This window comes from Leisingera sp. SS27, from assembly GCF_028368855.1.
GTDB lineage: Bacteria > Pseudomonadota > Alphaproteobacteria > Rhodobacterales > Rhodobacteraceae > Leisingera.
Genome location: NZ_JAQNCY010000012.1, coordinates 1 through 54,729 on the forward strand (window position 1 = coordinate 1; position 54,729 = coordinate 54,729).

The window sequence follows — 54,729 nt, forward strand, 5'->3', positions numbered from 1 at the left end:
TCCGCGCATCAGCCGCCTGGGCCATGTCCTGCGCAAGACCAGCCTGGATGAACTGCCGCAGATCTGGAATGTGCTGAAGGGGGAGATGAGCTTTGTCGGCCCGCGCCCCATCGTCACCAAGGAACTGCCCAAATACGGCAGCAGCGCCGCCGCCTATCTGGCCCAGAAGCCCGGCATCACCGGGCTGTGGCAGGTCTCGGGGCGCAATGATATCAGCTACGGCGAACGGGTGGCGCTGGACGCGGCCTATCTCAGCCGCCGCAGCTTCCCGGCCGATCTCAAAATCATCGCCAGAACCGGCCTCGCTGTGCTCGGCGCCACAGGCCGCTGAACCGCCGCGCCCCCTGCGCTGCTGCCGAATTTTGGCGGTCAAGTTGGGCGCTCTGGCAGGTGATGTTTCGGACCAATCCGGGTTCCTGAAGTCAACAGGGGTTTACAGCCGCTTCACTTATGGCTCTGACTTGGGGTGACGCCTGAAGGCAGGGACGCATAAGGAAAACACTGGTGGGGAAACTTCTGTTCAAGCTGCCGGAGGCACCGGTTGTTCCGGTGAAGGGGAAAGGGTTTGGCTACCCTGTTGGGCGGATATTCTGTGTTGGGCGCAACTATGCCGCCCATGCCGCCGAGATGGGGAACGAGGTGGACCGGGAAGCCCCTTTCTATTTCACAAAGGCGGCCGCAAACGCGGTCCTGTCGGACGCTGTTGTGCCCTATCCGCCAGGCACTGAAGACTTCCACTACGAGATGGAGTTGGCTGTGGCGTTGGGCTCACACGTGTTCCGGGCAACAACGGAAGCGGCGAGAGCGTCTGTATTTGGCTATGGGTGTGCGTTGGATATGACCCGGCGCGACCTGCAAATTCGTGAGCGGCAAAAGCAGCGGCCTTGGGACCTGGGAAAGGATCTGGAAAACGGAACCGTGCTGGCGCCGCTGATGCCAGCGCCAGAGTGGGGGGGGCCATCAGATCAGCGCATCTGGCTGGAGGTGAACGGCGAGATCCGGCAGGAAGCGACGCTGTCCGAAATGATCTGGTCTGTTACGGACATAATTCGCCACCTTTCCGGATATTTTCATTTGCGTCCAGGCGACCTGATTTTGACCGGTACACCTGCCGGAGTTGGGGCTGTGCAAAGTGGTGACAAAATACACGGCGGGGTCGACGGGCTGCCCGCTGTCGGTCTGGAATTAGCTGCTGCGGAATGACGCACTGTGCTCTTTGGCTCGATAGTTGTTGCCAGGCACCTGATTCAATATGTATCACTTTTGATGGGGCTTCTGTAGATTTCGTAACATGAAGGCGGCCGTTTCGCCTTTGGAGCCGTAGGTCGACAGATTTCATGAGTAGAAAATGCATAATCTGCTGTTGATGGTTACAAACGCACCTAATAGCAGGTAGACAACTGGTTCGTTAAACGAACCCATTTGGGGGGATTTGGCGGCAGAAATGGAAAGAAATTTGCCGATCGGCGCAGTAAAATTGCGAAAGCGACCATTCTGGCAAATGACTTGGTCAAAGGGAGGACAAACATGACCACTCGCAGAAAGCTAATGGGGGCAGTTGGCGCAGCAGCCCTGGCGATGTTCGGCGCGATGCCGGCATATGCCCAGGAGGTTACCTTGAAACTGCACCAGTTCTTGCCGGCCCAAGCAAACGTGCCGAAGCTGATCCTGGATGTCTGGGCAGACAACGTTGAGGAATCGTCCGGGGGTCGTATCAAGATCGACCGTTTCCCTTCCATGCAGTTGGGCGGGAAGCCGCCGGAACTGATGGACCAGGCCATTGATGGTGTGGCCGATATCGTTTGGACCGTGGTGGGCTACACTCCGGGCCGCTACCCTTCGACCGAGGTGTTTGAGCTGCCGTTCATGATGACCAATGCGCGCGCCGTGTCGCACGCCTATTGGGAAATGTTCGACAAGCATATGAAGGACACCGAGTTCAAGGATGTGCACATCCTGGGAACCTGGGTGCACGGGCCCGGCATGATCCACACATCAGGTCCGGTGGAAACGCCCGAAGATCTGGAAGGCATGAAGATCCGTGGCGGCGGCCGTTCGGTCAACGCATTGCTGACTGAATTGGGCGCAACTCCGGTTGGAATGCCAGTTCCGGCTATCCCGGAAGGCCTGTCCAAGGGAGTGATCGACGGCACCACCATTCCGTGGGAAGTGACCGCGGCGCTGAAGGTTCCTGAGCTGGTGGAGAACCACACCGAGTTCACTGGCAAGGCGCTGTACACGCTGACCTTCGTCCTGGCGATGAACAAAGAAAAGTACGAGAGCCTGCCGGACGACCTGAAGAAGGCGATCGACGAAAACTCTGGTCTGGAGTTCTCGGTCTTTGCCGGCGGCACCCAGGCGGATTCGGACGGCCCCTCGCGCGAGATGGCGCTGGATCTGGGCAACAACGTTATCACCCTGGACGAAGACCAGACTGCAATCTGGCGCGAACGTGCGCAGCCGATCTACGACCAGTGGATCGCTGACATGAAGGAAAGAGGCATCGACGGTGCCGCGCTGATCGAGGAAGCCAGCGGGCTGATCGAAAAATACACGCCGCAGTACCAGTAAGGCGTTTGAATTGATAAAGGTGAAGGGCCGCGCGGCATTGGCACTGCGGCCCTTTGCATACCGGAACAAGGCAACAGAACCATGCACAAGCTCATGATGCGGCTGGCCAAATCAATGGCCTACCTGGGCGGTGCGGTCCTCACTCTTCTGATCATTCTGACATGTTTTTCGATCGCTGGGCGCTTGCTCAACGGTTTCTTCCATGGCGATTTGATGGAGCGGATTGCGCCCGGGTTTTCAAAATGGATGACAGGCTGGGTCGGACCAGTGAATGGCGATTTTGAATTGGTCGAGGCCGGGGTGGCCTTTGCAATCTTTGCCTTTCTGCCACTGTGCCAGATCACAGCTGGCCATGCCTCGGTCGATGTGGTTGCCAATGCGTTTCCCCGCGGAGTGAAACGATTCCTTCGGATGGTGACTGAAATTGTCTTTGCTGCGGTTCTGGTGCTGATTGCCTGGCGGCTGGCGGAAGGTCTGGCAGGCAAATTTTCCAACGGCGAAACCTCCTTCCTGCTCGAGTTCCCGATCTGGTGGGCCTACGCCATCAGCCTGCTGGCGGCGATCGTTGCCGCCATCGTGGGTATCTACATGGGTGCCGTGCGCACCATCGAATTCTTTACCGGCCGCATCCTGATCTGGGACGGCGTGGAGGGTGAACAGTGACAGCTCTTGAAATTGGCATCGCCTCCTTCCCGGTTCTGATGCTGCTGATTTTTTTGCGGGTTCCGATTGGGCTCTCAATGTTCTTGGTCGGCCTTGGCGGGCTGATCTGGGTGACAGGTGGCACACAGGTTGCCTTTGGCCGCTTGAAAAGCGAGACCTATACCACCTTCTCCTCCTATTCGCTGACCATCGTGCCGATGTTCCTGCTGATGGGGCATTTCGCGACGCTCGGTGGAATGTCCACCGCACTTTTCAAGGCGGCCGAAGGATTCCTGGGTCACCGCAAGGGCGGCGTTGCGATGGCGGCCATTGGAGCCTGCGCCGGTTTTGGCGCGATTTGCGGCTCGTCGCTGGCAACCGCGGCCACCATGGGCCGTGTCGCACTGCCGGAGCTGAAGCAATACGGCTATGCTGGCGGGTTTTCGACAGCAACTCTGGCGGCAGGCGGCACGCTGGGTATTCTGATCCCGCCCTCGGTTGTGCTGGTGATCTACGCGATCCTTACCGAGCAGAATATCGCCAAGCTGTTCCTGTCGGCTTTCATCCCCGGCCTGCTGGCGGCACTCGGTTATGTGATCGCGATTTCTGTCTATGTCCGCCTGTTCCCGGAAAGCGCGGGCACCCGCCCGCCGGTTCCGATGCGCGACCGTTTTGCCGCGCTGTTCCATGTCTGGCCGGTGCTGCTGGTTTTTGGTCTGGTTGTTGGCGGCATCTACCTGGGCTGGTTCACCCCGACCGAAGGCGCGGCCGTGGGGGCCTTTGGCACAGGGTTCATCGCCTGGACCAATGGCGGGCTGAATCGCGAGACGCTGGCGGACAGCTTCCTTGTGACGGCGCGCTCCACAGCGATGATCTTCTTCATCGTGCTAGGCGCGGGCTTTTACAACGGGTTCCTGGCACTGACCAAGGTGCCGCAGGAATTGGCGGACCTGGTCGTCAGTCAGGGCTTCAGCCCCTGGATGGTCCTCGCGTTGATCCTCGCATTCTATCTGGTGTTCGGCTGCCTGATGGACTCGCTTTCGATGATTCTGCTGACCATCCCGATCTTCTTCCCGGTGATCTCTGCCTTGGACTTTGGTCTGCTTTCTTTGCCCGCAATGCAGGCGGATGCGGCGATGGAGGTGCTGAAGGCCGGTGTGCCGGAAGGGATGGGGGCAGAGATGCTTGCCTCGATACAAGATGCCATCGCAACAGGGGCCGAACTGACCCGTGAGCAAATGAAGGAACTTGGCATCCGCGTGACCGAAGGCCGGGTGAACCGGATCGAGGCGGAATATGTCGCCATCTGGTTCGGGGTGCTGGTGCTGATCGTGGTGGAGGTCGGGCTGATCACCCCGCCGGTCGGCATGAACCTATTCATCATCAACGCGATGGACCGCAAGACCAAGATGATCGACACCTACAAGGCAGTCATGTTCTTCGTGGCGTCTGACCTGATCCGGGTGGTCATTCTAGTGGCTTTCCCGATCATCACGCTGCTGCCTCTGATGCTGATGCAGTGATGCGGAGCCCTTTCCTGCGCCGTGTGGGGAAGGGCGTGCCGACAGACGGTGCAGCACGTGGAAATACTTTTTGATATAGAAATGGATTGACCTGCATCACCTTTCGGGGTTCCGCTGGTCACGTCCAACACCACGCATAGTGAGAGGCCCGCCATGCAAATCAGCCGCAGCAATGCCGCCGCACCCAAGGTCAAGGCACTTGCCACTAAGGTTTCAGGCCTGCAGGGGCCTTGTGTGGGTTGCAGCAACTGTGTTGGGTTGTGCGAAGCGCTTATTGATGCGCTCGTGCTGCCGGATCTGATCCTGTCCCGTAAAGGTCGCGGTTCGTGACGCCGCGGCCTTGCTGGCCTTTGCTGTTTGAAGCAAGTGGTTTGCACCGATAGGATACTCCGGCAGGTCGAAACGGGGCAGTACTTGTATGGCGCAAGACACTTTCATCCATGAAATCCGCGTGGGCTGGGGAGATTGCGACCCGGCACGGATTGCCTATACCGGGCGGCTTCCTGCCTTCGCGTTGGAAGCGATCGATGCTTGGTGGGAACATCACCTGGATGGAGACGGCTGGTATCAAATGGAATTGGACCGCGGTACCGGTACACCATTTGTCCATATGAGCATTGACTTCCGCTCACCAGTCACGCCTCGGCACCGGTTGCAATGCGAGGTCTGGCCTGCAGAGCTGGGCGGCAAATCGGTCACCTTCAAGGTCAACGCACGGCAGGATGGCAAGCTGTGTTTCGAGGGGAAATTCGTCTGCGTCTTCATTGCGCCCGAAACCTTCACTGCAAAGCCCGCGCCGGAGGATTACCGTCAGGTTATCCAGGCGCAACTGCGGCCGGAGTAACGCGGATCAGCGCAACCAGCCTTTTGCAAAATGCACGCCGCCAACGCCCGCAAAGCGGGCAACCCGTTCCAGCTCTGCCTCCTGCCTTCTGGTGCGGGCCGCTGTCCATTTGATGTCCTGTTCCGGCCAGACAGCAGTCACGCGCAGAAGATCCGCGTCGCGGTCCGCCTTCATGTCAATGCGGCCCGCCAGGCGCGCGCCTTCCATCAACGGAAAGACGTAGTATCCGTACTGCCGCTTGGCGGCGGGAGTAAATACCTCGATCCGGTAGTGGAAGCCAAACAGTCTTTCAGCCCGCTTGCGGTCGCGCAGGGCGGGATCGAACGGGCTGAGCACCCGCATCCGTCCTGGAGCAGGGCCAAGTTCCGTGGCGGCCTCTATCGTTCCCGGACGGGCGAATACTTTCCGCAGCTGGCCGTCTGCTTGCGTTACTTCAACCTCTTCCAGCTCGCCCCGGCGCAACTGCCCGGCGCACCAAGATTTGGCTTCCGCTGGCGAAGCCGTGTCCCAGAAGGCGGCGAGTTCACCGGAGGTGGCAAATCCCAGCCGGTCCAAAGCAGCGGAACAAAGCCAGTTGATAGTTGCAGCTTCATTGCAGGAAGTGCCGGGGCGCAGGTGTTCTTCGATGACCCGTTCAGTCAGGTCATAGCGCTTCTGAAATCCGTCGCGACCTACTACGGTCAGCGCGCCGGAACGCCAAAGGTATTCCAGTGCGGTCTTGGACGGATGCCAGTCCCACCAGCCGCCTGATCCTTTCTTCTCGTCCTTGCCAACATCAGAGGAGCTGACAGGACCGTGGTCCCGGACATGGTTCAGCACGGTTTCGAACCGCGCCTCGAACCCGTCGCGCCGCCAGTTGCGCCAGCGTTTGCGCAAGAGCTCGGTGTCGCGCTGAAACCTGAGATGCCAGTGCGGGTAAAACGCCATCGGGATCATCGCGGCGTCATGGGTCCAATGCTCAAACAGCCCGCGGTCCCGCTCGTACAGCCGTTTAAGGTTCTGCGCCCGGTAGCCCGGCCGGCGGGAATACAGGATCATGTCATGGGCGCGCGCCACAGTGTTGATGCTGTCAAGCTGTACAAACCCAAGCCGATGGATCATCGCCAGCAGATCAGCGCCCTTGGCCGGGCCCGCAGGCTGTTCCAGAAGGGCGTGGCGGTCCATAAACAGCCGCCGCGCCTCTTGATTGCCAAGCCGCTGCAGCGCCATCAGCGCCGTTTCAGCGTGTCGCCATAAGAAATGGTCGGATTCAGAGTGACATTTTTCTCAATATCCGCGTCAGGATCTTCCAATTGGGCGGCAATGATCTCTGCCGCCTTGCGTCCGATTTCCAGACGGCAGGCGTCCATGGTTGCGAGCTGCCGGGGCAGACCCTGCAGGAGTTCAACTCCATTAAAGCCGGCTAGGCCGATCTGACCGGGGATGCTGACGCCTTGCTCCTGCAGGTACAGCAAGCCGCCTGCACCGATCATGTCGTTGGAATAATACAGAAAATCCAGTTCCGGAGAACGCTCCAGCATCGCCTGGGTCATCTCCCGCCCCTTGGCAAGCGCTGAGCCGCCGGAATAGAATTCCCGGTCTTCGATCTCCACACCTTCCTTGGCCAGCACCTCGGTGAAGCCTTCGAAACGTTTACGCGCGCGGTGATCCAGCGGCATCTTGGTGCCCATGAAACCGATATGGCGGTAGCCTGCCTTGAGGATGGCTTTGGCCATCTCGCGGCCTGCACGCCGGTGCGAGATGCCGACCATTGCGTCCACCGGCTTGCCATCGGTATCCATGATCTCCACCACCGGGATGCCGGCGTTGCTCAGCATGGCGCGGGCAGCATCCGTGTGTTCTAGGCCCGCAATGATCACACCAGAGGGCCGCCAGGAGAGCATTTCGTAAAGAACTTTCTCTTCCTTTTCAGGCTGATAGTCCGTCACGCCGACAACGGGCTGAAGCTCGGTGTTTTCCAGAACTTTGTTGATGCCTGTCAGCACTTCAGGAAAAACCATGTTCGACAGCGACGGGATGATTACCGCCACCAGGTTCACCCGGTTTGACGCCAGCGCACCGGCAATCTTGTTCGGCACATAGCCCAGTTCCTTGGCGGCACTCAGCACCTTGGAACGGGTCTTTTCCGAGACGTCGCCCCGGTTGCGCAGAACCCGGCTTACGGTCATTTCGGAAACACCGGTTGCTTCGGATACATCTCGAAGGGTAAGCGGGCGCTTGCTGTCCGTGGTCACGTTCCTGGGCCTCTTGTTATGTCTGTCTGCAACGTTAGCGCAGACATCACATGCTGCACAATGGAAACTGCGCGCGGCAAAACGGCTTTCGCTGAGACCCATCCCATTGTGATTGCTGGACGGATTTGGTATCGCGGATGCCTACGGCCCCGTGGCTCAACTGGATAGAGCAGCCCCCTCCTAAGGGGCAGGTTGCAGGTTCGAATCCTGCCGGGGTCGCCAAAAATTCAAGGAAATGCCAAACCTTGCGATTCTCGACGTCGCCGATGTTGCGAGATCATACAGGATCCTGCGCCTAAGAGCTCGCAGGTACAGCAGGATAGACGGCTTTCGAACCGCAAATTGCCGTTGCCCTTCAAAGCTTTGTGAGACGAATTAACTTGCCGAATTGTTTTGGTGCCGCTGAAGGGACTCGAACCCCCGACCCCATCATTACGAATGACGTGCTCTACCAGCTGAGCTACAGCGGCACCGGACTTGCGCAAGAGGCAAGGCAGGTGATGCCCGTTTAAACACTGCGCAAAATCCGTGCAAGTGGGGATCATGAGGATTAATTCTGAATGCTGTTGGTAGTGCTAGGCAATTCGCCAAAGCGGGCGCGGTAGTGCTGGGAAAACCGGCCCAAGTGAGAGAACCCGCAGTCATAAGCAATACTGCTGACAGGCATTTTTACGTTTCTTGACAGCATCAGGTAGCGGGCCAGATCGAGCCGCAGATCGCGCAAATATTCCATTGGGGTCAAGCCTAAGTGGTTGCGGAACCCGGCTTGCAGTGACCGGATGCTGCAGTCAGCTGCAGCGGCAATGGCCACAATCGAAAGGGGTTCGCAGACATTGGCGTGGATGTAATCCTGAGCACGCCGGATCTGGCGGTTGCTCCCGGAAGGACGCGCGGCCAGAAGGTGGCGGATATTGCTTTGGTGGTGCGTCAGAAGACCTAGCATGAGCTGCTCTTCGATCAAATTCAGCTGCAACGCCTTCCAGCTTCCAAAGCCGGAATGGTTTTCTGTGGCGTTGATGCAGGCTGCTAACTGACGTGCCCACCTTTCCAGCTTGCCGCAGGAGATGGGAAGCGCCGTGTCGAAGACAACAGTCTTGGAGAGAGACAAGCCGACAGCCTGCTCGGCAAGCCTGTGAAGGGCTACCCGGCTGATCTGCAGTAACAGCATACGGCAATCTGCATTCCAGGTCATCTGCGTGCCCAGGGTTGGGTTTAGGACCGTGGCCGTGCACTGGTCAGACGCCACCACAGCTTTGCCATTGGCCACAAGTGCCCCGCCACTGAGCGGAATCTGCACCAAGTAGAAATCCTCAAGATCACCGGGGTCTATGCGCATCTCAGATCCGTAACTCAGATAATTGAGTGACAAAGCCTGCCCGCGCACGTGGTTAAAGCGGGCACCGGTTCCCCGGTAGGGTTCAGCAGGAAGGAGATGATGATCGCAGAATTTCTGCGCCACCAGCTCACGCACTTGGTCGAAGTCATGGCTGTGGAATTGCCGCCAAGCACGCAGAGGCTCATATGCTTTTGAAGATTGCAGCATCCGCATATCTGTAGCTTAACACTGTTTCCTGGTCAGGCAACGGCACCAGTATGCGCTTATTTTCGCATTCTGGATAATCCTTTTCGTGGACTGCCCCTAGGCTTTTGAATGAGCTGATAAGGGAGGAACAAATGGCTCAGGAACAGGGAATTACCAAGGCCGCTGACGGATTGAGCGGCACATCCTGGAATGTGGTCGGGCATATGTACACGCCCAAGCTGCATAGTGAAAACGCTTTTGTCTGGCACGCCATCATTCCGGACGGGACCTTTGTGCCGCCGCATGTCCATCCGACCCAGGATGAATGGATCACCATGCTGGAAGGCACTCTGGACGTTGAATTCGGCGGCGATGTCTACCAGGCCGGGCCGGGTGATACCGTGCGGATGCCGATGGGCGTGGCGCACGGTATTTTCAATCGCTCGGGGAGCGAAGCGTCTTGCGTCTTCGGAGTGGCCCCGTCGAGGAAGTTGTATGATTTGTTCTGTGCGCTGGATGGCGTCACCGACCCGGAGGAGCTGGTGCGGCTATCAGCCCTGCATGAGGTCGATTTCCTGCCGCCCCCAGTGGAATAAGGTATGCGGACATGGTGAAGCGAAAGACGGTCGCAGTGATTGGCGGCGGGGTGAGCGGGCTGGCGGCAGCCAAGGCTTTTGCCGAAAAGGGGCATCAGGTACTGGGGTTTGAGCGCAGCCATGACCTTGGCGGTGTTTGGGAACCATCGCGGTCTTATCCCGGTGTGCAGACGCAGTCGCCCAAGGATCTGTACTGCTATACCGACCATCCAATGCCGGATGATTACCCGGAATGGCCCAAGGGGCCGCAGGTGCATGCCTATCTGCATTCCTATGCAGACAAGCACGATCTGCACCGGCTGTTCCAGCTGAACACCAACGTGCTGGAGATGGACCGGCGTCCGGACGGTCAGCCGGGCTGGCGGCTGGTGATTGAGGCGGGTGGCGAGACCCGGGTTCAGGACGTGGATTTCGCGGTGGTCTGCACCGGACAGTTTTCCGAGAAGAACATCCTGACCCATCCTGGGCAGGAGGCCTTCACCGCGCAGGGCGGAGAGGTGATGCACTCCTCGGAGTACCTTGATCCGGAGCACGCGCGCGACAAGCGGGTGGTGGTGCTGGGCGGCTCGAAATCCGCGACCGACGTGGCGGTGAATGCGGCGCAGAACGGCGCCAGGCAGGTGCATCTGGTCTACCGGCAGAATGTCTGGCGGGTGCCGTATTTTGTCGGCGGCATCAACTTCAAGAAGCTGCTCTACATGCGGGCGCAGGAGGTGCAGTTCAACGGCTGGGGCCGCAGCTGGCTGTATAAAGCCTTTTATGGCCTGGCCAAGCCGCTGATCTGGGCGAATTTCCGCGGGTTAGAGACACTTTTGAAGCTGCAGCTGGGGCTGAAAAAGTGGGACATGGTGCCGGATATCCCGATCGAAAAGGACGTCTCCTGCTCTGTGCCGATCGTGACGCCGGGTCTGTTCGAAGGCTTCAAGGACGGCTCAATCCAGCCGCATCGCACCACACTCTCGCACTACGATGGTGACGAAATCGTGCTGGAGACTGGCGAGCGTATCGGCGCGGACCTGGTGATTTCTGCCGTCGGCTGGAAGCTGGGTATTCCCTATCTGGCGCAGCAGCATCTGGACAAGCTGATCGAGGCGGACGGCCAGTACCGGACCTATCGCCTTGCGGTGAACCCGGACCTGCCGGAAATGGGTTTTGTCGGGTTTAATTCCAGTTTCTGCACGATTCTTTCGGCTGAGATGGTTGCGAATTGGCTGGTGCGTTATGCCGATGGAAAGCTGGCGCGTCAGCCCTCGCGGGAGGAGATGGACAAAAACATCCAGATGATGCTCGACTGGCGCCGCAAGGAGCGGCCGGCGGCGCAAATCTATGGCGGGCTGTGCTCGGCACCTTTCCATTTCAAGCACTTCGATGAGCTGCTGATGGATATGGGGGCAACACAGTGGAAGCGGTCCAATCCACTTGTGGAGCAATTCGCGCCGCCGGACGCCAGCGCCTATGGCCGGTTCCTGGCAACGGCTCCGCACTATCAGGCAGCCTGAAGTCTGCCCTTGCGCCTGCCGGAAACGGTGGGCGCTCAAGCTTTCAGGATCGTGCGAAGACCGCGATTCTGTGTGCAGATTTCCGATAAGGGGGAATGGTGCCCAGGAGAGGACTCGAACCTCCACGTCCATACGGACACTAGCACCTGAAGCTAGCGCGTCTACCAATTCCGCCACCTGGGCAGGTGTCGTGGAACCGGCGTATACGCGGAGTCGCAGGCAGCGTCAAACGGAAAATGTGAATCTGTGGAGTTTTTCGGGAACGCACGTGAAGTTTCGTTTTCCTGTTTAAATACAACATATTGACGAACTCACTCGGATCTTCATCATCTTGCATTTCCGTGTATCGGTTTGATCCTGCGCAAAGAGGCGGATCTGCAAAAGAGGCATAGGAAAGTCATGAAACAGATTGACCGCTTCCAAGCCCTTGGACTGTTTGACAGCCGGGTGCCCCGCTACACCTCTTATCCGACCGCGCCGGTGTTCTCTGCAGCCGTTGGTGCCGCGGAGCAGGCCCGCGAGCTGCAGGCTCTGGATCCGGATGTGCCGGTTTCGGTCTACCTGCATATCCCGTTCTGCGAGCGGCTGTGCTGGTTTTGCGCCTGCCGCACCCAAGGCACCCAGACGCTGAGCCCGGTCGAGAGCTATATCGGCACGCTGGAGCAGGAGCTGAAGCTGGTGGCGCCGCTTCTGCCCAAAGGCTTGCGTATGGGGCGGATGCATTGGGGCGGCGGCACCCCGACCATCTTGCCACCCGCTTTGATCCACCGGCTGGCACAGGCGGTGAAGGCAGTGTTCCCTCATACTGACGACTGGGAATTCTCGGTGGAGATCGACCCGACCATGGTGGACCGGGACAAGATTGCGGCTCTGGCGGCGGAAGGCATGAACCGTGCCAGCATCGGCATCCAGGATTTCGATCCGTTGGTGCAGCAGGCGATCGGCCGGGCGCAGCCGTTTGAGGTGACCAAGGCCTGTGTCGAAGACCTACGCGCAGCGGGCATCAACTCGCTGAATGCCGATCTGGTCTATGGCCTGCCGCACCAGACGCAGGCGCGGATGGCGGACACGGTGGAGAAGGTGCTGAGCCTGAACCCCGACCGGCTGGCGCTGTTCGGGTACGCGCATGTTCCGTGGGTGGCCAAGCGGCAAAAGCTGATCAAGGAAGAGACGCTGCCAGACGACCTTTCCCGTTACCATCTGGCCGGGCTGGCGGCGGAAAAATTCGCAGAGGCAGGTTTCACCGCAATCGGCATCGACCATTTTGCCAAACCTGGCGACGGACTGGAGGTAGCGGCTCGCACTGGACATCTGCGCCGCAATTTCCAAGGTTATACAGATGACACTTGCCCAACGCTGATTGGTTTTGGCGCGTCGTCGATCTCCCGCTTTTCTGGTGGTTATATCCAGAACGCCGCTGCAACACCTGCCTATGTTCAGCGGGTAGAAGCCGGGCAGCTGACTGGGGCACGCGGCCATGTGATGACTCAGGAGGATCTGTTGCGCGGCCGTTCCATTGAGATGCTGATGTGCGAGTTCCGTCTGGACCGGGCAGAGCTGCGGCTGCGCTTTGGAGATCTGGCGGCAAGCCTGGATGCGGATCTGGCCCAGATCGCGGCACGGTTCGGTGATCTGGTGATCCTGGATGAGGATGTGTTGGAAATCCTGCCCGAGGGCCGGCCGCTGACCCGGATCATCGCCAGCTGCTTCGATGCCCACGTTCCCGAAGGCGTGCGCTACAGCCGGGCGTCTTGATCCGGTATCAAAATGCCCCCGCCTGTTTCAGGACCTCCTGCCAGAGGTCCTTTTCAGTTGGGCGAGGCGCTGTGCTGATGCACAGCGCGGCCATCCGCATCAACGGATCTCGCTCGTTGGCACCCGGTAAAGGGCTTGGGCAATGTCAGCCGTCTTTCACTAGCCGGAACCCCAGATAATCCGGCGGCAGCCCGACAGCGCACCCACCTACACTTGCGTCGCGGATGAAGTCGATCACCACGGCCCGGTGGCGGCCGCCAGTAATGCGAGCACTGCAATATGGGTCTCCAAGCTGGAGAGTGCCGTCTTTGGTGACTTCACCGTTCTGCATGCAGCCGCCGGTCCATTCCCAGATGTTGCCGCCAAGACCAGTGAGTCCGTTGCTATTGGCACCGGGTTCGCTTTTTGGATCCTGCGCAGGCCCGGGCAGCCCGCGCAGGGTGACCCCTCGGTCATATTGGCGCAGCCAGCGCTGGGCCGGGTCTCCGCTATCCGTTTCAACGGCTTCGTCGCCGAAAATTTCTGCTGCTGCCAGCTGCCATTCAGCCTCGTCCGGAAGACGCCAGCTGTGGCCGGTCTCCTGGGAGTACCAATGGGCATAGGCGGTCGCGTCGTGCCAGCTGACGTGTGTCTGCGCCTGTCCGCCGTCCGCCGGAACACTGTCTGCCTTTTTGCAGGCACCTGCTGCCACGCAAGCGGCGTATTCACTGCCGGAAACTTGATGCTTCATGATCTCAAAAGCGGCCACTGGACGTAGCTGTTCCGGCGGCACCACGCTTTTGCCGTTGCGGTGAAAGTTCCCGATGGGACGGTAAGCAATGGTATCCGCTGCGATGAATACGGTTTCCGCACCCGGTGCCGGATCTTTGGCCGTTGAAAACCAAAAGCCCGGAACGCCAATAGCGGCGGCCAGTCCGGCGGCGATCAGCTCTATTTTCATGTCAGCGTCCCTTCAAGCAAAAGCGGGCGGCCGCGTTGTGCAGCCGCCCGGTCCAGTTTCACATCCAGCCGAAGGTCAGGAGCCGGAGTATTCGGTCGGGGCGACCACCTGTTCCATCAGGTCGTTGTTCCATTCGCCTTCGACCACCACGTGTGCGGTTGCGCCAAGGTTCACAGCCTCAATCAGGTTGTGGTTCACATAGGCGTAGACGCCTGGCTGCAGGAACTCATAGAGCGCAGCCCCGGCAGAGCCGCCGCGGATGAACCAGGTTTCCAGATCGCGGTCCGGCACGTTGTTGAACTTGCCGGCTTCCCAGACCAGGTCGCCGTGGCCGCCGATAAGGTGCGGACGGCTGTCGCGGTTGGCCTGGCTGTGCACGAACAGCACTTTCTCGCCCTGTTTCGCCTTCATGGCATTTTCGCCGGTCAGCGCGCCAACCGCGCCATTGAAAACAACATGGCTGGGGATCAGCCCGTTCATCACCTCAAGGGTGTCGGGGTAGCTTTCGCCAACGTCCTCATAGCGGATGTAGTCGCCGTTCTCGTCCTTCGGAATGTAGAACTCGTTTTCACCGATGTAGTAAACGCGGTCGTATTTAACCGGATTGCCCTTGTGGTCCGACAGCCCTTCGCGCGGCAGCACCATAATGGTGCCAGCCATGCCCGAGGCGACGTGCCAGGGGATCATGGGGCCGCCCGGCGCGCAGTGGTAGACAAAGGTGCCAGGGCGGGTGGCCTTGAAGCGCAGCACGGTCTTCTCGCCCGGGTTCACCAAGGTCAGCGCGCCGCCGCCCAGGGCGCCGGTTGCAGCGTGGAAGTCGATATTGTGCTGCAGCATGTTTTCCGGCGGGTTGATCAGGGTGAGTTCGACATAATCGCCTTCATGCACCACCATCATCGGACCGGGGATGGAGCCGTCAAAGGTCATGCCCTGCAGGTAAGCGCCTTGGTCGACCTCAATCTCTTTCTCGACGATCTTCATCTCGAATTCGACGATCCGGGGTTCGCCCGGTGCAACCTGTTCGTGCTCATGAACGAAGGGCGGTGCGACCAGTTCGCGCTTGATGCGCTGGAGGCTGGACAGGTCCACAGGCGCGGCGGCCTCGTGAACTGTGGTGCTTTCGGCCTTGGCGGCTTTGGCAAGTACAGGCAGCGCTGCTACGCCGGCTGCCCCCATCAGTGCGGCTCTGCGGGTCAGCATGATATTCTCCTTTCGGTGTCTCATTTGCTGTGTTGCCTGGACTTTAGTTCCGCGGACGGCGCCGGATATTGCTCTTGATCAACCTTCGATAAGGTTTCTCGATGTCGAGATAAGAGGTTTTTAAGATGCAGGTTTTAACCGCGCCTCGTGGGGGAAGCTCATTGAGTGCAATCGTATAAGGGCCGGGAGGGTAATGGTGTGGCGCAAAGGGGAACTGCCGGCAAATTTAATTGTTAAGTCCGGATTAACGGGCTGGCTGCTATCCCGGTGATGGGTGAAAAAAGTGGTGGTGGATATGAGCGCACAGAGCAATGTGGCGCCCATTATCATCAAGAAGAAAAAAGTCAGTGGTGGCGATGGTCATCACGGCGGTGCATGGAAGGTGGCTTATGCCGACTTCGTGACCGCGATGATGGCCTTCTTTATGCTGATGTGGCTGCTGAACGCGACGACTGAAAAACAACGTAAAGGGCTGGCGGATTATTTCTCGCCGTCGATTCCCCTCAGCCGGATTTCCGGCGGCGGAAACGGTGCGTTCCAAGGGGACAGTATGTTCACCGAGGATATCCAGCCGCAATCCGGCACCGGGGCGACCGACGTCAATCCGGCGAACGCTCAGAAGGCGCAGGGCGATACCGGTGTAGAGTCTGATGACAAACGGGAACAGGAAGATGACAAGTTCCGTGCGATTGAGGAGCAGTTGTCCGGGCGCGGCGGCGAGAGCATGGTGTCTACCGCGATGTCACGCCACATAGTAACACGGGTAACTGACGAAGGGCTGATCATTGAGCTGTTTGCCAGCGACAACGCACCGCTGTTCGAAGAGGGCCGGGCAGATCCGACGGCCTTGTTCCGCGACCTGGTCAGAATGATTGCTCGCGTGTCTGGAGGTGTGACCAACCATGTTGCAGTTGGTGGCCATATCCGGTCGCATCCTGTGGTGTTGGCAAAGAACCCGGTTTGGGAACTGTCTCATGACCGGGCCGATGAAACCCGCAAGCTTCTCGAATCAGGCGGGCTGGCGGCGTCCCGAATTGAGCGCGTGACCGGCCATGCCGACCGCAAGCTGGCAGTCAGCAACCCTATGGCAGCGCGCAACGACAGGATCGAAATCATCCTTTTGCGGGATTAAATCCGCCAAAACCGGGAAATCGGCGGCCGTCGGATGAGTCATATTTTATCTGTTAGCCGCCCGTTAATCGCTCATGCGCTAGCTGTTGCATCCAGAATGATTAGATGCAGCAGAAAGGCGTGCTATGACCATTTCTTCGTCGCTGAACGCGGGCGTTTCAGGATTGAGCGCCAACGCCAGCCGGTTGGCTTCCATATCCGATAACATCGCCAACTCCGCGACTCGCGGCTACAAGCGGGTGCAGACCGACTTCCACTCCATGGTTTTGTCCGGCTCCGGCGGTGCCTACTCGGCGGGCGGCGTGCGCACCACCAATGTCCGCCTGATTGACGAGCGCGGACCCCTGGTTTCGACTAATAACGCAACTGACCTGGCTGTTCGCGGCCGCGGCATGCTTCCAGTGGCCTCGATCACAGAGGTGGAGGCTGGCGGCAGCCCGACAATGCTGCTGACTTCCACCGGGTCGTTCCGTACCGATTCAAATGGGTATCTCTCGACAGAGTCCGGCCTTGTGCTGATGGGCTTCCCGGCGTCTGCTGATGGCACCATTCCGGACGTTGCGCGTGATACCAGCAATTCTCTGGAACCGATCCATATCGACCTGAATCGCCTGTCGGCAGAGCCGACAACTGAGATCAGCCTGACCGCAAATCTGCCGGCTTCGGAAACCGACCCTGGCGCAAGCGGTGATCCGGTAGAGCATGTCGTGCAGTATTTTGACAACATGGGCCGGTCAGAAGAGTTGTCGATCACCTATACTCCGACGGTTGCAGTGGCACCCGCAACGACCGGCACCAATGAATGGACGATGCAGATCGTCGATTCGGCAACTGGCGCAACCGTTATCGGCGAGTACACGCTGACCTTTGACGACAGTGCGTCAACTGCCGGCACACTTCAAAGCGTGGCCACAGTTACCGGCGGCACCTATGATGCAACGGCTGGCTCGGTCACGATCACTACTGCCAGCGGTCCGGTCGAGATCAATATCGGAGTTATCGGCGAGCAGAACGGGATGAGCCAACTGGGTGACGAATTTGTTCCTGGCACAACCGTGAAGGATGGTACCGCGGTTGGTTCCTTTGTGTCCGTTGAAATCAACGAATCCGGGGAAGTCATTGCAAAGTATGACTCCGGAGATACCAAGGTCATTTACAAGGTACCGCTGGCGGATGTGTCCAACCTGAACGGTATGCAATCACTGGACTCCCAGACCTATAAACCGACGGATGACTCCGGGGCGTTCTATCTGTGGGATGCAGGCAATGGCCCGACCGGTGAAATCCTGGGTTACGCCCAAGAGGAGTCCGCCGTCGACGTAGCGACCGAACTGACCGACATGATCAAGACCCAGCGGGCTTACTCGTCAAACGCCAAGGTCATTCAGACTGTTGACGAAATGCTGCAGGAAACCACCAACATCAAGCGCTAAGGCGCTTGATGTCCCCCCTGACTCTGGCTTCATGAAAGCAGGCTGAAAATGTCAATCTATTCCGCCCTTAACAGCGCGATGACCGGTTTGTCTGCGGCCAGCCGGTCTTCGCAGATCGTTTCGGAGAACCTGGCCAACGCTCTGACACCCGGCTACACGCGCCGGGTCCTGCATCTGAACAGTCCGGGTGCGGGCGTTCCCGGGGTCCGGATTGGCAATGTCCAGCGCCTGAACGACCCGGTTGTGATTTCCAACCGCAGAGTTGCCGAGGCTGAGTACGGCGCGGCCAAGGTGCAGGCTGATTTCTTTGACCGGATGTCAGATCTGGTCGGCACCGTTGATGACGAGATGTCATTGGCGTCGCAGTTGTCGGAATTTGAATCTTCACTGATCGAGGTTGTCTCGCGCCCGGATTCCCAACCCCGGCTCAATGATCTTTCGGTCAAGGCGGAAACTCTTGCGGATTCGATTTCCCGAACGGCTGAGGGACTGCGTGACTTGCGGATCAACGCGGACAGCGCGATCAGCAGTCAGGTCAACACCGTTAACCAGGCGCTGAAGGAAATCGAGAAGCTGAACGCGCGCATCATGGTTGTGGAAGCTGGAGGCATGGATGCTGTCTCCATGTATGACCAGCGGGACCAGCTGATCGATCAGGTGAACGAGATCATTCCAGTCAATGTGGTTCGGCGCGACAACGGACAGGTGACGCTGTACTCGACCGGTGGAGTTAGGCTGTTGGACGGCAAGGCATCTGAGCTGAGCTTCAACCCGTCGCGGGATATCATGCCGCACATGACGCTTGGCAATGGCATGCTGTCCGGGCTTGAGGTCGACGGAAGGGCCATTGACACAGGCCCTGACGGTCCGTTGCGGGGCGGCACACTCACGGCCCAGTTCGAAATCCGGGACAAAACTGCAGTGGAAGCGCAGGAAGACCTTGATGCGATGGCACGGGATCTGATCGAACGCTTCCAGGACCCGGCACTGGACGGCACGATTGGAGTGACCGATGCGGGCATCTTTACCGACGACGGCGGTTTCTTTGACGCTTCCAATACTGTCGGAATTTCCAACCGGATCGAGTTGAATGGTCTGGTGTCTCTAACGGGCAGCGCAGAGACATGGCGGTTCCGCGACGGGCTTTATTCCGCCGCACCGGGCGACCCTGGCGACTCGAGTCTGCTGCAAGCCTATTCTGACGCGCTGAACACCACCCGCACAGTGTCGTCGATCGGCCTTGGGACATCGGATCTGACGGCGAGCACATTGAGCGCGAACCTGTTGTCGCGCTTTGCGCAAGACAACGAAACGGCCTCACGAGGGTCGGCCTTCGCGGCAACTAGTTTCAACGAGCTGAGTCAGGCAGAGCTTGCACTAGGGGTCGATACCGATGCCGAGCTGCAGAATCTGATGCTGGTGGAAAAATACTATGCTGCCAATGCCCGGGTCATCTCCGTTGTAGATGAACTTATGGAAACGCTTCTGAGGATCTGACGCATGATTATTAATTCTTACGGCGATATGGCGCAGCACCTCTTTCTCCGCGGCCGAAATGCGGAGCTTAAGGAAAACGTCACGACTCTTTCCGAGGAGTTTGCAACCGGGAAAACCTCGAATCTGACTGAACGTCTGGGCGGAGATTTTACCTACTTGGCGGACCTGGAAAGCAACTTGAACCGACTTGACAGTTACATGGTCACCAATAGCGAAGTGCAGCTGTTTGCCACCACCATTCAAGGCAGCCTTGATAAGGTTCAAAGCCAGGTTCAGGCGATGCGCAATGATATCCTGACGCTTTCGCCGGCGATGGATGAGTTTAATGCAGAGCAATTCGGCAGTCAGGCTAAGCAAAGGATGTCCAGTGCCATCAACATGATGAACACCTCTGTCGGCGGCCGCACCATCTTTGCAGGCACGGCGACGGACACCAAACCGCTCAATGACTCCGGAACGCTGATGGGTGCCATCCTGACGGAAGTGTCAGGGCTGACAACGGCCAATAACATCATTCAGGCGGTCAAGGACTGGTTTGATGACCCGGCCGGTTTTGACACTGTAATGTACAATGGCTCGGCAACAGCTCTGCAGCCCGTGACAGTGGGGGAGGGCGAACAAGTTTCCGTGGGCATCCAAGCTACTGATCCCAACCTCAAACATGCGCTGCAAAGTTATGTGATCACGGCGCTGGCCGACGAGCCCAGTCTCGGCTTGACCGAGGATGTGAAGATCGACTTGGTCATCGAGGCCAGCAGCGAACTGACGGAAAGCGAAGAGCGGTTGATCAGTGTCCAGGCCGATGTCGGCTTTATTGAAGGGCGCCTGGATGCAATCAACGCTCGCAACGAGGCCTCGAAAACAAGCCTGAGCATCGTCAAGAATAACTTGGTCTCAGCCGACCCCTATGAAACCTACACCCGGCTGCAGGAAGCACAGACCCAGCTCGAAGGCCTATACACGGTCACCGCGCGCAGCTCCCAGCTTTCCCTGCTGAAGTACATCTCATGATCAGAATTCTCCGCCTTTTCATCGCGTGCTTGTTTCTGCTGCCTGCAGTGGCGCAGGCCAATGCCATCCGGCTCAAGGATTTGGTCGAATTTGATGGCGTGCGCGGCAACGACCTGGTCGGCTACGGTCTGGTTGTTGGCCTTGATGGCACCGGTGACGGGTTGCGCAACTCGCCCTTCACCGAAGAAATCATGTCCAACATCCTGGAACGTCTCGGCGTCAACGTGACTGGCGAGCAATTCCGGCCAAAGAATGTTGCCGCGGTCTTTGTGACTGCGACACTTCCGCCGTTTGCGCGTGTCGGCAGTACAATTGATGTGACAGTGTCTGCGATTGGTGACTCCAAGAGCCTTCTGGGCGGCACCCTGATTATGACCCCGCTGAATGCGGCAGATGGGCAGATCTATGCCGTTGCCCAGGGAACGATCCTGGCTGGCGGCGCAGTAGCTGAAGGAGAAGCAGCAGTGGTTACCCAAGGGGTGCCGACTGCCGGGGTAATTCCGTCGGGTGCCCGGGTCGAGCGGGAAATTGATTTTGACCTGGCGTCACTCAATTCCATGCGGCTGGCGCTGCGGGAACCTGATTTCACCACTGCCGGGCGTATTGAGCGGGCGATCAACGCGGAATTTGGCGGGAATGTCGCTCTGATGCGCGACTCCGGCACGGTAGAAGTCGACATTCGCCGTACCAACACACGTTCGACTGCTCATGCGGTAGGACGGATCGAAAACATCCTGGTCGAGCCTCAGCGCAAGGCGCGCGTCGTGGTCGATCAGCGCTCCGGCACGATTGTGATGGGCAGCGATGTTCGGATATCCCGTGTCGCCGTGGCTCAAGGCAATCTGACTTTGCGCATTGAGGAGACACCGCTGGTCGTGCAGCCTAACCCCTTCTCTGATGGTGAGACAGTTGTCGTGCCGCGCACTGGCGCCGCCATCGAGGAAGAGGAAGGAATACAGCTGGCAGAAGTTCCCGAAACAACGTCGCTGTCCGAAGTTGTCGCCGGTCTGAATGCCCTAGGCGTATCGCCGCGGGACATGATCGACATTCTCAAAAGCCTCAAGGCGGCGGGAGCCTTGCACGCAGAGTTTGTGGTCCGCTGATCTTGGTCTTCTTACGACGCTCGCCCCGGCCTTTCTTGTAAGGGCCGGGTTATTTTTATCGCCTGGTGATGCCGTCAGCAGCAGGCTTGGAAGAGAAAGCTGCCCAGCAAAGGGCGGTTTGCTCTCTTTTGTTCCTTAGCGGCCGGATCTGCCTACGGTGGCATGTGTGTTCAACGAAAGCTGCGTAAACTGGCCGTCTTGGCTAGGTAACATGTGCGGTCCCGATCCAAGATGAATGTCCGAACTGGCAGGTTATATTTCAAGAAGCGTTCGCGGCTGTGATTCCGGATGCACGTTCAAACAAAGCCGGGCAGCAGCGGATTCCTTTTCTGGTGCAGCTTGCAGATGGCTTTGCTGCAGAAATAAGCCGGACACAAAATGTGCCCGGCGTCTTTAGCTCGGATCGGAATGTTCAGGGATAGTAGCTACGGACCAGTGCAGTGGCGATTAGGCTCCAACCATCGGCGACAACAAAGAACGCCAGCTTGAAGGGCAGGGAGACGATGGCTGGAGGGACCATCATCATCCCCATCGACATCAGGATCGCGGCAACCACGAGATCAATCACCAGGAATGGCAGGAACACCAGGAAACCGATTTGAAATGCCCGGGCAATTTCCGACAGCAGAAAGCTTGGCACCAAAGCCGACAAAGGTGCCTCGGGCACCGGGTCCAGGCCCTGAGTCTCGGGTCTAAGGTCTGCAATTGCGTAAAACGTGTCCGGGTCCAGCCTGTTGGCCATGAATGCCCGGAACGGCTCTAAGCTGCGTGTGATGGCTTCGCCGGGCTCTAGCCGCTCTTCCAGAAGAGGATTTATGCCTGTGGACCAGGCTTCAGTAAAGACCGGCTCCATAACAAAATAGGTCAGGAACAGCGCCAGGCTAATTATCAGCATGTTTGGGGGCGCCTGCTGGAGCCCGATTCCCTGCCGGAGGATCGAAAGCACTGTCACCAGGAATGGGAAGCAGGTAATCATGATCAGCAGGCCGGGAGCCAAACTGAGTACTGTTATCAGCAGGATCAGCTGAATGGAGCGGGCGGAAATTGACTGCCCGTCTGCCAGAGAAAGGCTCAATTCTTGGGCCAGGGCGGTGTGCGGCAAAGCCAGCAGAAGCACTGAGACCAGAGCCGCCCGCACAAATGTCGTATTTGTCATCCCAAACCGCTTTGCAGATCGGCAATTTCCGTCAGGCGCACGGCCAACTGGCCCGCCTGGTCACCTTCCAGTTCTTCCAGCTGGCCCCGTGCAACCAGCCGGTCTCCGACATAAAGATCCACTGGGTCTTCAACTCGCTTGTCCAAAGTCAGGATCGCGTTCTCACCCAAGCTGACAAGGTCGCGGATCAATGGTCTTGCCTTGCCGACCGAGACGACCACTTCGACAGGAACCGAAACGAAAGGGTTGCTCGCATCAGCAGATTTCATGTTCAGATCGGCCGCGTCATCCATAGTGGCTGTCCTCATTTGCGTGATAGGTAAAGGCTTCGATCGAATCCTGAATGGACTCGAGAAGTGCGTCGCAGTTGATTTCGCACTCCGCGCCGCCAACACTCAGATAAGCTTGGCCTGGCGACAGAACGCTGTCTTCCCTCACCGTCACGGGCACGGAAAACTTCTCCGGTAACAGACTGCGAACTGCAGCACCTTCACCAGGAGAAACCACGATTTGCATCGGCTGGTCGGTCTGCCCCTTGGCCATGCCGGCCAGCTGATCGACGATATGATGCCCGAAGGAAGCCGCCATTGCATCCGGAAGAACCGCACTGGTTAGGACCTTGAACATCGGATCCAGCGAGTCGAGCAGCTGGCTTTGCGCTTCTTGGTAGGTAAAATTCAGGTCTTCAAGCGAGCTGGCAAGTTCGGCGGAGATCCGAGTGTTTTCCTGGTCCTTTGCCGTCACCGCGTCATCCCAGCCGGCACTATAGCCGTTCTCAAAGGATGCCAGACGCTGTTCCTCAATGAGCTCCTCGGAAATAGAAGGCAGAGCAGGCTCCACCGGTGTCTTCATACCGAAGTCTTCTAGCAAATGTGCAATCGTCATCAGGCCTGCTCCTTACTCTCTTCCAGCCAGCCACGCAGGATTTGGACCGTTTCTTCTTGCCGCTCACCGATAAGGCTGCGCAGGCGGTCGACGGGATCGCCCGCGCTGCCGCCCATGGCAGGTAATCCGATGGCTCCCATCATGTCTCCCGTGCCCATTTCAGGCAGGCCGCCCAGTGGTTCGAATTGTCCGGTTTCGTTGTTTTCAATTTCGCCATCCAAAGCCAGCCCTGCGCCTAGGTCAGGCGCGGTCATGAAGCCATCGCCGCCCATTCCGGGAAGGCCAGGCAACCCATCAGCGCCACCACCAGATGCTGGAAGCGCAGTTGCCGAGGCCCCTTGGTTCGACAAAATCGGTCTCACAACAAACAGGCCCAAAATCAGGCTTACGATGGCGAGAGCTGCTATTTGGATCAGCGACATGGCGTCAAAATTCAGGTTGTCCATGAAAGAAGAAGTCACCGCGACGCCCTGCGGTTCAACGGACGGCAATTCCATTGATTTGAGCGTGATCACGTCTCCACGGTCGGCATCAAAGCCGACTGCCGCAGAAATCAGTTCCCGCATTGCTGCCAATTCTTCTTCGGGGCGGGGCTGGAAAACGGATTCTCCGGTCTCGTTGGTAACGGCAGTGCCATTGATCAGGACGGCAACGGTCAGGCGTTTGATCGCACCCGGACCGCGAAGAATTTCCTTTTCAGTTTCCGAGATCTCATAGTTGATTCTCTCACGGGTAGCGCTGGTGTTCGCTTTGGAACCTTGGCCAGAGGCTGCGTCGCCATCAGGAATATTGGATGCAACCGTGACCTCGCCGGACTGGTTTGTGGATGAATCAGCACGCTCTTCGACATCGGTGCTGACAGCAACGCGGCTTTTCGGATCCACAAGTTTCTCGCGGATTGATTCGGTGTCAGTGATGGTTTCCACACTCACCTCGACGACCGCATTGCCCTGGCCCACGCGGGCCTCGACAAGCCGCAGTACGCGTTCGCGAATCGTTTGCGAGCGGTCATCGGTGCCTGCTGCTGCGGCGGCAGTCGTATCAGCGGAGCCGATAAGGGCGCCATTGGCATCAATTACCGCCACATTGTCGACAGCGAGGCCAGTAACAGCGGACGACACGAGAAAACGGATTGCATTGGCCTGAGCGGGTGTGATCGGAGACCCCATCGGTACGATAGAGACCGAAGCTGTTGGTTCTACAGTCCGCTGAAAGGGATTCGAGCCTGTATTTGCAATATGTACCCGCGCCTGGCTCACATGCGGGCTGGCGACGATGGTGCGGGCCAGTTCGCCTTCCTTGGCACGCCAGTATGCGGCATCGAACATCTGCGATGTTGTGCCAAAACCACTAAGTGAATCAAGGAGTTCATATCCCTTACCGCCATTGGCAGGCAGACCTTCGCTGGCCAGTGTCATACGAAGTTCATCGCGTTGCGTGGACGGCACATAAATCGACCCGCCGCGCACTTCAAATTGGGTGCCGCGCTGTTCCAGCGCCCGCACCACGTCCCCTGCCGAGCCGCTTTCCAGCCCGGCATAGAGAAGTGTCATTGTTGGCTTGCTTGCCACATGGGACATCGCGATGACGCTGAGAATCATGATCACCGTGGCTCCCACGGCAATCAGACGCTTTTTCATGTCCATTTCTGCCCAGACATTCTTGATCTGCTGCACATTAACCTCCGTCGCACCGGCGTTCTCTCCGGCATGCAACTGTTTTGACGGATCGGCCTTAACATTCGGTTAGTTCCTCGCAGGTTATGAAGAAGCTGCACGACGTTTTAGGGATAGCCATGACAGACGCTGCAGTAGATATCGAAGCAGAAACCCCGGCCAAGAAAGGCAAAATGCCCCTGATTATTGGGGCAGTGCTGGCGCTGGCAGGGGCAGGCGGCGGATTCTTCGCCGTTCAGTCAGGCCTTCTTCCCTTTGGTCAGAAAGCGGCGCCAGAACCGGCGCACGCGGCCGAAGTGGCGCCAGAAGGCGTGGACACAGGTGAGACGGCGACGGATATCGCCAATCTTGCCTTCATCGAAATGGACCCGATTCTGATTACCCTGCGCAAAGCCAGCGGTTTGAAGCATCTCAGGTTCCGCGCGCAACTAGAGGTCAGCCTGGCGCATCAGGCTGAAGTCGAAAGAGTCCTCCCGCGGGTTGTCGATGTCCTGAACAGCTATCTGAGAGCATTGGAGCTGGAGGATCTGGCAGATCCGATGGCTCTGCCGAAACTGAGAGCGCAGATGCTGCGGCGGATCAATATAGCCACCGGTCAGGGCCGGGTGCGTGATCTGCTGATCATGGATTTCGTACTGAACTAGGAGGACGGGATGGACATTATTGCTGATATCCTGCTTGCGGCCGGAGCGCTGGGCGCCGGCTTCTATTGTCTGGTGCTGTCGCGCCGGCTGAAGCGGTTCAATGACCTGGAAAAAGGTGTTGGCGGGGCGGTGGCCGTTCTGTCTGCCCAGGTGGATGACCTGAACAAATCGCTGCAATCGGCCCAGCAGGTGTCTGATGGGTCCAGTAAGGCGCTGCAGCAGCTGACCGGCCGGGCCGAATCTGTGGCGCAGCGGCTGGAACTGATGATGGCTTCGATGCACGACATACCCGAAGCAGGTTCTGCAGCTCCTGCGCCAGCTGCGCCCGGTGCCGAAGCGGCTGAAGACGAAGCAATGGCTGCCGCCTATGAAGAAGCGGACCCGCAGCCTGCTGCCGAGGCGCAGGATGAACCGAAATCTTCTGGTTTGATGTTCGTGCGCCATAACCGCAGTCAGAATCGGGTGGCGTGATGGCGAAGGGAACTAAAAGATTCCGGCGAAGCGGCACTCTGATGATGCTGGCGCTGCTGCTGATGGGCTCTGCTGTGGTGCGGCTGGGACTTGAGGCCGGGCCAGCAATTGCGCGTGAAGTGGCCAGCCTCAAACAGGCGGGACAAGATGAGGCAGCGCACAACGGTCAGCCGCAGCGTGACGAGATGCCAACATCCGCTGAGTTGCAGACAATGCTGGCTGCCTTTCAGCAACGGGAAGAGGTCTTGGCTGCCCGAGAGGCGGAGATCGAGGACAGGATGAAGGCGCTCGAAATTGCCGACCAGGCGATTGATATGAAACTGGCGGCCTTGGAACAGGCTGAAAAGAACCTGCGCGCAACCCTCGCGCTGGCTGACGGCGCAACTGAAGCGGACGTATCCCGGTTGACGACGGTTTACGAACAGATGAAACCAAAGGAAGCCTCAGCATTGTTCGAGGAAATGGACCCGGCATTTGCTGCGGGATTCCTGGCACGGATGCAGCCAGAGGCCGCCGCCGGTATCATGGCGGGCCTCAGTCCTGAAGCAGCCTATACAATCAGCGTGGTGCTGGCCGGACGCAACGGATCCGTGCCCAAGGAATAACTTAGGCGCGGCGGCTTAGTCTTTCCTTAGGAAGACTCACCTAAACTAATAAAAACCAACGAAATTCGGAGTGGACCTATGATCGGGATTGTAGGCATTGTGGTGATCTTTGCCATGGTGTTCGGCGGATACCTTCTGGCCGGCGGCAAGATGGCGATCATCCTGAAGTCGCTGCCGTTTGAGATGATGATGATCGGCGGGGCTGCGGTCGGCGCTTTCCTCATTGCCAATGACATGGGCGGTGTGAAGCACACGCTCAAGGACATTGGGAAGGTATTCAAAGGGCCTAAATGGAAGCCGGATGATTACCGCGATCTTCTATGCCTGCTGTTTGCATTGATCCGCATCGCCAGGGCCAATCCGGTTGAAGTGGAGCAGCATATCGAGGATCCGGAAAACTCTTCAGTTTTCAACAAGTATCCCAAGATCCTGGGGGACAAGGAAGCGGTGAACTTGATTTGCGATACCATGCGCTCAGCCTCGATGAACTATGATGACCCGCATCAGGTCGAGGAAGTTCTGGAAAAGCGGATGGAAGCTAACCTGCATCACGCGCTGCACTCCAGCCACGCGCTGCAGACCATGGCTGATGGCCTGCCCGCACTGGGGATTGTGGCAGCTGTTCTTGGTGTGATCAAAACCATGGGGTCGATTGACCAGCCGCCGGAAGTTCTGGGCAAGCTGATTGGCGGCGCGCTGGTCGGGACTTTTCTCGGTGTTTTCCTGTCCTACGGCCTGGTTGCGCCCTTTGCGGGTAAGGTGAAGGCAGTGGTCGAAGAGGATTCCCATTTTTATCAGCTGATCCGTGAGGTGCTGGTTGCCAACCTCCACAATCATGCCGCGGCCATCTGTATCGAGGTCGGCCGCCAGAACACTCCCTCGCATTTCCGTCCAGGCTTTTCGGAACTTGAAGAAGCCCTGAAGTCGGTGAAACAGGACGCAGCATGATCTGGCGGGTACTTGCCACCACAGCTATTTTGATGACGTCTGCTGCTGTCCACGCGCAGACGATCGTGACCCGCTCAGGCGAGCACAAGGGGTTCACGCGCCTTGTGATGCGGCTGCCAAACGGGGCTGATTGGTCGCTGACCCAAAGCGGGATGACAGCAACGGTGAACATCGCTGCGCCGGAAGCAGTTTTCGATACGTCGCGCGTCTTCAATCTGATTCCCAGGACGCGGCTGCAATCATTGGCGCAAAACGGTCCGGGCCAGCCACTGCGGCTGCAGTTGGGGTGTGATTGCACAGTTGCATCTTACGTCCAGGAAGACGGATACCTCGTGATTGATATACGGGACGGCGGCAAGCCCGCGACGAAACCGCAATTCAGTACGGCGGCAGCAGTTCTGCCACTTACCACGCCAGTGCCAAAAACGGGTTACCGTTTCGATTTTTCCCAATCCGCTGCAGCAGATGCACGTCTTGCGCTTGAGCTTGCAACGGTGGTTGCCGGACAACAAGAACGCCGCCAGGCAGCGGAATTGCGCGAGAAAACAGAGATGGCATCTGCAGATTCAGCAGCGGGTCCTGCATTGGCAGAGAGGGCTGTTCCTAACCTGACAACCGTGGAGCTGCCGCTGCACAGCAGTCAAGCCGGGGCAGAGAAAGAAGACCCTGCAACCGAGGTCGCGTCTAAGGCTGAACCAGCCAGAATCCCCGAGACAGGCTTGCTGCTTGATATGGATGAGTCTGAGCGTGCAGCTGCGGTTGGCGAATCCGAACGCCGCCTACTCCAGCAAATAGGCCGTGCTGCCAACCAAGGTCTTTTGAATGTCACGCTAGATGGTGTTCCGCCTGCGGAAACATCAGCGGGTTTGGATCCGCTTGGTGGGACTGGCAGGCCGCTTGACCCGCTTGACCACATTTCCGTTACTTCGGCAATTGACCGGGAAACTGGGCTGGTAGCCGCCTTGATGGATGACAACGGCAAAGACTCGCATTGCTTGAAGGACCGGGACGTCGCCATTCAGGACTGGGGAGATGAAAGCCCGTTTTCAGACCAAGTGGCCTTGCTGCGCAGCAGTTTGGTGCTGGAATTTGATGATGTGAACCCTACAACAGTTCAAGCGCTGGCGCGGCTTTATTTGTATTTCAGCTTTGGGGCTGAGGCCCGTTCAGTCATGACTTTTCTGCCACCTGAACAGCAGGAAAGCCAGGAAGCGGTTTTGCTGAGTGCATTGGCGATGCTGATGGATGGCACGCCCTTACCCGTCAATCACGCGCTGTCCGGGCAGCAGCGCTGTGAAGGCGACAGTGCATTGTGGGGGGCATTGGCTGATGGTGTTGTGAAGCGCAGCGCAAGTACTGATGCCATTCAGCAAGCGTTTTCCAAGCTGCCGGTGCACTTGAGAGTGCATCTTGGTCCTAGGGTCAGTAAAATGTTTGCGGAAGCTGGCAATCATCACGTTGCCGAGGCCGTGCTGCGGTCAGTTGATCGGACTGGAGTTGAGGAAGTTCCTGAGATTAACCTGGCTGAAGCAGCAATTGCTGAGCTGGAAGGTGATACCGAAACAATGGCCGAAGAGCTGACCAGCGAGGTCGCCGAGCGGACCGGCAACGCGCCTGCAGCGCTGATTGACCTTGTTGCACTCAGTGTCAAGGAACGTAAGGCTTTGTCTCCGGATGTGCCGGATCTGATTGCTTCCTACGAACTGGAAAATCGCGAAACTGCACTGGGTGCGGAATTGCGTCACGCTCTGGTCGCGTCATTGGCACTGATGGGACAATTCCACGAAGCATTCGAAGAATTGAAGAGTGTATCAGACAGGGACGGGCCGGTTGCGCGGGCCGAAGCGCTGGAGCCGCTGATGCTGCTTCTGACAGAGCGTGCCGATGACGTAACATTCCTTCAGTACTCCCTAGTGTTTTCCAAACAGGCAACGCCGGCTGAGGCGGCGCCGGTGGCAGCGCAGGTGGCGCGCAGGCTGCTGAATCTCGGTTTTGCAGCCCAGGCCCATGAACTGCTGACCAAACTCGCGTTGGAAACGGATGACGAAACCCGGCGGCTGCTGATGGCTGAAGCTGCATTGGATCTTGATAAGCCGCACCGGGCCCTTGTTGAGCTGATGGGTCTTGACGGGGCCGAAGCCAACCGGATGCGCGCAGAGGCTCTTTGGCGGAACGGAGAATATGGACGGGCAGGGGAATATCTTCTGGCTGAAGATGAGGCGGATGCTGCCGCCCGCGGTTTCTGGCATTCAGAGAACTTGGGTGCAGCCGAAGCAATCGGGACAGACGCTGCAGAATCTTTCGGACCCGTTGCTTCGGTAACCTCGCAGATCGGCGATAGAGCACAAGATCCTGTAGGGCTGGCGCCGCTGGCCCATGCCCGGGCGCTGGTTGAAAGCAGCGAAGGAACACGAGGCGGTATTGCTGACCTTCTGAGCCAAATCGGTACCGGTCACGCGCAAACTGCTGTTGATCAGTAAACCACACACAGCACCGAAGCTTCACCGGCTGCCTCTTCGATGAGGCAGCCGGTGCTGATAACACTTTGTCAACCGCCTGCCGGTAACGTCACAAACGGGTGAATCCTGAATTGGAACGGGCAGAATGCCGGACAACTATATATTCCTTGGCCCGCAGGGGCTGTTTCAGCGCGCAGCGGCCGCAGGCTGCAGAGCCAGAGCAAGCACGCGCGTGCAATTCAAAAAACTTTTCACATCAATCTTGTCTCTCCGCTGGTTGGCCAGCCGGAGGGAGACTGGTTCCCGAATGACGCGGACAGAACCCGGGCTGGTTCTTATTCTGCTGCAGGTACCAAATGGAAAATACCGATCTGTTTTTTCCCTGGCGTGGGTGCTCACAGGGCTGCATGGCCGGCATTGCCATTCGATCGGAAACCACAACGCGCGAGGCGTGAACTGTGCCTAAGCTAACGACAGAGCAACTTTTCAGTCCGACAGTACTCCTGGCTCTGGCCCTGATGGCGATCATCGTGATGATGATCCTGCCGATGCCGGCCTGGGTTCTGGATGTCGGCCTAGCAGCCTCTTTTGCGCTGGCCATCCTGATCTTTACAATCACGCTTTTCATCGAACGGCCGTTGGATTTTTCCTCCTTTCCAACAATTCTTCTGGCGTCGCTGATGCTGCGATTGTCGCTGAATGTGTCCTCGACCAAACTGATCATCGGGCAGGGTCATACTGGCACTGACGCGGCGGGAGGGGTGATCGAAGGTTTTGCCCAGTTCGTTATGGGCGGCAGTGTTTTCCTGGGCCTTGTTGTGTTCGGTGTACTCTTGATCGTCAACTTCATGGTGATCACAAAGGGTGCTGCACGCATGGCCGAAGTTGGCGCCCGCTTTGCCCTGGACGGGATGCCGGGTAAGCAGCTGGCAATTGACGCTGACATGTCAGCAGGTGCCATTGACCACCAGACCGCCAAGGAACGCCGGGAGCGCGATCAGCAGGAAACCACATTCTTCGGTTCACTGGACGGTGCCTCGAAGTTCGTCAAGGGTGACGCGGTTGCTGGCCTGCTGATTACGCTGCTGAACCTGGTGATGGGTCTCATCATGGGCGTCCTTGTCCATGGTATGCCGGTCGGCAGCGCTTTCGAGACCTATGCCATTCTGACCGTAGGTGACGGTTTGGTATCGCAGATCCCATCGGTGATCATTTCAATTGCGGCAGCACTGCTGCTGGCCCGCGGCGGCACTACCGGTTCAACCGATATTGCCCTGTTCGACCAGTTCGGCCGTCATCCGGCTGCGCTGATCACAGTTGCGGTTCTGATGGTGCTATTTGCGTTGGTTCCGGGTCTGCCGTTTCTGCCCTTCGTAACCGGCGGTGGTGCATTGGGCTTCGTTGCTTTCCGGATGGCCAGGAAAAAAAGGGATGATGCAGAAGCGGAGATAGAGGAAAAAATTGAAGAAGCCTCGGATCCCTCGGCATCCCGGCCGCTGGGTGATATTCTGGATCTGGATGATCTGCATCTGGAGTTCTCGCCGGACCTGGTCAGTATGGTTCTGGATGCAGGCACAGGCCTGGATGCGCGGATTGCCAATATGCGGTCTCATATCGCGACCACATTCGGCCTGATCTTGCCCGAAATCCGCCTGACAGATCAGCATGAGCTGGAGCGGGGTACTTACGTGATCAAGGTGCAAGGGGTCGAGCAAGTGCGCGGCACATTGCATCCGGACATGGTTCTGGCACTGATGCCGGACAATCATGATGCCCTGCCGCCCGGAACGGATGTCACGGAACCGGTTTACGGGGCTCCAGCCCGCTGGATCTCTGCTAAAACGCAGGAACAGGCCGCGCTGGCCGGCGCAACGGTTGTCACGCCGCCGGAAATTCTTGCAACTCATCTTCTAGAAATCATAAAGCAGAATTTCTCCCGCCTGTTGACGCTTAAATCGCTGCGCCGTCTGCTGGATGAGATGACACAGCTCTCCGACGGTTTCCGGGCTGAAGCAAACCGCAAGCTGCTGGATGCGCTTGTGCCGGACAAGGTGCCGATGGATACCCTGCACGCGGTGTTGCGGCTGCTCTTGGAAGAGCGGGTTTCGATCCGCAACATGCCGTTGATACTTGAATCCATTGCCGAAGCACGGATGCACACCACCCAGCCGGAGCTGATTTGCGAACATGTGCGCCAGCGCCTCGGATTCCAGCTGGTCGCTGAAATGAAGCGAGAAGACGGCACCATTCCGCTCATCCAGCTGGCACCGGAGTGGGAAGATAAGTTCTCGACCTACCAAGTTGATTCTCAGGGCGCCGGGCTGGATATCGCGTTGCCGCCCGACTTGTTCAACAGGCTTGCAGACGGGCTGAGCGACAAGCTGGGGACGATTACCGATCAAGGGGTTTTTGCCGCAGTGGTGACGTCTACCCGCCGCCGCCGGTATTTGAAAACGATCCTGAAATCGCGCGGGATCACAAATCCGGTCCTGTCCTTCGAGGAAATCGGACTCGAAGCGCGGCCCGCTCTGGTCGGGATGGTACAAGCATGAATCTGAATTTCCTGCCGCCGGAGCTGGTGCTGCTTCTGGGGGCAGGATTCTGGCATGCGGCAATCGTTTTCCTGCGGGTGTCGGCTATGGTTTCAGTGCTGCCCGCAATGGGGGAGCTTTATGTTCCCGCCCGCGTCAAACTGGCGATCGCTGTTGCATTTACCTTTGTGGTTGCGCCCGCACTGCCGCCCTTTCCTGAACCGGACGGGGTTATGGGCTATGCGCGGTTCGCGGTGACCGAAGCCATTATCGGCTTGGCAATTGGCGTAGGCGCGCGAATGTTTGTTCTGGCGCTTCAGACGGCCGGCACGATGGCTGCCCAAAGCACCTCTCTGTCTCAGGTACTAGGCGGTATCGGTGCCGAACCTATGCCTGCCCTTGGGGCTGTGCTGATGATTTCCGGTGTGACCCTCGCAGTCATGATGGGGCTTCATGTCCGCATTGCGGAACTGCTGATCGGATCCTATCAGATGTTTCCCGCCGGTCAGTTCCCTGCCGCGGCCGGATTGACAGAATGGGGCGTGTTCCGCGTATCGGAGAGCTTCTCCATGGCTTTCACGCTTGCAGCCCCCTTTGTGATTACCGCCGTTATCTACAACCTGGCGCTTGGTGTCATTAACCGGGCGATGCCGCAGCTGATGGTGGCGATGGTCGGCGCACCGGTCATCACCTTCTTCGGGTTATTCATCCTGATGGTTGGCAGTCCGATGATTTTAGATGTCTGGTCCCGCGCCCTGATGACTTTTCTTTCCAACCCCGGAGTCGGAATGCCATGAGCGGTGAAGACGACGACTCTGATAAGTCATTTGAGCCGACGGAACAAAAACTCCGAAAGGCTCGCGAGAAGGGCGAAGTTGCAAAGTCCACCGACCTGTCCGTGGCAGCTGCATATCTTGGACTGATTGTTGCCTTCTACGCGACGGGAAGTGCCAGCGTGGAGGGAATGGGAACCGCGCTGATGGCTTTTCTGGATCAGCCGGACCGGCTGGCACCACTGTTTTTTGACGGCGGTTCCGCAACTGCACCCACAGGAGGCTTTGCAGGCAGTCTGTTAAGGCCAATTTTACCGTGGTTCATGGTGCCGTTTGCGTTGGTTCTGCTGTCAATCATCGGCCAGCGGGCCATGGTCTTTGCGCCCAGCAAACTGGAACCGAAACTGTCGCGTCTGTCGATCATATCCAATGCCAAAAACAAGTTTGGCAGGTCAGGCCTCTTCGAATTCCTTAAAAGCTTCCTGAAGCTGGTGCTCTATTCCGTTTGCCTGGGTGTTTATTTGAGCCATCGGCTCCCGGATATGATTTCGTCCTCCGGCACCGGGCCGCAATCGGTCGTGCTGATGCTGTCGCAGCTCGCGCTCGAGTTTCTGTTCTTGGCTCTTGTCATATCATTGGCGATCGGGGTCGTTGACGCGGTGTTTCAGCATGCTGAACACCGCCGTAAAAACATGATGTCGCGCAAGGAAATCCAGGACGAGATGAAGGACGCCGAGGGTGACCCGCATGTGAAGGGCAAAAGACGCCAGCGCGGCCAGGAGATCGCGATGGGCCAGATGCTGGCCGAGGTGCCGAATGCCGACGTGGTAATCGTCAACCCGACCCACTATGCGGTTGCATTGAAATGGAGCCGCGAAAAGGGAGCCTCGCCGGTTTGCGTTGCCAAGGGGGTTGATGAAGTGGCTGCAGCGATCCGGCGTGTGGCCAATGAAAATGCGGTGCCGATACACAGTGACCCGCCCACGGCCCGGGCTTTGCATGCTGCAGTCGAAATCGGCGATGAGATTCTGGAAGAACATTATGCGCCAGTGGCGGCGGCAATCCGCTTTGCCGAGGAAATGCGAAAGCGCGCCAAGGGGAAAATAACATGAAGCAGAAGATGCTCGACCAGATGGCAGCTGTAACCGCTGCGCAGTACATGCAGGAGCACGCAAAAGTCCAGCCTGCGCTGGCGCGGGAAGCGGAGCTGCGCGGACAGCTGGCCAAACTCAATGAGCAAGTGCAGGCCGCGCGGGAACAGGCAAGCAGCGATCACGCGATGAAAGCTTTGGGTGCAGATCTTATGTGGGAGGGCTGGCACTCCCGCACCCGGCGCCAATTGAACATGGATCTGGCCAAGGCGACGGCTCAGAAGCTGAGGATGATGGATCAATTGCGCACGGCATTTGGCCGCAAGCACGCCGTGGAAACCATGGCTGCAACCGAGCGCAAGCGCCAGAAGGCTGCGCAGGCGAAAGCGTTTATGGACAGGCTGCTGGACAGCTGAGATCTTTGGGTACATTTCAAAAAGAAAAATGGCCGGTCCTGCGGGACCGGCCATTTTTTCGTGCGGTACAGGCTGGTCAGACGTCCTGACGGGAGATTTCCATGATCAGGACGTCATAAATCCCCTTGCCGACATGTTTTTGCGCGGCCTCACGCAGGGCGGTTCGCAGCGGCTCCAGAACGTCAGAGCGAGTGAATGCTCCGCGGAACCCGCCCATGTTTGCATGGTCGAACAGAACTTGCAGAAAGACATCCCGCAGCTTGGGTTCATAGGTCCGTATCTTTTCACTTGTGCCTTTGGCCGTTTCCAGGCTGAGCGAGATCACCACAAGGGAGGTCAATTGGTCGCGATCGACAACTGGCACAACAAATTGGTTGTTGATTTTGACGTATTCGCGCAGATCCTCTTCGCCTTCTTCGGAGTGATCCTTTTCAGCGGCGGGTTCAGGCGCTGCTTCAGCGCCGGCCGCAGTGTGATTTTCCTCAGGTGCCGGAGCCAGCATAATACCGGCGCCGATGCCGCCTGCGGTTCCTATGATCAGCAAAATAATTGGCAGAAGTTTGGACAGCATGGCAACCCTCAGAACGGCAGGACAACGTCAAGCAACTGCTGGCCGTAGCGAGGCTGCTGCACATCGGTGATTTGGCCGCGGCCGCCATAGGAGACCCGGGCAGAGGCGATCTTGTCGTACGTGATTTCGTTTTGGCGGCTAATGTCCTGAGGCCGGACATACCCGGTGACCAGAAGCTCTCTCAGTTCGAAATTCACCCGCAATTCCTGTGTGCCGCTGATCGCCAGAACACCATTGGGAAGCACGTCGACAACAGTTGCCGCGACCCGCAATTCCAGCTTTTCGCTGCGCTTTACGGACCCCTTTCCGCCCGAAGAGCTGGAGCTGCCAAGTTCAACTGCGTCGGCGGATGATGCGCCGTCCGGAAGTTTCTCGTCCAGGCGTTGCGGCAGGCCAAGCAGGTGCGGCATGTTCAGGCTCTCGGAACCTGAACGCGACCGTTTGGTGTCGTTGGAAATCTCCGCTTCTTCGTCGATTTCGATCACCACAGTCAGGATGTCACCGCGCTTGATGGCGCGGCGGTCTCCAAGCAATGACTGCTGAGAGCCGCTCCACAGCGAAGCGCCGTCAACAGTGCGCCGGGTCTGGGTTTGCGCAGGCAGGCCCTGGTAAAGCATTGCGACATGCTCCGGCGATTCATTTGCCGGGGTGAAGGAGGGGGCCTTACCCAAATGATCCATCCGGCCGCAAGCTCCCAGCAGGGCGAGGCCGAAAAGCAGTGGTTTCACGGGAGAGAGTTTCTTGGACATCAGTTTACCTCAACAGAGCCGTTCGGGATGATCCGGCCGGTGACGGTGGTGCGGGAAGAAAGATTCATGACACGGACAGCTTCGCCTGCAGCACCGCGGCCAAGCGCCCGGCCTTCTGCGGCGATGGAAAGCCCGCCCTGGCGAAAGATCAGGGTCACGAGGTCGTTGCGTTCAACAATAGCAGGCGGGCCAATATCACCTGCCCGAAGGGGTCTGCCCGCATAAAGAGCGACGCGGGCTTCCAAACCGACAACTTCCGCAGGGTCCGAAAGCGCGCCAAGGATTTCACCCTTTTTCAGGGCCAGATCTTCGGCGTTTAAAATTGCTTTGGCGCGGATCGTGCGTGTCGGAACCAGATAATCGGCCCAGACCGGAGGGGCACATAGGGTGGCGGCAGTCAGGCAGGCAAGGACAAGTTTCATTAGCGCACCTGTGTGGTTGCGCCCATCATCTGGTCGACAGCGGAGATGACTTTGGCGTTCATTTCGTAGCCGCGCTGGGCTTCGATCAGCTCAGTGACCTCGCGTACTGCATCAACCGAACTGGCTTCAAGATACCCCTGGCGGAAGGTGCCTAGCCCGTCTTCGCCAGCGGTGGACAAATTGGAAGTGCCAGAAGCTTCGGTTTCGGTGAAAAGGTTGCTGCCGATCGCTTCGAGCCCCTTGGGGTTGGTAAAGCTTGCAAGCGAAAGCTGGCCCAGAAGCTGGCCTTCGGTGGTTTCATTGAAATAACCGTAGACTTCACCTTCGGCATTGATCGAGATGCTGGTGGCATCGTCAGGGATCGTGATTTCAGGAGAAACTGCAAACCCGTCGGAAGTTACAATCAATCCCTCAGCCGTGCGCTTCAAGGCGCCATCCCGGGTATAGGCGTTCTGGCCAGATGGCAGGGTCACTTCCAAATAGCCTTTGCCGTCGATGGCAACATCCAGATCGTTGTTGGTCTGCTGCAGAGCACCTTGTGCCAAATGCACTGACACCGCCGCTGCGCGCACGCCGAGACCCACCTGAACGCCAGTTGGAAGCACTGTGCCGTCGGAGGCATTTACCGTGCCAGCCCGCGAGATCTGCTGATAGTGCAGGTCGGCGAACTCTGCGCGCCGCGCATTGTAGGCTGTCGTGTTCATGTTTGCGAGGTTGTTGGAGATTGTCTCCACCCGCAGCTGCTGGGCGCTCATGCCGGTCGCGGCGATTTTCAAGGCACGCATCTGGGTTCTCCTAGGTCTTGATCAAGTTCTTGATGGCATTGCGGATGCGCTCATCTTCCGATTCCAGGAAGCTTTGGCCCATCTCATAGGCGCGCTGTACTTCGATCATCCGGGTCACCTCGGAAATCGCGTTCACGTTGGAACCTTCCAGGAAGCCTTGCAGGACACTCGCGTCGAGCGTTTCCTCAATTTCACCTTCGACGCGGAACATCACCCCGTCTTCGCGTACCAGCGTGTGATTCTCCACTGGTTTGAACAACCCTAGCTGTCCCAGCAGGCGCCCATTAGCACTGATCGATCCGTCAGCGCCCACTTCGATCTTCCCGGCATCTGGCGGTACGAACACGGGTGCCCGGCCTGCGTCCAGAACCCGGTAACCATCCATGGTTACGAGATCGCCGGCAGAGTTCGGGGAGAAGGCGCCGGACCGTGTCAAGCGCTCACCCTGAGGTGTTTCGACCATGAAGAATCCGTCACCTTCAACCGCGAAATCAAAAGTGCCGCCGGTTTTGGTAAGCTGACCCTGCTCCATTGAGGTGTTGAAGATGTTCGCGCGCGACATCGACAGCGACTCCTGGCCCGGAGCGGTCTGGACAAATTCTGAGAAAATCAGCCCCTCCTGGCGGTAGCCAGTGGTGGCGGAGTTCGCGATGTTATTCGCGATGACACGCATTTCGCGCATCAGTCCCGATTGGCGGGAAAGTGTGGCGTAACCTGCGGCTTCCATCAAAAACCTCCGGCAATCATCGGAACAATGTGGCCATCGAAGAACGCCACAAGAGTTTGTGTCATGAAACCCATGGTCATCCAGAACACGACAATGATGGCTGTCAGCTTGGGCACAAAGGTCAGCGTCATTTCCTGCACGGAGGTCAGAGCTTGGAATAGGCCGATGGACAGGCCGACGGTCAGGGCGACAACCAGAATCGGTGTCGACATGGTGACGGCAGCCCACATGGCCTGGCGCAGGGTGTCATAGAAGAGGCTTTCGCTCATCATGGCTCAGACCGGCATTCTCAGGATTTCCTGGTAGGCCTCGACCACCTTGTTGCGCACGGTGACGGCGGTTTCAACCGCCAGTTCAGTCTGCGCAAGTGCCTGCACGAGGGCGTGCGGATCTGCCTGAGAAGTCATAGCCTGCACGGAAACCTGCTCGCTGCTCTGCAAGGTCGTTGCAAAGCTTTCGAAACTTTCCCTGAGACGGGCGCCAGCACTGGCGGCCTCATGGTTCGGATCGGCCTTGGTGGCAGGGCGGGCGGCGGCGTAGCCGCTGGCGGCGGAAAAACTGCGAATATCCATTCTGGATCTCCAAAAATTTCGGTTATCGTCTCAAAAGGTCCATAAGCGATGCTGACATCGAGCGGGTTTGCTCGAACATCTTCAGATTGGCCTCGTAGCTGCGCTGGGCTTCCCGGGCATCGGCGATCTCGATCATCAGATCGACGTTCGAGCTCTTGTAGTGCCCGCTTTCGTCTGCCAGCGGATGCGAGGGATCATACACCTCCTCGAGGTCGCGCCGGTCCAGGGTCACTCGGCCTGTGCGAACGTGCTCCACATCGGTTTGAAGCTCACGAACAGCTTCAAACGGAACGGTTTTACGTCGGTAGCCCGGTGTGTCAGCGTTGGAGATATTTTCGGATACATGCCGCAGCCGCGAGGCCTGAGCCTTGAGGCCGCTGGCAGTGACGGAGAGAGCTCTGGAAAATTCACTCATCGGTCATTCCCCTCAAGCCTTGCCCAAGCTGGCGCGCAGAATGTTCATGGAGGATTTGTAGATCGCCATGGCGCGCTTGTGCTGACGCGCAGTTTCAACCCCTTTCAGCAATTCAGTTTCGACTGATACTGAATTGTCATTGGGGTCACTGCCTGCATCGGATGAGGTGACAGCCCAATCCAGATTGCTGCCTGCGGTGCCATTCAAATGGCTGCCGCGGGATGCGATCATACTGGCCGGGCGGGCGCCTGCGGCAAAAACTTCTTTGAAAGGTTTGATATCCTTGGCGTGGTAACCCGGGGTATCGGCATTGGCGATATTCTGGGAAACCAATGCCTGGCGTTTGCCGGCGTGGGTCGCCATGGAATAGGCAATTTTGAATACGTTCAATTCTGTGAACACCAGGGCTTCTCCCTTGATCGATTTCAATCAAGGCTTAACCCCGATTCCTTTAGAAATTGTTTTCAGGACATCAAGGGAGGCCGCTGCGATGAAAGCAGAGCTGCAAGCACTAACCCGTCAAATTGCCGGCAAGCGCCTGGCAACCCAGGTCGGGCGGGTGACAGGGATTTCGGGTGGTGAAATCGAAATCACAGGGCTCGCAACTGTGGCTCGAATTGGTGACCGGCTGGTGTTGCGCCGCGATCCTCAGGATTCCTTGCATGGCGAAGTTCTGAAAATTAGTGGTAGCAAAATCAGTATGTTGCCTGATCGTGCGCCGGATGGCGCGGCCATCGGTGATCCGGTTTTGCTGCATCCATCACCCGAGTTTTCTCCCAGTGACCATTGGATTGGCCGGGTTATTGACCCCTTTGGAGAGCCGTTGGATGGACGCCCAATGCTGCCAGGTTGCACGCCCCGCGACCTGATGGCATCTCCACCCAAGGCCGCAGGCCGGCGCTCAATGGGGGAGCGCTTGGCCACGGGTCAGGCGGTGCTCAACACGATTCTCCCGATCGTGCAGGGGCAGCGCGTGGGCCTTTTTGCAGGTTCAGGCGTCGGCAAATCCTCACTGCTGGCCAAACTGGCTCAGAGCATGGAGGCAGATGTTGTCGTCATGGCACTGATCGGCGAGCGAGGGCGCGAGGTGAATCACTTCGTTGAACAGGTGCTGGGACCAGATGGAATGCGCCGGGCCGTTGTGGTGGCAGCAACATCCGATCAGTCTGCTTTGGTGCGCCGCCGTTGCGCCTGGGCCGCCATGACCGTGGCGGAGCATTTCCGGGACCAAGGAAAAAACGTCCTGTTTCTGGCCGACTCGGTCACCCGTTTTGCAGAAGCGCACCGGGAAATTTCCGCGGCTTCGGGCGAAGCGCCAGCGTTGCGCGGATACCCGCCCTCGGTGACGCCGCTGATTACCGGACTTTGCGAACGTGCCGGACCGGGCAGGGATGGTCAGGGTGATATCACTGCCGTGTTCAGTGTCCTTGTGGCTGGTTCCGACATGGATGAGCCGATTGCCGATATCCTGCGGGGTGTTCTGGATGGACATATCGTCTTGAACCGGGAAATAGCCGAGCGCGGCAGGTTTCCGGCGATCGATGTTTCGCGCTCGGTCTCGCGCAGTTTACCCGCGGCGGCTTCTGCAGACGAGAATGCCGTCATTCAAGATGTGCGAAAGTTCCTAGGGGCATACGAGCAGTCGGAAGTCATGATACGTGCTGGCCTATATGCCGAGGGCAATGATGCTGTGCTGGACCAAGCAGTTAAACTGTGGCCAGAGCTGGATGCTTTCTTTGGCCGCGAGGACCCAGAGGGTATCACCAGCAGCTTCAACCGGTTAATGCTTCTGTTACGCCGTGCCAAAGCCGGGCGCTGACAGATGACCTTGTCAGACACTAATGACCTGAATCCAGCCTTGCGCTCATTCCCTTCGCGTGAAGCCTGTTAAGTCAACTGTCTGTTCACCTTTGACAAGCTGGGTTTGAGCTAACGCCGGAGTGCGCTTGGAACTGCTAAGGACGCTTGGAGACCTGGAGACGACAATTGCTGTCGCTTTCTTCGAACGCCTTCACCCGTTGCGGCGCTTACAGACGTGCGGAGACGGCGGGAACGCCTCAAGCCAAGGAAGCGTATTGCAAATGCAGCTCTGCCAGCTGTTGCTGTTTTCCGGAGTTGCGGCAGGCGTTGTCTCACCTGACTTTGCAAAACTGTATTTATCTGGCCTGAAAATTTGCGATGCGTCGCCGGGAAGAAGCACAGCGGCTGGTTGAATTGGATGGCAGCGAATTCGTAGCCTCAAGTTTCACGTGAATTGTGCGAATAAGAAAGCTGCCGACTAGATTCGGACGCACTGTGCGGCTGGCCAATGCAGCCTTTCTCTTGCGGGAAGGCTGCCGGGCTAAAATCGCAGGTCGCAGGCTAGCGTATCGCTGCATGTTACTCAAATTTGCTCAGTGCCGGTGTGACATTAGGTGCCTAAGCAGCGAGTATTCGCGGCGCGCTCTGCGTAGAAAGAAAATAAACAGCGTCAAAATGAGACACGTTAGGGGAGTTTTGCCCGCCCTGGCATCGGTTGCCCGGGCGGGCGATTTTTATGACGGCCGGACTGCAAACAGCCGGTCTTCGCGAGGCAGCAATGTGCGCAAAGCTTTCAGGCAGCGGTAATGATTGTTGCTGATCAGAGCGTCGGTAGCCTCCGCGATGGATGAGCGGCTGTCTGGATCAGTAAAAACCTGACTCAGCTCCTCGATCCGGCGCAGCATCGGCAAGCGCTCTTCTTCGGGGTCGGCATCACCTGACAGTATCAGCTGTGCCGCATAGCACACCCGGCGCACTGGAGTATTGGCCTCTTCGGGATGTATTGCGTCGCGCAGACGCAGGATGTTGGCGTCCGGAGTGACAATCGACAGGCGGCTGCGGCGGTCGCCATTTTCAATCACTGCGCCATTCACAAGGACACGCTCCTTGGGGGCTAGTTTCAGGACAAGTCCGCTCATTTTCAGGATGCTCCGCTGCGGAGGCCACGCATTATGGCCGTATTGATTTCCACCAGCGGCCGGACATCGGCCTTGCGCTGAAGCACTTTGGTGGTGTGTTGTCTCGTGAATTCCGCCAGTTCGAACAAGTTCTGCTTGAGATCATCCGGAAGGGGATTGCCTTTCGAAGCGATGTCTACAGTGAAAATGGACCAGAGTTTCCGGTTATCATTCAAAGCCGCCGCAAGTTCACTGAACCCGTCGCGGCCCTTTTGGGTTGCTGTGATCAGCCTGCGGGTAATGCGGGCAATCACTTCATACTCGAAATTCTTTGCTGTCCGGGTCGGGGTCTTTGCCGCCGAGTAGGCACTCTTCGCCTTCAGAAGGGCATTCACGTGTTTTCCTAACGTATTATTCTTCAGGTTCTCTGAGAGGGGAAGACCGGGGCGCCATCAGCGCCCCGGATCAGGCTGTTAACGGAACAGCTGCTGCAGGGTCTGCGGCGCCTGGTTTGCGATCGTCAGCGATTGCACCGCCAGCTGCTGCTGGGTTTGCAGTGCTTTCAGCCTGGCCGACGCTTCTTCCATGTTGGTGTCTGTCATTGTGCTGACACCAGACTTCAGAGAGTCGGTCAGTTTCGACACGAAGTCGTTCTGGTCGGACAGGCGGTTGCTGTCAGCACCCAGCTGAGCCGCGCTGTCGATTGCAAAGGTCAGCATGCCTTCGATCTCGCCCAGAACGGTGGCCGCATTGGTCGAGTCCAGCGCGGTGATAGTGGAAGTATCCAGCGATGCGCCGGTGTCGATCGCCGAAACGGTGATCACGTCGCCGGATGCGCTGAGGCCGCCGAGAACGTCCAGCTGCGAGGTTACTGCGGTATCCAGCAGGTTGGCGCCGTTGAAGCTGGCGGAGTCGATGATCGATTCGATCTGTTCTTTCTTCTTTTCAAGGTCAGATTCGATCTTGGCGTGGTCAACGTTCTGCGAAACGCCGGCAACCGCCAGTTCACGCATCTCCTTCAGGGTTTCAACAATCTGCTCCATACCAGAGGAGGCAACTGCGACAGTTGCTTCACCGAAGTTCAGAGCGTCACCCACTGCTTCGTAGGCCTGAATATCGGATTCCATGGTCTTGGAGATGGCCCAGACAGCGGAGTTGTCTTTCGCCATGCCGACCTCTTTACCGGTCGAGATCTGGTTCTGGGTTTCTTCCAGGTTGTTGTTCACGGACTTCAGGGTCTGCAGAGCAACCATTGCGCCGTTGTTGGTCAGAATGCTGGTCATAGCTTTTTCCTTTAGCTGCGGGGCGCTTTGGCCCCTGAATTACTTGCCCCACCGGGGCGCTGTGTGACGTCTTTCTGACTGTGCGTTCCGCCGTCCGGCTTCCGCGCCACCATTCATCAGGTGCAAGGCGACTTTGGCGCAGGATTTGCTAAGGGAGTGCTAATGGTGGAATTTGGTTTTTTAGAATTTTCTCCAAATTGCGCTCAGGCCCGCTTTTCCAATTTAGCACCGCTGCGGATGCCAAAGCGGGTTCTGCGTCCAGACTGATCGTAGACGTCCAACCCTTTGCGGATACGGCGCAATTCGGCCATCCGTGCTGCGACAGACCGGATTCCGTTCATAGCGCTGTCCAGGAGATCCTGGTTGCGTGACAGCTTTGTCTGAACCTGCTCCAGTGCTTCGCGTTCGAGTTCCGTAACGGAGTTCAGCTTGCCGATGGTTTTTTCTTTTTTTGCAAGCAGGCCTTCGAGCTTGGCCAAGTCTCCTGCCATGAGTGCAGTCCGTTCCTGATCAAGGAGCTGGTCCAGATCGTCAATGAGTTGTTGCGGGTCCGGGTTACTCACCTTGGGTCTCCTTCAATGCGTGATAAAGTGATTCGGCGAGGCCGATGCCGCCGGAGCGGGCAATCTGATCAGCTTGTTCGCGGATCAAGAAACTGGAAAACTGCTCTTCGCCGGCTCCGCCGCCAAAGGCTTCGCTGGCTTCGCCGAGACCGGCAGATTTCAGCATCTCAGCAAGAAAAGAAGCTTCCAGCTCGATAGCAGCCTCGCGCAGCGGATCGGTTTGTGCTGGCCGCACCGGGGCAGCAGTTGTTGCGCTTTGCAAGGGAATAGGCAGCAAATCTGTCATGTCCGGTTCTCCGGTTGGTCGTCGAATTCCATCGATTTTTCCGAGACTGCACTGCAACCGGTTAAAATTGCCGTAACTGCTTTGGGCTAAGTCTTTGCGAGTCGAGATAGAATGTCTGGAACAGAACATGATGATGAATTCGATCCTTGGTACTGAACCTGCTGCTGGTGGCAAAGCTATGTCAGCTGCAAAGGTAAATTCAAATAAATCAGATAGTTCCGGTGATTTTTCGGATTACATGACAACTCAATCGGAGCAGAGCGAAGAGTTTGCTGAAGCCCGCTTGTCAGATGGCGAATCTCCTGTTTCGGAAGCAGCAGAAGAGATGGAAGCGAAGTCCGCTGGAACGGCTGGCAACGAAGAAAGCTCTACTGAAAGTGAAGAAAAAACGGACTTGTCCGCAACTTCTGAAGGGTCTTCTGATGCAGATGCCGAAAATGCTGCTTCTTTGCTGGAACAGGCTTATTCCAATGTTCCTGACCTGACAGAATTGGCGGGCCAGGCGCAAGCGGAGGGTGAACTCAGTGCAGCGCACAGTTCTGAAACCGCAGATGCTATTGAAGGCACGAACACTGCGGCCGGCCAGGCCCTGCAGAAGACTGCTATCCAAGAAGCAGCGCATTTCTCCGGAAAGCCTGGCGCAGACGTGGCGAATACGGCTGCGCTTGGTGACGCGAAGCCAGTGACTGCGGGCCGACAGGCCAGTGACAGCCAGTTTTCTGGTTTGCCGGAGTCCGGCATGAGGGCAGAAGCCGCCCAACCTCAGGAGGCTGATCGCGCGACGCATTCCATGCATGAGTTGAATTCGGTTAAGAGGAAGGAAGCTTTTGCCGGCAGCACAGAGGCGGTTCGCGGAAATACTGATGCCAAGAAGGCTGTTTCTGCTGAAAATGCTGGCAGCAGATCCCAGATGGGTATTGCTGTGCATAAGGGCACTGAAGTTCTTGGTGATGTTCGGGGCAGTGAGTCCTTAGGAGTTGCCTTGGCCGGCAAAACAGTTTCTGGAAAGCCAAATGAACTGGCCATTGAACAAATGACGGTCCGTCAGCCCGAAGGCGTTACCCGGGCAGTTGCCGCTGGTGCTCAAGGCGCGGTGCAAACACTTGCATCCGGTGTGCTGTCGCCACGGGAATCATCACGCAATTCCGATCTTGGTTCAGTCAGTATCAAGGTTTCTGAGGATATTTCGGCGGAGGCTCTTGCAGAGGGAAAACCGGTGGTATGGAAACCCCGTACCGGCCAGATCAACACGGTGCCAGCAGCTCAGGCGGCCCCGCAGGCTTCGGCAATGTTTCAGCCGCTTGTGGCTTCCGGCTTGGCAGAAACCGCAGGCGCGGCTGATTTGCCGTTTCACGCGCTTGGGCTTTCGGGAGAAGCCCCAGGCCTGAGTCAGATTCTGACCGAAGCTTCATTCGGCGCGCACTCCGTGCACCGGCCGGAAATGCCCCGGATGATCGCAGCCCAGATTGCCGAAGCTTTCGCTGCCAAGGGTGAACAGAAGATTGAGGTGAGCCTTAACCCGCAGGAGCTAGGACACGTCAAGATGCGGGTGGTGGCCAGCGAATCAGGCATTACAATGATCATTCAGACAGAGCGCCCGGAAACCGGCGACTTGATGCGCCGTCATATCAATGAGCTGGCCGAGGAGTTCCGCCGCATGGGCTATGAGGACATTTCGTTCGAGTTCAGCGGCGGTCAGGCTGGCAGCGGCGGAGAAGGCGACGATTCTGAAGAAGGGACCGGACAAGCTCGGGGATCGGCAGACTCACGAGCCGGCGGTGCTGAGACCGCCGGGGAGCAAGTAACACAAAACCTCCGGCTCGGATCGGCCGGCGTGGATATGAGGGTTTGATCACATGACAACAGCAGTTTCTTCCGCGGGCAGCACCGCGACACAATCCAATCCGCTGCCGGCGGCCTCCCAGGGCACTTCCGGGCTGACATCAGATTTCGATACCTTCGTAAAGATGCTGACAGCGCAAGCGACGAACCAAGATCCTTTGGAGCCGATGGATTCGACGGAATATGCCGCGCAACTTGCGCAGTTCTCGATGGTCGAGCAGCAAACCAAGAGCAACACACTGCTGGAAGGGCTGCAATCGCAGCTTGGACTGGCCAATATGGCAGCTCTCTCAGGATGGGTTGGGATGGAGGCGCGTGGCGTGGCGCCCGGCTACTTCGATGGCAGCAACTCTGTCACCATTGCACCCAACCCAGCGGCGGCCGCGGATTCGGTTACGCTCGTCGTGAAGAACTCAAACGGCACTGAAGTGCAGCGTGTAACACTTCCGGTCTCTGCTGAGCCCTATGAGTGGAATGGGTTGGACGATGATGGAAATGCGTTCGAGGCAGGCGAATACACTTTTACTATTGAAAGCCGCAAAGGGGACGATCTGCTGCTTGCGGACTACGCCGAAGTCTACTTCATGGTGAACGAAACCCGGATGCAAGGTGGTGACGTGGGCCTGATCACTCCGGGCGGTTCCGTGGTTCTGGCCTCTTCTGTCAGCGCGTTGCGTGAACCTGCCGGGTAATCCGGGAGTAGGCGCTGGCGGAAAAACTGTCTAAGAACAGGGCGGCCAAGCTCCGGAGACCGCCCTGCAACCGCTTACAGATCAGTTCCAATCCAGTTTCTTTGCGTATTTATCCGCAATCGGACTGCATGTTCCCGCCCCCCGGCGTCTGACCGGCGGGCGGTCAAATCATGTCTGGCGGGCCGGTGCACTGGTTATCAAGCTGTATGCCGAAGGCGGAGCCAACCCGCTGTTCTCCAATGACCCGGCGCGTGAAGGGGCAATCCTAGCGGCGCTTTCCGGTACCGGAATGGTGCCGCCGCTGGTCCAGACCGGGACATTCGAGGGGCAAAGGTGGCTGTGTTATGCACATGTAAACGGCAGCCCATGGCAAGAAGACACGGCCCATGTGGCTCGGTTTCTGGGGAGGGTTCATGACTTGGCTGCGCCGCCTGGGCTGCCGGAGGGCGTCAACGGCAGCGCTGCGCTGGAGCGGCAGACCCAGGATATTCTGAAGAAGTGCACGGACGTGAAAGAGCTGGCTGAGTTGCGCCCGCTAGGAAGAGTGCCGCCTTTGCAGCAAAAGCAGCTGATTCACGGGGATCCCGTGCCTGGCAACCTTCTGGCGCATGATGGCACGCTCACGCTGATTGATTGGCAGTGCCCGCAGATCGGTGATCCGGCAGAAGATCTTGCGTTGTTCCTGTCTCCGGCCATGCAGCTGATGTACAGGGGCGAGCCGCTGAAGAAGCCCCAGGAGGACAGTTTTCTGCGGGCCTATCCTGATCCGCGGATTGCGGGCAGAACCCTGGCCCTGAAGCCGTGGTTTCACTGGCGGATGGCGGCCTACTGTCTGTGGCGTGCAGAACGTGGCGGGGCACTGGACTGGCAAGCCTATGAACTGGAACGCGCGGCGCTTCAGTCCATTAGACCCAGAACCGCATAGGCCGGCGGCATCAGGACCCGGCGGGCACAGCCAAATGGAAACCGCGGCAAGTTTTGCACCGCCGGGGAATAGGGCAGGTCCGGTTGAGTGTCTTGCACCAGGTCACTGAGCAGGCGTCCGGCATAGCTGCCCATGGCAACGCCGTTGCCGTGATAGCAGAGGCCGGCAAACAGGCCGGGATTACCGGGCACCGGCCCGATGAAGGGCACCAGATTACGCGACAGGCAGACCATGCCGGACCAGGAATGAGTGGTTTCGACCTGATGCCACTCGGGGAACATCGCCTCAAAATCCTGCCTGAGCTTGCGCCGGATTCCGGCTTCGGCTCGGGATGAGGAAAGAAGCCCGCCGCGCATCCCGAACAGGAACCTGTTGTCTGGCATCAGGCGGAAGTAGTGCAGCAGATTGCGGGTGTCATAGGCCATCTGATGTGAAAACCAGCCTTGCTTCTGCAACTCTGCCTCTGTTAGGGGGCGGGTCACCATGACGGTGGATTGAGCGGGCATGTAGCGTCCCGCCAGCCATTCGGGTAGGTCCTCAGAGGAGTAACCATTTGTGGCAATCACAACCTTGGAAGCTTGCAGTCTTCCCTTTTTAGTCTCTATTTCAAAGCCGCCGCTCGTCTGCTTTACAGACTGAGCCGGGCTGTTCTGAAATAGTCTGGCACCTGCTTTCCCGGCTGCAGCCGCCAGACCGAACAGATACTTGCGAGGATTCAGGGCAAAACCTGTCGAAGTTGTCAGGGCTGCATGAAAACTGCCGTTCAACCCATGCTTTGCCAGCTGATGACGGGAGAGGAAATCCGGCTCCTCGCCCACCCTCCGCATCTCCTCTGCCTGGGCAGACAGACGGCGTGCGGCCTTCTCGTTGTGTGCTAGCTGGGTTTCACCGTGCGAATGGGTGTCTGCGTCAATGGCGTGTGCTTCCAGCAGCTCCTTCACAAGGTTCACAGCGGCCACTTCGCTGGCGTCATAGGTGTCAGCGGCAGCTTTGCCAAAAACCCTGCGCATTGTGCCGCTGGAGAGTTTCGACCCCCCTAGGCAGCAGAACCCGCCATTGCGTCCGGAGGCGCCCCAGCCCGGCGTTTCTGCTTCCAGCAGGACTACTGAGGCACCGCCTTCGGCCAGATGCAGGGCCGCTGATACTCCAGTGAAGCCGCCGCCGATGATCGCAACATCGGCGGAGGTTTCCCCTTCCAGAACAGGCCAGTCCGGTGCCGCAATGGTCTCGTCCCACCAGCAGTTGCTGCGCGGGCCGGGACCATAGGCGTAGCCGGAAAAGATCCGCCGCATCAGGCCCGCTCCGCGGCCTGTTCCTCGCGCTTTTGCCGGGCCACCTGGTGTTTGGTCACCAGCGAGGCAGTGATGACGCCGACAGTGACAATCGAGATCATGATCGTCGACAGCGCGTTGATCTCAGGGCTGACGCCCAGCCGCACGGCCGAGAAGATCTTGATCGGCAGGGTGGTGGCCGAAGGACCGGAGGTGAAGGAGGCAATCACCAGGTCATCCAGCGACAGGGTGAAGGCCAGGAGCCAGCCGGAAATCACCGCAGGTGCAATGATCGGCAGGGTCACCAGCCGGAAGGCCTCTGCTGGCGAACAGCCGAGATCCAGCGCGGCTTCCTCGAGCGAGCGGTCAAACGTCACCAGACGGGAGGACACCACAACAGAGACATAGCACATGGCGAATGTGGTATGCGCCAGCACGATGGTGAAAACCCCGCGGTCCAGCCCTATGCCAATAAACAATAGGAGCAGTGACAGGCCGGTGATCACCTCGGGCATCACCAGCGGCGCATAGATCATGCCCGAAAACAGTGTCCGCCCCATGAATCGCCCGCCCCGCACCAGCACATAGGCGGCGATGGTACCCAGCACGGTCGCCATGGTGGAGGAGAACACTGCCACCTTGATGGTCACCCAGGCGGCATTCAGAAACGCCTCATTCTGGAGCAATTCGCCGTACCACTTGGTCGAGAACCCGGCCCAGACAGTCACCAGTTTGCTTTCGTTGAAGCTGAAGATCACCAGTATGACCATCGGAATGTAAAGGAAGGCGAAGCCCAGGGTCAGCGACACGGCGTTAAACCAGCTCATACGGTTCATTGCTCTGCCTCCTGCTGTTTCTGCTGGTTGCGCTGGAACAGCACGATCGGGATCACCAGAAGCAGCAGCAGAACCACTGCCACTGCAGAGGCCACCGGCCAGTCGCGATTGGAGAAGAATTCCTCCCACAGAACCTTGCCGATCATCAGCGTGTCGGATCCGCCCAGCAGCGACGGGATCACAAATTCACCCAGCACAGGAATGAAGACCAGGAAGCTGCCGGCAATGATGCCTGTCTTGGACAGCGGAATGGTCACCAGCCAAAAGGCGGTTAGGCGTGAGCAGCCAAGGTCCTCTGCCGCCTCGATCAGCGAGCCGTCCAGCCGCTCCAGTGCCGAATAGACGGGCAGGATCATGAACGGCAGATAAGTGTAGACGATGCCGATGTAGACTGCGGAATTGGTGTTGAGGATGGTCAGCGGTTCAGAGATCACTCCTATCCACATCAGAAACTGGTTCAGGAACCCCTCGTTCGACAGGATGCCCATCCACGCATAGACGCGGATCAGGAAGGACGTCCAGAAGGGCAGAATCACCAGCATCATCAGGGTGGGGCGCCATTCTTCCGGTGCGCGCGCCATGCCATAGGCGATGGGGTAGCCTGCCAGTAGAGTGAAAAATGTCGAGATAACCGCAATTTTCAGGGAACTGAGGTAGGCCTTCCAATATAGATCATCTTCGGTCAGCCAGACGAAGTTCTCGAAATCCAGTTCTGCGATGAAGGCAGCGATGCCTTCGGCCCAGTCGAATTGCGGGAAATAGGGCGGGCGGGCAATGGCCGCGTCCGACAATGCGATTTTCAGCACGATGGCAAACGGCACCAGGAACAGTGCCAGAAGCCAGACGTAGGGGATGGCGATCAGGACAAAGCGGCGCATCAGTCGGCCAGCAGAACGCCCGCCGTGGCGGTCCAGGACAGCCAGACAGTGTCTTCCCAAGTAAAGGCGCGGCGGGCGATGCGGCGGGTATTGGCGGTTTGCGCCTTGATCACCGCGCCAGTAGGCAGTTCCACATGGTAGGTGGAAATATTGCCCAGATAGGCGATATCCAGAATGCGGCCCTGTACGGCGTTATCCGCCTCGGCCGGCTGTTCGGAACTGATCGCAACTTTCTCAGGCCGGATCGCCAGATGGCATTTCTGACCGTCGGAGAACGCATTCGGCGACTTCACCGTCAGAGGAGGGTGGCCTTCGTGCCAGGACATTGCGTATGCGTCGCTGCCGTTGGGCGTGGCGGTGCCTTCAATCAGGTTCACGTCGCCAATGAAATCAGCGACATAGACAGAGTTTGGGTTTTCATAGATCCGATCCGGTGTCGCCACCTGGATGATCTTGCCGTGATCCATCACCGCCACGCGGGAGGCCACGGTCATCGCCTCTTCCTGGTCGTGGGTCACGATCACAAAGGTTGTGCCGGTCTTCTCCTGAATGTCCATCAGTTCAAATTGTGTGTCCTGGCGCAGTTTCTTGTCCAGTGCGCCGAGCGGTTCATCAAGCAACAGCAGCTTCGGGTGTTTGGCAAGTGAACGGGCGAGGGCAACACGCTGGCGCTGGCCGCCGGAAATCTGATGCGGCTTGCGGCGGGCGAATTTTTCCAGCCGGGTCAATTTCAGCATCGCCTCAACACGGTCGTCGATGTCGTGCTTTGGCATTTTCTCGCGTTTCAATCCAAAGGCGATGTTTTCCCAGACCGATAGATGCGGGAACAGCGCATAGGACTGGAACATCATGTTCACGGCCCGCTTGTTCGGCGGCACCGGCGCGATATCCTGGCCTGCTAGGAAAATCTTGCCCTCTGTCGGAGTCTCAAATCCGGCGAGCATCCGCATCAGCGTGGTCTTGCCGCAGCCGGACGGACCAAGCAGCGCATAGAATTCCCGTTCGTAGATGTCGATGGTCAGGTTGTCGATGGCGGTGAACTCACCATAGCGTTTGGTGACATTCTGGAAGTGGATCAGGGGCTTCGCCTCAGGATCGTTCCAGGGTTCGAATTCGGAAGCAGTCAAGCCGGGCCTCTTCTGCGAATTGTCGCGCGGATGTCTCTATTGGCCGCGCAAGGAGAATCCAGGCGCGTTATGATTTGCGGGGCGCTGCATACGCCCCGCCGGTCAGAGTACAGCAGATCAGGTGCCGGACTTAACCTTGGTCCACATGCGGGTCGCCTTACGCTGCACTTTCGCAGGATAGCTTTCTTTGATGTACAGGTTCTGGACAGTTTCTTCGTTCGGATAGATCGCGGGATCGCCGATCACATCCTCTTCCAGGAACTCCTGCGACGCCTTGTTGCCATTGGCGTAATAGACATAGTTGGACGCCGCGGCCATATTTTGCGCGTCCATGATGAAGTTCAGGAATTTATGAGCGCCTTCCGGGTTCGGGGCATCGACCGGAATGGTCATCTGGTCGAACCACATCAGCGCGCCTTCCTTGGGCGCATTGTATTCGATCTCAACTCCGTTCTCGGCTTCCGCGGCACGGTCGCGCGCCTGCAGGATGTCGCCAGACCAGCCAAAGGCAACGCAAATGTCACCGTTCGCCAGGGCGTTGATGTATTCCGAGCTGTGGAACTTGGTGATGTAGGGGCGCACGGCCATCAGAACCGGTTCAGCCTTGGCAACCACATCCGCGTCCATGCTGTTGGGATCTTCGCCGATGTATTTCAGTGCTGCCGGGATCATTTCATCCGGGGCGTCCAGGAAATGCACACCACAGCTTGCAAGCTTTTCCATATTGGCCGGGTTGAACACCAGTTCCAGGGAGTCGATCGGAGCGTCCTCCCCCAGAACTTCCTTGACCTTGCCTGCGTTCACGCCGATGCCGGTGGTGCCCCACATGTAGTTGATGGAGTATTCGTTGCCGGGGTCATACTTTGCGGTGCGATCCTCGATCGCCCCCCACATGTTTCCTTTGTTCGGCAGCTTCGACGGATCCAGCTTCTGGAAGGCGCCGGCCTGGATCTGGCGCGCCATGAAGGAGCCGGTCGGCACCACCACGTCATAGCCTGAGCCGCCCGCCAGCATCTTGGTCTCCAGAACCTCGTTGCTGTCAAAGACGTCGTAGATCAGGTCGATGCCGGTTTCCTTCTCGAACTTTTCCAGCAGGCCTTCGTCGATATAGTCCGACCAGTTGTAGACGCGAACCTCTTCCGCCGTGGCGGCGGCTGCCGTGCCAAGGGCAACGACGGCGGTCATGGTCATCGTTTTCAGTGTCATGAAATTCTCCCTGTGCATGCCGGCTTCCAGGTCCGGCTGTAAATGGATTTGATCAAGTTTTGCCGCGTTCGGCAATACTCTTTATGTTTTCACTTGGCTCAGGATGGTGCAAGCTGGCCAAAATCGAGGAGGAAAACCCCAGGTGACAGAGACCACTTCACCCCCCGCAGCGGTGCACGGGAACCCGGCTAAACTGCCTGCGCATGAGATCGTTTATCAGAAGCTGAGAGCGCAGATCCTGTTCGGGGAATTGGTGCCGGGCCAGGCCGTGACAATCCAAGGTCTGGTCGAGACGCTGGAGGCCGGCATGACACCGGTGCGCGAAGCGATCCGGCGGCTTATCTCTGATGGCGCGCTGATGTTCCAGGGGAACCGCCGGGTGTCTGTGCCGCTGCTGGGAGCCGAAGATATTGAAGAGCTTATTTTTGCTAGAAAAACAATAGAGTGTGAGCTTGCGCGCCGGGCTACAATACAGATAAGCGCAGCGGATATCGAAGAACTGGCGGCCATCGATAATGCGCTCGACAAGGCAATCGCCACCGGTGACGTCGCGGGCTACCTGGTGCAGAACTACAGCTTCCACACGGCGCTTTATTCACACGCAAACGCGCCCATTCTAAGCGACATTGCCGACCGTCTTTGGCTGCGGTTCGGTCCCTCGCTGCGCGTGGTCAGCGGCCGCCTGGGAACGCAGAGCTTTCCGGACCGCCATAAAGACATCCTTGATGCGCTGCGGCGGCAGGACCCGGAGATGGCTGCTTTGGCGATGGAGCGGGATGTTTTTGAAGGCATGGAACATGTGGTTCAGGGATTGCGGGCCGCGAACTGATTCGATTGACACCTGAGAATTTGATCATATTCTGGTGCCAATCACTTATTTTCAGGAGCGAGTCTCATGACCGTTATCACCAATCACATGCCGACGGCCGAGCTGCAGGCGCTGGACGCCGCCCACCACATGCATCCGTTCACTGCCAATGGTGAGCTGTCGCAGAAGGGCGCGCGCATCATCACCCGCGCTGATGGCGTTCACCTGACCGACAGCGAAGGCCACCAGATCCTCGATGCGATGGCGGGCCTGTGGTGTGTAAACATCGGTTACGGGCGGGAAGAACTGGCTGAGGTAGCCGCACGCCAGATGCGCGAGCTGCCGTATTACAACACTTTCTTTCAGACCACCCATGTGCCGGCCATCGCTCTGGCCGCGAAGGTCGCCGAATTGGCACCGGGTGATCTGAATAACGTTTTCTTTGCCGGCTCCGGCTCCGAGGCCAATGACACAAACATCCGCATGGTGCGCCATTATTGGGCGTTGAAGGGCAAGCCCTCGAAATCGGTAATCATCAGCCGCAAGAACGCTTATCACGGCTCCTCCGTCGGAAGCGGCTCTTTGGGTGGCATGAGCGGGATGCATGCCCAAGGCGGCATGCCGATCCCGGATATCCACCATATCAATCAGCCGAACTGGTGGGCCGAGGGCGGCGACATGCCGCCGGAAGAATTTG

Annotated in this window: 58 protein-coding genes and 3 tRNA genes (1 of these 61 only partly in view); 31 read left to right on the plus strand and 30 right to left on the minus strand. The window is 58.1% G+C overall.

Going from position 1 to position 54,729, the window contains the following annotated elements:
* From N6L27_RS19055 to N6L27_RS19085, 7 genes are all read left to right on the plus strand, one after another.
* A partial coding sequence (locus N6L27_RS19055; protein ID WP_271908961.1) for a sugar transferase occupies positions 1-331 on the plus strand: 331 nt, incomplete at its 5' end.
* 173 nt (positions 332-504) lie between these two features.
* Positions 505-1,203, plus strand: a complete 699-nt coding sequence (locus N6L27_RS19060) for a fumarylacetoacetate hydrolase family protein (protein ID WP_271908963.1) — start codon at positions 505-507, stop codon at positions 1,201-1,203.
* A gap of 324 nt (positions 1,204-1,527) precedes the next feature.
* The gene (locus N6L27_RS19065; RefSeq protein ID WP_271908965.1) at positions 1,528-2,571 is read left to right on the plus strand and encodes a TRAP transporter substrate-binding protein; all 1,044 of its coding nucleotides are present in this window, start codon (positions 1,528-1,530) and stop codon (positions 2,569-2,571) included.
* A gap of 81 nt (positions 2,572-2,652) precedes the next feature.
* Entirely contained in the window at positions 2,653-3,234 is a 582-nt protein-coding gene (locus N6L27_RS19070) for a TRAP transporter small permease (protein ID WP_271908966.1), read from the plus strand.
* Positions 3,231-4,736 (plus strand): TRAP transporter large permease, encoded by a 1,506-nt coding sequence (locus N6L27_RS19075; RefSeq protein ID WP_271908967.1) that lies wholly within the window; start codon positions 3,231-3,233, stop codon positions 4,734-4,736. The genes N6L27_RS19070 and N6L27_RS19075 overlap by 4 nt, the downstream gene beginning before the upstream one ends.
* Positions 4,737-4,889: 153 nt before the next feature.
* Positions 4,890-5,066 (plus strand): hypothetical protein, encoded by a 177-nt coding sequence (locus N6L27_RS19080; protein ID WP_271908968.1) that lies wholly within the window; start codon positions 4,890-4,892, stop codon positions 5,064-5,066.
* Between the two features lie 88 nt (positions 5,067-5,154).
* Complete coding sequence (locus tag N6L27_RS19085; RefSeq protein WP_271908970.1) at positions 5,155-5,580, plus strand: acyl-CoA thioesterase; 426 nt, start codon at positions 5,155-5,157, stop codon at positions 5,578-5,580.
* A 6-nt stretch (positions 5,581-5,586) separates the two neighbouring features.
* Here the strand turns inward: N6L27_RS19085 and N6L27_RS19090 are convergent, their stop codons facing one another.
* Entirely contained in the window at positions 5,587-6,789 is a 1,203-nt protein-coding gene (locus tag N6L27_RS19090) for a winged helix-turn-helix domain-containing protein (protein WP_271908971.1), read from the minus strand.
* Positions 6,789-7,814, minus strand: a complete 1,026-nt coding sequence (locus N6L27_RS19095; RefSeq protein ID WP_271908972.1) for a LacI family DNA-binding transcriptional regulator — start codon at positions 7,812-7,814, stop codon at positions 6,789-6,791. The genes N6L27_RS19090 and N6L27_RS19095 overlap by 1 nt, the downstream gene beginning before the upstream one ends.
* A 145-nt stretch (positions 7,815-7,959) precedes the next feature.
* On the opposite strand from N6L27_RS19095, the gene N6L27_RS19100 reads away from it, so the two are divergent.
* A tRNA-Arg gene (locus N6L27_RS19100) sits at positions 7,960-8,036 on the plus strand.
* 172 nt (positions 8,037-8,208) lie between these two features.
* Here the strand turns inward: N6L27_RS19100 and N6L27_RS19105 are convergent.
* A tRNA-Thr gene (locus N6L27_RS19105) sits at positions 8,209-8,284 on the minus strand.
* Positions 8,285-8,364: 80 nt separating this feature from the next.
* The gene (locus N6L27_RS19110; RefSeq protein WP_271908973.1) at positions 8,365-9,363 is read right to left on the minus strand and encodes an AraC family transcriptional regulator; all 999 of its coding nucleotides are present in this window, start codon (positions 9,361-9,363) and stop codon (positions 8,365-8,367) included.
* Positions 9,364-9,488: 125 nt separating this feature from the next.
* Here N6L27_RS19110 and N6L27_RS19115 point away from each other — a divergent pair, with 125 nt between their 5' ends.
* Positions 9,489-9,932 carry a cupin domain-containing protein gene (locus N6L27_RS19115; protein ID WP_271908975.1) on the plus strand — a complete coding sequence of 148 codons (444 nt, stop codon included), beginning with the start codon at positions 9,489-9,491 and terminating at the stop codon, positions 9,930-9,932.
* Positions 9,933-9,943: 11 nt separating this feature from the next.
* On the plus strand, positions 9,944-11,431 hold the full coding sequence (locus N6L27_RS19120; protein ID WP_271908976.1) for a flavin-containing monooxygenase: 1,488 nt from the start codon (positions 9,944-9,946) through the stop codon (positions 11,429-11,431).
* Between the two features lie 96 nt (positions 11,432-11,527).
* On the opposite strand, the gene N6L27_RS19125 is transcribed toward N6L27_RS19120, so the two are convergent.
* Positions 11,528-11,614: transfer RNA gene (locus N6L27_RS19125), tRNA-Leu, on the minus strand.
* Between the two features lie 216 nt (positions 11,615-11,830).
* On the opposite strand from N6L27_RS19125, the gene hemN reads away from it, so the two are divergent.
* Positions 11,831-13,186 carry an oxygen-independent coproporphyrinogen III oxidase gene (gene hemN / locus N6L27_RS19130; RefSeq protein WP_271908977.1) on the plus strand — a complete coding sequence of 452 codons (1,356 nt, stop codon included), beginning with the start codon at positions 11,831-11,833 and terminating at the stop codon, positions 13,184-13,186.
* Between the two features lie 145 nt (positions 13,187-13,331).
* Here hemN and N6L27_RS19135 read toward each other — a convergent pair whose 3' ends face one another.
* Both N6L27_RS19135 and nirK read right to left on the minus strand, forming a co-directional pair.
* On the minus strand, positions 13,332-14,126 hold the full coding sequence (locus N6L27_RS19135) for a formylglycine-generating enzyme family protein (protein WP_271908978.1): 795 nt from the start codon (positions 14,124-14,126) through the stop codon (positions 13,332-13,334).
* Between the two features lie 75 nt (positions 14,127-14,201).
* Positions 14,202-15,326, minus strand: coding sequence for a copper-containing nitrite reductase (nirK, locus tag N6L27_RS19140; RefSeq protein ID WP_271908980.1), 1,125 nt, complete (start codon positions 15,324-15,326; stop codon positions 14,202-14,204).
* Positions 15,327-15,621: 295 nt separating this feature from the next.
* Here nirK and N6L27_RS19145 point away from each other — a divergent pair, with 295 nt between their 5' ends.
* The 5 genes from N6L27_RS19145 to N6L27_RS19165 all read left to right on the plus strand — a co-directional run bounded on the left by N6L27_RS19145 (position 15,622) and on the right by N6L27_RS19165 (position 21,501).
* Positions 15,622-16,458: a flagellar motor protein MotB gene (locus tag N6L27_RS19145; RefSeq protein WP_271909121.1), complete on the plus strand. Its 837-nt coding sequence runs from the start codon at positions 15,622-15,624 to the stop codon at positions 16,456-16,458.
* Between the two features lie 124 nt (positions 16,459-16,582).
* The gene (locus N6L27_RS19150) at positions 16,583-17,890 is read left to right on the plus strand and encodes a flagellar hook protein FlgE (RefSeq protein ID WP_271908981.1); all 1,308 of its coding nucleotides are present in this window, start codon (positions 16,583-16,585) and stop codon (positions 17,888-17,890) included.
* A gap of 48 nt (positions 17,891-17,938) precedes the next feature.
* Complete coding sequence (flgK, locus tag N6L27_RS19155) at positions 17,939-19,387, plus strand: flagellar hook-associated protein FlgK (protein WP_271908982.1); 1,449 nt, start codon at positions 17,939-17,941, stop codon at positions 19,385-19,387.
* A 3-nt stretch (positions 19,388-19,390) separates the two neighbouring features.
* On the plus strand, positions 19,391-20,398 hold the full coding sequence (locus N6L27_RS19160) for a flagellin (RefSeq protein WP_271908983.1): 1,008 nt from the start codon (positions 19,391-19,393) through the stop codon (positions 20,396-20,398).
* A complete protein-coding gene (locus N6L27_RS19165; RefSeq protein WP_271908985.1) occupies positions 20,395-21,501 on the plus strand; it encodes a flagellar basal body P-ring protein FlgI in 1,107 nt (368 codons plus the stop codon). Before N6L27_RS19160 ends, N6L27_RS19165 begins: the two co-directional genes overlap by 4 nt.
* A 412-nt stretch (positions 21,502-21,913) precedes the next feature.
* Here N6L27_RS19165 and fliP read toward each other — a convergent pair whose 3' ends face one another.
* The 4 genes from fliP to fliF are packed head-to-tail and all read right to left on the minus strand — an operon-like array spanning position 21,914 to position 25,218.
* Positions 21,914-22,657, minus strand: a complete 744-nt coding sequence (gene fliP / locus N6L27_RS19170; protein WP_271908986.1) for a flagellar type III secretion system pore protein FliP — start codon at positions 22,655-22,657, stop codon at positions 21,914-21,916.
* Positions 22,654-22,950, minus strand: a complete 297-nt coding sequence (locus N6L27_RS19175; protein WP_019295234.1) for a FliM/FliN family flagellar motor switch protein — start codon at positions 22,948-22,950, stop codon at positions 22,654-22,656. Before N6L27_RS19175 ends, fliP begins: the two co-directional genes overlap by 4 nt.
* Positions 22,943-23,542 (minus strand): ABC transporter ATP-binding protein, encoded by a 600-nt coding sequence (locus N6L27_RS19180; protein WP_271908987.1) that lies wholly within the window; start codon positions 23,540-23,542, stop codon positions 22,943-22,945. The genes N6L27_RS19175 and N6L27_RS19180 overlap by 8 nt, the downstream gene beginning before the upstream one ends.
* Complete coding sequence (fliF, locus tag N6L27_RS19185) at positions 23,542-25,218, minus strand: flagellar basal-body MS-ring/collar protein FliF (protein ID WP_271908988.1); 1,677 nt, start codon at positions 25,216-25,218, stop codon at positions 23,542-23,544. Before fliF ends, N6L27_RS19180 begins: the two co-directional genes overlap by 1 nt.
* Positions 25,219-25,337: 119 nt before the next feature.
* On the opposite strand from fliF, the gene N6L27_RS19190 reads away from it, so the two are divergent.
* The 9 genes from N6L27_RS19190 (at position 25,338) to N6L27_RS19230 (ending at position 35,156) form a co-directional block, all read left to right on the plus strand.
* Positions 25,338-25,862 carry a flagellar basal body-associated FliL family protein gene (locus N6L27_RS19190; RefSeq protein WP_271908989.1) on the plus strand — a complete coding sequence of 175 codons (525 nt, stop codon included), beginning with the start codon at positions 25,338-25,340 and terminating at the stop codon, positions 25,860-25,862.
* Between the two features lie 9 nt (positions 25,863-25,871).
* A complete protein-coding gene (locus N6L27_RS19195) occupies positions 25,872-26,333 on the plus strand; it encodes a hypothetical protein (RefSeq protein WP_271908990.1) in 462 nt (153 codons plus the stop codon).
* Positions 26,333-26,938: a MotE family protein gene (locus tag N6L27_RS19200; RefSeq protein WP_271908991.1), complete on the plus strand. Its 606-nt coding sequence runs from the start codon at positions 26,333-26,335 to the stop codon at positions 26,936-26,938. Before N6L27_RS19195 ends, N6L27_RS19200 begins: the two co-directional genes overlap by 1 nt.
* Before the next feature lie 78 nt (positions 26,939-27,016).
* Positions 27,017-27,886: a flagellar motor stator protein MotA gene (motA, locus tag N6L27_RS19205; RefSeq protein ID WP_039184425.1), complete on the plus strand. Its 870-nt coding sequence runs from the start codon at positions 27,017-27,019 to the stop codon at positions 27,884-27,886.
* Positions 27,883-30,366, plus strand: coding sequence for a hypothetical protein (locus tag N6L27_RS19210; protein WP_271908992.1), 2,484 nt, complete (start codon positions 27,883-27,885; stop codon positions 30,364-30,366). The genes motA and N6L27_RS19210 overlap by 4 nt, the downstream gene beginning before the upstream one ends.
* 497 nt (positions 30,367-30,863) lie before the next feature.
* Positions 30,864-32,897: a flagellar biosynthesis protein FlhA gene (flhA, locus tag N6L27_RS19215; protein ID WP_442915802.1), complete on the plus strand. Its 2,034-nt coding sequence runs from the start codon at positions 30,864-30,866 to the stop codon at positions 32,895-32,897.
* Complete coding sequence (locus N6L27_RS19220) at positions 32,894-33,673, plus strand: flagellar biosynthetic protein FliR (protein WP_271908994.1); 780 nt, start codon at positions 32,894-32,896, stop codon at positions 33,671-33,673. The genes flhA and N6L27_RS19220 overlap by 4 nt, the downstream gene beginning before the upstream one ends.
* Positions 33,670-34,761 (plus strand): EscU/YscU/HrcU family type III secretion system export apparatus switch protein, encoded by a 1,092-nt coding sequence (locus tag N6L27_RS19225; protein WP_271908995.1) that lies wholly within the window; start codon positions 33,670-33,672, stop codon positions 34,759-34,761. The genes N6L27_RS19220 and N6L27_RS19225 overlap by 4 nt, the downstream gene beginning before the upstream one ends.
* On the plus strand, positions 34,758-35,156 hold the full coding sequence (locus tag N6L27_RS19230; RefSeq protein WP_271908996.1) for a hypothetical protein: 399 nt from the start codon (positions 34,758-34,760) through the stop codon (positions 35,154-35,156). The genes N6L27_RS19225 and N6L27_RS19230 overlap by 4 nt, the downstream gene beginning before the upstream one ends.
* Positions 35,157-35,232: 76 nt before the next feature.
* Here N6L27_RS19230 and N6L27_RS19235 read toward each other — a convergent pair whose 3' ends face one another.
* From N6L27_RS19235 to N6L27_RS19275, 9 genes are read right to left on the minus strand one after another with little or no spacing between them, the layout of a single operon-like run.
* Positions 35,233-35,727 (minus strand): flagellar basal body-associated FliL family protein, encoded by a 495-nt coding sequence (locus N6L27_RS19235; protein WP_271908998.1) that lies wholly within the window; start codon positions 35,725-35,727, stop codon positions 35,233-35,235.
* 8 nt (positions 35,728-35,735) lie between these two features.
* Positions 35,736-36,476, minus strand: a complete 741-nt coding sequence (gene flgH, locus N6L27_RS19240) for a flagellar basal body L-ring protein FlgH (protein WP_271909000.1) — start codon at positions 36,474-36,476, stop codon at positions 35,736-35,738.
* Complete coding sequence (gene flgA, locus N6L27_RS19245) at positions 36,476-36,898, minus strand: flagellar basal body P-ring formation chaperone FlgA (RefSeq protein WP_271909002.1); 423 nt, start codon at positions 36,896-36,898, stop codon at positions 36,476-36,478. The genes flgH and flgA overlap by 1 nt, the downstream gene beginning before the upstream one ends.
* Positions 36,898-37,683, minus strand: coding sequence for a flagellar basal-body rod protein FlgG (gene flgG, locus N6L27_RS19250; RefSeq protein WP_271909003.1), 786 nt, complete (start codon positions 37,681-37,683; stop codon positions 36,898-36,900). Before flgG ends, flgA begins: the two co-directional genes overlap by 1 nt.
* Before the next feature lie 10 nt (positions 37,684-37,693).
* Positions 37,694-38,410, minus strand: coding sequence for a flagellar hook-basal body complex protein (locus N6L27_RS19255; protein WP_271909005.1), 717 nt, complete (start codon positions 38,408-38,410; stop codon positions 37,694-37,696).
* Positions 38,410-38,682, minus strand: coding sequence for a flagellar biosynthetic protein FliQ (locus N6L27_RS19260; RefSeq protein ID WP_260016814.1), 273 nt, complete (start codon positions 38,680-38,682; stop codon positions 38,410-38,412). The genes N6L27_RS19255 and N6L27_RS19260 overlap by 1 nt, the downstream gene beginning before the upstream one ends.
* A gap of 3 nt (positions 38,683-38,685) precedes the next feature.
* Positions 38,686-38,982, minus strand: a complete 297-nt coding sequence (gene fliE / locus N6L27_RS19265; protein ID WP_271909006.1) for a flagellar hook-basal body complex protein FliE — start codon at positions 38,980-38,982, stop codon at positions 38,686-38,688.
* Positions 38,983-39,004: 22 nt separating this feature from the next.
* On the minus strand, positions 39,005-39,397 hold the full coding sequence (gene flgC, locus N6L27_RS19270) for a flagellar basal body rod protein FlgC (protein WP_039184410.1): 393 nt from the start codon (positions 39,395-39,397) through the stop codon (positions 39,005-39,007).
* 12 nt (positions 39,398-39,409) lie between these two features.
* Complete coding sequence (locus N6L27_RS19275) at positions 39,410-39,799, minus strand: FlgB family protein (RefSeq protein ID WP_271909007.1); 390 nt, start codon at positions 39,797-39,799, stop codon at positions 39,410-39,412.
* A gap of 88 nt (positions 39,800-39,887) precedes the next feature.
* Here N6L27_RS19275 and N6L27_RS19280 point away from each other — a divergent pair, with 88 nt between their 5' ends.
* Positions 39,888-41,216 (plus strand): FliI/YscN family ATPase, encoded by a 1,329-nt coding sequence (locus tag N6L27_RS19280; protein ID WP_271909122.1) that lies wholly within the window; start codon positions 39,888-39,890, stop codon positions 41,214-41,216.
* A 715-nt stretch (positions 41,217-41,931) separates the two neighbouring features.
* On the opposite strand, the gene flbT is transcribed toward N6L27_RS19280, so the two are convergent.
* The 5 genes from flbT to N6L27_RS19305 form a co-directional block, all read right to left on the minus strand.
* On the minus strand, positions 41,932-42,336 hold the full coding sequence (gene flbT / locus N6L27_RS19285) for a flagellar biosynthesis repressor FlbT (protein ID WP_019295212.1): 405 nt from the start codon (positions 42,334-42,336) through the stop codon (positions 41,932-41,934).
* Positions 42,337-42,338: 2 nt separating this feature from the next.
* Positions 42,339-42,710 (minus strand): flagellar biosynthesis regulator FlaF, encoded by a 372-nt coding sequence (gene flaF / locus N6L27_RS19290; protein WP_271909008.1) that lies wholly within the window; start codon positions 42,708-42,710, stop codon positions 42,339-42,341.
* Positions 42,711-42,788: 78 nt separating this feature from the next.
* Entirely contained in the window at positions 42,789-43,598 is an 810-nt protein-coding gene (locus N6L27_RS19295) for a flagellin N-terminal helical domain-containing protein (RefSeq protein WP_271909009.1), read from the minus strand.
* Between the two features lie 203 nt (positions 43,599-43,801).
* Positions 43,802-44,161, minus strand: coding sequence for a flagellar biosynthesis protein FlgN (locus N6L27_RS19300; RefSeq protein ID WP_271909010.1), 360 nt, complete (start codon positions 44,159-44,161; stop codon positions 43,802-43,804).
* The gene (locus N6L27_RS19305) at positions 44,154-44,447 is read right to left on the minus strand and encodes a rod-binding protein (protein ID WP_271909012.1); all 294 of its coding nucleotides are present in this window, start codon (positions 44,445-44,447) and stop codon (positions 44,154-44,156) included. The genes N6L27_RS19300 and N6L27_RS19305 overlap by 8 nt, the downstream gene beginning before the upstream one ends.
* 127 nt (positions 44,448-44,574) lie before the next feature.
* Between N6L27_RS19305 and fliK the strand changes: the two genes are divergently transcribed.
* From fliK to N6L27_RS19320, 3 genes are all read left to right on the plus strand, one after another.
* Positions 44,575-46,299, plus strand: coding sequence for a flagellar hook-length control protein FliK (gene fliK / locus N6L27_RS19310; RefSeq protein ID WP_271909014.1), 1,725 nt, complete (start codon positions 44,575-44,577; stop codon positions 46,297-46,299).
* 4 nt (positions 46,300-46,303) lie between these two features.
* Entirely contained in the window at positions 46,304-46,981 is a 678-nt protein-coding gene (locus tag N6L27_RS19315) for a flagellar hook capping FlgD N-terminal domain-containing protein (RefSeq protein WP_271909016.1), read from the plus strand.
* Between the two features lie 148 nt (positions 46,982-47,129).
* Positions 47,130-47,906 (plus strand): phosphotransferase, encoded by a 777-nt coding sequence (locus tag N6L27_RS19320; RefSeq protein WP_271909123.1) that lies wholly within the window; start codon positions 47,130-47,132, stop codon positions 47,904-47,906.
* On the opposite strand, the gene N6L27_RS19325 is transcribed toward N6L27_RS19320, so the two are convergent.
* The 5 genes from N6L27_RS19325 to N6L27_RS19345 all read right to left on the minus strand — a co-directional run bounded on the left by N6L27_RS19325 (position 47,879) and on the right by N6L27_RS19345 (position 53,224).
* Entirely contained in the window at positions 47,879-49,198 is a 1,320-nt protein-coding gene (locus N6L27_RS19325) for an NAD(P)/FAD-dependent oxidoreductase (protein ID WP_271909017.1), read from the minus strand. The two genes, N6L27_RS19320 and N6L27_RS19325, sit on opposite strands and share 28 nt — an antisense overlap.
* Complete coding sequence (locus N6L27_RS19330; RefSeq protein WP_019295203.1) at positions 49,198-50,013, minus strand: ABC transporter permease; 816 nt, start codon at positions 50,011-50,013, stop codon at positions 49,198-49,200. The genes N6L27_RS19325 and N6L27_RS19330 overlap by 1 nt, the downstream gene beginning before the upstream one ends.
* Complete coding sequence (locus N6L27_RS19335) at positions 50,010-50,891, minus strand: ABC transporter permease subunit (protein ID WP_271909018.1); 882 nt, start codon at positions 50,889-50,891, stop codon at positions 50,010-50,012. The genes N6L27_RS19330 and N6L27_RS19335 overlap by 4 nt, the downstream gene beginning before the upstream one ends.
* Positions 50,891-52,018: an ABC transporter ATP-binding protein gene (locus N6L27_RS19340; protein ID WP_271909019.1), complete on the minus strand. Its 1,128-nt coding sequence runs from the start codon at positions 52,016-52,018 to the stop codon at positions 50,891-50,893. The genes N6L27_RS19335 and N6L27_RS19340 overlap by 1 nt, the downstream gene beginning before the upstream one ends.
* A 117-nt stretch (positions 52,019-52,135) precedes the next feature.
* Positions 52,136-53,224 (minus strand): polyamine ABC transporter substrate-binding protein, encoded by a 1,089-nt coding sequence (locus tag N6L27_RS19345; protein WP_271909020.1) that lies wholly within the window; start codon positions 53,222-53,224, stop codon positions 52,136-52,138.
* Positions 53,225-53,366: 142 nt separating this feature from the next.
* Between N6L27_RS19345 and N6L27_RS19350 the strand changes: the two genes are divergently transcribed.
* Both N6L27_RS19350 and N6L27_RS19355 read left to right on the plus strand, forming a co-directional pair.
* Complete coding sequence (locus N6L27_RS19350) at positions 53,367-54,053, plus strand: GntR family transcriptional regulator (protein WP_271909021.1); 687 nt, start codon at positions 53,367-53,369, stop codon at positions 54,051-54,053.
* Between the two features lie 66 nt (positions 54,054-54,119).
* Positions 54,120-54,729, plus strand: partial view of an aspartate aminotransferase family protein gene (locus N6L27_RS19355; RefSeq protein WP_271909022.1) — the 5' end (the start) only. It continues 785 nt past the right edge of the window; 610 of the gene's 1,395 nt are visible here — the first part of the coding sequence; the start codon lies at positions 54,120-54,122; its stop codon lies beyond the right edge, outside the window.

What these genes read in the sequence shown, in the direction of transcription:
- N6L27_RS19065 (WP_271908965.1), top strand. Translation starts at nt 1,528, where the DNA reads ATGACCACTCGCAGAAAGCTAATGGGGGCAGTTGGCGCAGCAGCCCTG.
- N6L27_RS19070 (WP_271908966.1), top strand. Translation starts at nt 2,653, where the DNA reads ATGCACAAGCTCATGATGCGGCTGGCCAAATCAATGGCCTACCTGGGC.
- N6L27_RS19080 (WP_271908968.1), top strand. Translation starts at nt 4,890, where the DNA reads ATGCAAATCAGCCGCAGCAATGCCGCCGCACCCAAGGTCAAGGCACTT.
- N6L27_RS19085 (WP_271908970.1), top strand. Translation starts at nt 5,155, where the DNA reads ATGGCGCAAGACACTTTCATCCATGAAATCCGCGTGGGCTGGGGAGAT.
- N6L27_RS19090 (WP_271908971.1), bottom strand. Translation starts at nt 6,789, where the DNA reads ATGGCGCTGCAGCGGCTTGGCAATCAAGAGGCGCGGCGGCTGTTTATG.
- N6L27_RS19110 (WP_271908973.1), bottom strand. Translation starts at nt 9,363, where the DNA reads ATGCGGATGCTGCAATCTTCAAAAGCATATGAGCCTCTGCGTGCTTGG.
- N6L27_RS19115 (WP_271908975.1), top strand. Translation starts at nt 9,489, where the DNA reads ATGGCTCAGGAACAGGGAATTACCAAGGCCGCTGACGGATTGAGCGGC.
- N6L27_RS19120 (WP_271908976.1), top strand. Translation starts at nt 9,944, where the DNA reads ATGGTGAAGCGAAAGACGGTCGCAGTGATTGGCGGCGGGGTGAGCGGG.
- hemN (WP_271908977.1), top strand. Translation starts at nt 11,831, where the DNA reads ATGAAACAGATTGACCGCTTCCAAGCCCTTGGACTGTTTGACAGCCGG.
- N6L27_RS19135 (WP_271908978.1), bottom strand. Translation starts at nt 14,126, where the DNA reads ATGAAAATAGAGCTGATCGCCGCCGGACTGGCCGCCGCTATTGGCGTT.
- nirK (WP_271908980.1), bottom strand. Translation starts at nt 15,326, where the DNA reads ATGCTGACCCGCAGAGCCGCACTGATGGGGGCAGCCGGCGTAGCAGCG.
- N6L27_RS19145 (WP_271909121.1), top strand. Translation starts at nt 15,622, where the DNA reads ATGAGCGCACAGAGCAATGTGGCGCCCATTATCATCAAGAAGAAAAAA.
- N6L27_RS19150 (WP_271908981.1), top strand. Translation starts at nt 16,583, where the DNA reads ATGACCATTTCTTCGTCGCTGAACGCGGGCGTTTCAGGATTGAGCGCC.
- flgK (WP_271908982.1), top strand. Translation starts at nt 17,939, where the DNA reads ATGTCAATCTATTCCGCCCTTAACAGCGCGATGACCGGTTTGTCTGCG.
- N6L27_RS19160 (WP_271908983.1), top strand. Translation starts at nt 19,391, where the DNA reads ATGATTATTAATTCTTACGGCGATATGGCGCAGCACCTCTTTCTCCGC.
- N6L27_RS19165 (WP_271908985.1), top strand. Translation starts at nt 20,395, where the DNA reads ATGATCAGAATTCTCCGCCTTTTCATCGCGTGCTTGTTTCTGCTGCCT.
- fliP (WP_271908986.1), bottom strand. Translation starts at nt 22,657, where the DNA reads ATGACAAATACGACATTTGTGCGGGCGGCTCTGGTCTCAGTGCTTCTG.
- N6L27_RS19175 (WP_019295234.1), bottom strand. Translation starts at nt 22,950, where the DNA reads ATGGATGACGCGGCCGATCTGAACATGAAATCTGCTGATGCGAGCAAC.
- N6L27_RS19180 (WP_271908987.1), bottom strand. Translation starts at nt 23,542, where the DNA reads ATGACGATTGCACATTTGCTAGAAGACTTCGGTATGAAGACACCGGTG.
- N6L27_RS19190 (WP_271908989.1), top strand. Translation starts at nt 25,338, where the DNA reads ATGACAGACGCTGCAGTAGATATCGAAGCAGAAACCCCGGCCAAGAAA.
- N6L27_RS19195 (WP_271908990.1), top strand. Translation starts at nt 25,872, where the DNA reads ATGGACATTATTGCTGATATCCTGCTTGCGGCCGGAGCGCTGGGCGCC.
- N6L27_RS19200 (WP_271908991.1), top strand. Translation starts at nt 26,333, where the DNA reads ATGGCGAAGGGAACTAAAAGATTCCGGCGAAGCGGCACTCTGATGATG.
- motA (WP_039184425.1), top strand. Translation starts at nt 27,017, where the DNA reads ATGATCGGGATTGTAGGCATTGTGGTGATCTTTGCCATGGTGTTCGGC.
- N6L27_RS19210 (WP_271908992.1), top strand. Translation starts at nt 27,883, where the DNA reads ATGATCTGGCGGGTACTTGCCACCACAGCTATTTTGATGACGTCTGCT.
- flhA (WP_442915802.1), top strand. Translation starts at nt 30,864, where the DNA reads ATGGCGATCATCGTGATGATGATCCTGCCGATGCCGGCCTGGGTTCTG.
- N6L27_RS19220 (WP_271908994.1), top strand. Translation starts at nt 32,894, where the DNA reads ATGAATCTGAATTTCCTGCCGCCGGAGCTGGTGCTGCTTCTGGGGGCA.
- N6L27_RS19225 (WP_271908995.1), top strand. Translation starts at nt 33,670, where the DNA reads ATGAGCGGTGAAGACGACGACTCTGATAAGTCATTTGAGCCGACGGAA.
- N6L27_RS19230 (WP_271908996.1), top strand. Translation starts at nt 34,758, where the DNA reads ATGAAGCAGAAGATGCTCGACCAGATGGCAGCTGTAACCGCTGCGCAG.
- N6L27_RS19235 (WP_271908998.1), bottom strand. Translation starts at nt 35,727, where the DNA reads ATGCTGTCCAAACTTCTGCCAATTATTTTGCTGATCATAGGAACCGCA.
- flgH (WP_271909000.1), bottom strand. Translation starts at nt 36,476, where the DNA reads ATGTCCAAGAAACTCTCTCCCGTGAAACCACTGCTTTTCGGCCTCGCC.
- flgA (WP_271909002.1), bottom strand. Translation starts at nt 36,898, where the DNA reads ATGAAACTTGTCCTTGCCTGCCTGACTGCCGCCACCCTATGTGCCCCT.
- flgG (WP_271909003.1), bottom strand. Translation starts at nt 37,683, where the DNA reads ATGCGTGCCTTGAAAATCGCCGCGACCGGCATGAGCGCCCAGCAGCTG.
- N6L27_RS19255 (WP_271909005.1), bottom strand. Translation starts at nt 38,410, where the DNA reads ATGGAAGCCGCAGGTTACGCCACACTTTCCCGCCAATCGGGACTGATG.
- N6L27_RS19260 (WP_260016814.1), bottom strand. Translation starts at nt 38,682, where the DNA reads ATGATGAGCGAAAGCCTCTTCTATGACACCCTGCGCCAGGCCATGTGG.
- fliE (WP_271909006.1), bottom strand. Translation starts at nt 38,982, where the DNA reads ATGGATATTCGCAGTTTTTCCGCCGCCAGCGGCTACGCCGCCGCCCGC.
- flgC (WP_039184410.1), bottom strand. Translation starts at nt 39,397, where the DNA reads ATGAGTGAATTTTCCAGAGCTCTCTCCGTCACTGCCAGCGGCCTCAAG.
- N6L27_RS19280 (WP_271909122.1), top strand. Translation starts at nt 39,888, where the DNA reads ATGAAAGCAGAGCTGCAAGCACTAACCCGTCAAATTGCCGGCAAGCGC.
- flbT (WP_019295212.1), bottom strand. Translation starts at nt 42,336, where the DNA reads ATGAGCGGACTTGTCCTGAAACTAGCCCCCAAGGAGCGTGTCCTTGTG.
- N6L27_RS19295 (WP_271909009.1), bottom strand. Translation starts at nt 43,598, where the DNA reads ATGACCAGCATTCTGACCAACAACGGCGCAATGGTTGCTCTGCAGACC.
- N6L27_RS19305 (WP_271909012.1), bottom strand. Translation starts at nt 44,447, where the DNA reads ATGACAGATTTGCTGCCTATTCCCTTGCAAAGCGCAACAACTGCTGCC.
- fliK (WP_271909014.1), top strand. Translation starts at nt 44,575, where the DNA reads ATGATGATGAATTCGATCCTTGGTACTGAACCTGCTGCTGGTGGCAAA.
- N6L27_RS19315 (WP_271909016.1), top strand. Translation starts at nt 46,304, where the DNA reads ATGACAACAGCAGTTTCTTCCGCGGGCAGCACCGCGACACAATCCAAT.
- N6L27_RS19325 (WP_271909017.1), bottom strand. Translation starts at nt 49,198, where the DNA reads ATGCGGCGGATCTTTTCCGGCTACGCCTATGGTCCCGGCCCGCGCAGC.
- N6L27_RS19330 (WP_019295203.1), bottom strand. Translation starts at nt 50,013, where the DNA reads ATGAACCGTATGAGCTGGTTTAACGCCGTGTCGCTGACCCTGGGCTTC.
- N6L27_RS19335 (WP_271909018.1), bottom strand. Translation starts at nt 50,891, where the DNA reads ATGCGCCGCTTTGTCCTGATCGCCATCCCCTACGTCTGGCTTCTGGCA.
- N6L27_RS19345 (WP_271909020.1), bottom strand. Translation starts at nt 53,224, where the DNA reads ATGACACTGAAAACGATGACCATGACCGCCGTCGTTGCCCTTGGCACG.